This is a genomic window from Marinobacter sp. CH_CUG1437-1, from assembly GCF_037029655.1.
Classification (GTDB): Bacteria; Pseudomonadota; Gammaproteobacteria; order Pseudomonadales; family Oleiphilaceae; genus Marinobacter; species Marinobacter salsuginis.
On the sequence record NZ_JAYMEW010000002.1, the window covers coordinates 459,021 to 516,247 of the forward strand.

General features: G+C 57.2%; 57 protein-coding genes (2 of these 57 cut by a window edge). 39 read left to right on the top strand and 18 right to left on the bottom strand.

Translation table 11 applies throughout. The features are described 5' to 3' along the window. A protein-coding gene (locus WA411_RS07500) for a DNA internalization-related competence protein ComEC/Rec2 (RefSeq protein ID WP_291907284.1) crosses the window boundary here: on the bottom strand, positions 1–2,034 show its 5' portion. 399 nt of this gene lie to the left of the window's left edge; 2,034 of the gene's 2,433 nt are visible here — the first part of the coding sequence; it begins with the start codon at positions 2,032–2,034; the stop codon falls past the left edge of the window. 81 nt (positions 2,035–2,115) lie between these two features. Here WA411_RS07500 and WA411_RS07505 point away from each other — a divergent pair, with 81 nt between their 5' ends. Then, positions 2,116–2,661 carry a DUF2062 domain-containing protein gene (locus WA411_RS07505; RefSeq protein WP_136631775.1) on the top strand — a complete coding sequence of 182 codons (546 nt, stop codon included), beginning with the start codon at positions 2,116–2,118 and terminating at the stop codon, positions 2,659–2,661. Here WA411_RS07505 and WA411_RS07510 read toward each other — a convergent pair. Further along, a complete protein-coding gene (locus WA411_RS07510; protein ID WP_209401018.1) occupies positions 2,649–3,338 on the bottom strand; it encodes an ABC transporter ATP-binding protein in 690 nt (229 codons plus the stop codon). The genes WA411_RS07505 and WA411_RS07510 overlap by 13 nt on opposite strands. Before the next feature lie 13 nt (positions 3,339–3,351). Further along, positions 3,352–4,593 carry a lipoprotein-releasing ABC transporter permease subunit gene (locus WA411_RS07515; RefSeq protein ID WP_069183395.1) on the bottom strand — a complete coding sequence of 414 codons (1,242 nt, stop codon included), beginning with the start codon at positions 4,591–4,593 and terminating at the stop codon, positions 3,352–3,354. Positions 4,594–4,722: 129 nt separating this feature from the next. Here WA411_RS07515 and WA411_RS07520 point away from each other — a divergent pair, with 129 nt between their 5' ends. From WA411_RS07520 to infA, 9 genes are all read left to right on the top strand, one after another. Continuing rightward, a complete protein-coding gene (locus WA411_RS07520; RefSeq protein ID WP_069183394.1) occupies positions 4,723–5,310 on the top strand; it encodes a PilZ domain-containing protein in 588 nt (195 codons plus the stop codon). Between the two features lie 94 nt (positions 5,311–5,404). Beyond that, positions 5,405–5,707 carry a hypothetical protein gene (locus WA411_RS07525; protein ID WP_209397013.1) on the top strand — a complete coding sequence of 101 codons (303 nt, stop codon included), beginning with the start codon at positions 5,405–5,407 and terminating at the stop codon, positions 5,705–5,707. Between the two features lie 100 nt (positions 5,708–5,807). After that, complete coding sequence (locus tag WA411_RS07530) at positions 5,808–6,857, top strand: agmatine deiminase family protein (RefSeq protein WP_291907273.1); 1,050 nt, start codon at positions 5,808–5,810, stop codon at positions 6,855–6,857. Beyond that, on the top strand, positions 6,857–7,780 hold the full coding sequence (locus WA411_RS07535) for a carbon-nitrogen hydrolase (protein WP_291907271.1): 924 nt from the start codon (positions 6,857–6,859) through the stop codon (positions 7,778–7,780). Before WA411_RS07530 ends, WA411_RS07535 begins: the two co-directional genes overlap by 1 nt. A 7-nt stretch (positions 7,781–7,787) precedes the next feature. Continuing rightward, positions 7,788–8,699 (top strand): AAA family ATPase, encoded by a 912-nt coding sequence (locus tag WA411_RS07540; protein ID WP_069183390.1) that lies wholly within the window; start codon positions 7,788–7,790, stop codon positions 8,697–8,699. 140 nt (positions 8,700–8,839) lie between these two features. Continuing rightward, positions 8,840–9,793 (top strand): thioredoxin-disulfide reductase, encoded by a 954-nt coding sequence (trxB, locus tag WA411_RS07545; protein ID WP_291907268.1) that lies wholly within the window; start codon positions 8,840–8,842, stop codon positions 9,791–9,793. 200 nt (positions 9,794–9,993) lie between these two features. Further along, positions 9,994–10,707, top strand: coding sequence for a leucyl/phenylalanyl-tRNA--protein transferase (aat, locus tag WA411_RS07550; protein ID WP_222464685.1), 714 nt, complete (start codon positions 9,994–9,996; stop codon positions 10,705–10,707). Further along, a complete protein-coding gene (locus tag WA411_RS07555; protein ID WP_136631784.1) occupies positions 10,708–11,421 on the top strand; it encodes an arginyltransferase in 714 nt (237 codons plus the stop codon). An 80-nt stretch (positions 11,422–11,501) separates the two neighbouring features. Next, on the top strand, positions 11,502–11,720 hold the full coding sequence (gene infA / locus WA411_RS07560; protein ID WP_008169200.1) for a translation initiation factor IF-1: 219 nt from the start codon (positions 11,502–11,504) through the stop codon (positions 11,718–11,720). A gap of 104 nt (positions 11,721–11,824) precedes the next feature. Here the strand turns inward: infA and clpA are convergent, their stop codons facing one another. Continuing rightward, on the bottom strand, positions 11,825–14,095 hold the full coding sequence (gene clpA, locus WA411_RS07565) for an ATP-dependent Clp protease ATP-binding subunit ClpA (RefSeq protein ID WP_136631785.1): 2,271 nt from the start codon (positions 14,093–14,095) through the stop codon (positions 11,825–11,827). Positions 14,096–14,113: 18 nt separating this feature from the next. Continuing rightward, entirely contained in the window at positions 14,114–14,473 is a 360-nt protein-coding gene (gene clpS / locus WA411_RS07570; protein ID WP_008169202.1) for an ATP-dependent Clp protease adapter ClpS, read from the bottom strand. A gap of 306 nt (positions 14,474–14,779) precedes the next feature. Between clpS and WA411_RS07575 the strand changes: the two genes are divergently transcribed. The 8 genes from WA411_RS07575 (at position 14,780) to WA411_RS07610 (ending at position 21,820) form a co-directional block, all read left to right on the top strand. Then, a complete protein-coding gene (locus tag WA411_RS07575) occupies positions 14,780–15,091 on the top strand; it encodes a cold shock domain-containing protein (protein WP_222464688.1) in 312 nt (103 codons plus the stop codon). Positions 15,092–15,265: 174 nt separating this feature from the next. Next, the gene (locus tag WA411_RS07580) at positions 15,266–15,898 is read left to right on the top strand and encodes a pseudouridine synthase (RefSeq protein WP_291907246.1); all 633 of its coding nucleotides are present in this window, start codon (positions 15,266–15,268) and stop codon (positions 15,896–15,898) included. After that, positions 15,895–16,359, top strand: a complete 465-nt coding sequence (locus tag WA411_RS07585) for an NUDIX hydrolase (RefSeq protein ID WP_136631788.1) — start codon at positions 15,895–15,897, stop codon at positions 16,357–16,359. The genes WA411_RS07580 and WA411_RS07585 overlap by 4 nt, the downstream gene beginning before the upstream one ends. A gap of 36 nt (positions 16,360–16,395) precedes the next feature. Further along, complete coding sequence (gene mnmA / locus WA411_RS07590) at positions 16,396–17,583, top strand: tRNA 2-thiouridine(34) synthase MnmA (RefSeq protein ID WP_291907243.1); 1,188 nt, start codon at positions 16,396–16,398, stop codon at positions 17,581–17,583. Further along, complete coding sequence (gene hflD / locus WA411_RS07595) at positions 17,580–18,224, top strand: high frequency lysogenization protein HflD (RefSeq protein WP_136631790.1); 645 nt, start codon at positions 17,580–17,582, stop codon at positions 18,222–18,224. The genes mnmA and hflD overlap by 4 nt, the downstream gene beginning before the upstream one ends. Before the next feature lie 88 nt (positions 18,225–18,312). Then, positions 18,313–19,680, top strand: coding sequence for an adenylosuccinate lyase (purB, locus tag WA411_RS07600; RefSeq protein WP_291907240.1), 1,368 nt, complete (start codon positions 18,313–18,315; stop codon positions 19,678–19,680). 17 nt (positions 19,681–19,697) lie between these two features. Continuing rightward, a complete protein-coding gene (locus WA411_RS07605) occupies positions 19,698–20,849 on the top strand; it encodes a ribosomal protein uL16 3-hydroxylase (protein WP_153633529.1) in 1,152 nt (383 codons plus the stop codon). Between the two features lie 5 nt (positions 20,850–20,854). After that, positions 20,855–21,820, top strand: coding sequence for a GNAT family N-acetyltransferase (locus tag WA411_RS07610; RefSeq protein ID WP_136631793.1), 966 nt, complete (start codon positions 20,855–20,857; stop codon positions 21,818–21,820). Here WA411_RS07610 and WA411_RS07615 read toward each other — a convergent pair. Continuing rightward, positions 21,809–22,819: a LysR family transcriptional regulator gene (locus WA411_RS07615; RefSeq protein ID WP_069183377.1), complete on the bottom strand. Its 1,011-nt coding sequence runs from the start codon at positions 22,817–22,819 to the stop codon at positions 21,809–21,811. The genes WA411_RS07610 and WA411_RS07615 overlap by 12 nt on opposite strands. 232 nt (positions 22,820–23,051) lie before the next feature. Between WA411_RS07615 and WA411_RS07620 the strand changes: the two genes are divergently transcribed. Together WA411_RS07620 and WA411_RS07625 are read left to right on the top strand one after the other, a co-directional pair. Next, positions 23,052–23,819, top strand: coding sequence for a hypothetical protein (locus WA411_RS07620; protein ID WP_291907233.1), 768 nt, complete (start codon positions 23,052–23,054; stop codon positions 23,817–23,819). A gap of 53 nt (positions 23,820–23,872) precedes the next feature. Beyond that, on the top strand, positions 23,873–26,221 hold the full coding sequence (locus tag WA411_RS07625; protein ID WP_291907232.1) for a hybrid sensor histidine kinase/response regulator: 2,349 nt from the start codon (positions 23,873–23,875) through the stop codon (positions 26,219–26,221). Here the strand turns inward: WA411_RS07625 and WA411_RS07630 are convergent. Continuing rightward, the gene (locus tag WA411_RS07630) at positions 26,210–26,701 is read right to left on the bottom strand and encodes a glutathione peroxidase (RefSeq protein WP_153633532.1); all 492 of its coding nucleotides are present in this window, start codon (positions 26,699–26,701) and stop codon (positions 26,210–26,212) included. The two genes, WA411_RS07625 and WA411_RS07630, sit on opposite strands and share 12 nt — an antisense overlap. Before the next feature lie 251 nt (positions 26,702–26,952). Here WA411_RS07630 and WA411_RS07635 point away from each other — a divergent pair, with 251 nt between their 5' ends. From WA411_RS07635 to htpX, 3 genes are all read left to right on the top strand, one after another. Beyond that, on the top strand, positions 26,953–28,167 hold the full coding sequence (locus WA411_RS07635; protein ID WP_136631795.1) for a pyridoxal phosphate-dependent aminotransferase: 1,215 nt from the start codon (positions 26,953–26,955) through the stop codon (positions 28,165–28,167). Between the two features lie 11 nt (positions 28,168–28,178). Beyond that, a complete protein-coding gene (locus WA411_RS07640) occupies positions 28,179–28,649 on the top strand; it encodes a hypothetical protein (protein ID WP_222464697.1) in 471 nt (156 codons plus the stop codon). Between the two features lie 95 nt (positions 28,650–28,744). Then, the gene (htpX, locus tag WA411_RS07645) at positions 28,745–29,626 is read left to right on the top strand and encodes a protease HtpX (protein ID WP_069183371.1); all 882 of its coding nucleotides are present in this window, start codon (positions 28,745–28,747) and stop codon (positions 29,624–29,626) included. A gap of 46 nt (positions 29,627–29,672) precedes the next feature. Here htpX and pdxB read toward each other — a convergent pair whose 3' ends face one another. The 3 genes from pdxB to WA411_RS07660 are packed head-to-tail and all read right to left on the bottom strand — an operon-like array spanning position 29,673 to position 32,686. Then, a complete protein-coding gene (pdxB, locus tag WA411_RS07650; protein ID WP_291907228.1) occupies positions 29,673–30,824 on the bottom strand; it encodes a 4-phosphoerythronate dehydrogenase PdxB in 1,152 nt (383 codons plus the stop codon). 17 nt (positions 30,825–30,841) lie between these two features. Then, positions 30,842–32,125 (bottom strand): DEAD/DEAH box helicase, encoded by a 1,284-nt coding sequence (locus tag WA411_RS07655; protein ID WP_291907226.1) that lies wholly within the window; start codon positions 32,123–32,125, stop codon positions 30,842–30,844. Between the two features lie 6 nt (positions 32,126–32,131). Beyond that, positions 32,132–32,686 (bottom strand): elongation factor P hydroxylase, encoded by a 555-nt coding sequence (locus WA411_RS07660; RefSeq protein WP_083231775.1) that lies wholly within the window; start codon positions 32,684–32,686, stop codon positions 32,132–32,134. A 187-nt stretch (positions 32,687–32,873) separates the two neighbouring features. Here WA411_RS07660 and dsbD point away from each other — a divergent pair, with 187 nt between their 5' ends. After that, positions 32,874–34,766 (top strand): protein-disulfide reductase DsbD, encoded by a 1,893-nt coding sequence (gene dsbD, locus WA411_RS07665; protein ID WP_291907224.1) that lies wholly within the window; start codon positions 32,874–32,876, stop codon positions 34,764–34,766. A gap of 16 nt (positions 34,767–34,782) precedes the next feature. Here dsbD and tusA read toward each other — a convergent pair whose 3' ends face one another. Next, positions 34,783–35,022 carry a sulfurtransferase TusA gene (gene tusA / locus WA411_RS07670; protein ID WP_291907221.1) on the bottom strand — a complete coding sequence of 80 codons (240 nt, stop codon included), beginning with the start codon at positions 35,020–35,022 and terminating at the stop codon, positions 34,783–34,785. 86 nt (positions 35,023–35,108) lie between these two features. On the opposite strand from tusA, the gene WA411_RS07675 reads away from it, so the two are divergent. Next, positions 35,109–35,399: an antibiotic biosynthesis monooxygenase family protein gene (locus WA411_RS07675; protein WP_069183365.1), complete on the top strand. Its 291-nt coding sequence runs from the start codon at positions 35,109–35,111 to the stop codon at positions 35,397–35,399. Here the strand turns inward: WA411_RS07675 and rlmM are convergent. Then, a complete protein-coding gene (rlmM, locus tag WA411_RS07680; RefSeq protein WP_291907217.1) occupies positions 35,396–36,472 on the bottom strand; it encodes a 23S rRNA (cytidine(2498)-2'-O)-methyltransferase RlmM in 1,077 nt (358 codons plus the stop codon). The two genes, WA411_RS07675 and rlmM, sit on opposite strands and share 4 nt — an antisense overlap. A 112-nt stretch (positions 36,473–36,584) precedes the next feature. Between rlmM and WA411_RS07685 the strand changes: the two genes are divergently transcribed. Then, positions 36,585–38,426: a sensor domain-containing diguanylate cyclase gene (locus WA411_RS07685; RefSeq protein ID WP_291907216.1), complete on the top strand. Its 1,842-nt coding sequence runs from the start codon at positions 36,585–36,587 to the stop codon at positions 38,424–38,426. Positions 38,427–38,429: 3 nt separating this feature from the next. On the opposite strand, the gene WA411_RS07690 is transcribed toward WA411_RS07685, so the two are convergent. Then, positions 38,430–39,077, bottom strand: a complete 648-nt coding sequence (locus tag WA411_RS07690; RefSeq protein WP_291907214.1) for an alpha/beta family hydrolase — start codon at positions 39,075–39,077, stop codon at positions 38,430–38,432. Between the two features lie 220 nt (positions 39,078–39,297). On the opposite strand from WA411_RS07690, the gene ccoN reads away from it, so the two are divergent. From ccoN to WA411_RS07735, 9 genes are all read left to right on the top strand, one after another. Next, positions 39,298–40,728, top strand: a complete 1,431-nt coding sequence (gene ccoN / locus WA411_RS07695) for a cytochrome-c oxidase, cbb3-type subunit I (protein WP_069183361.1) — start codon at positions 39,298–39,300, stop codon at positions 40,726–40,728. Positions 40,729–40,743: 15 nt separating this feature from the next. Further along, entirely contained in the window at positions 40,744–41,352 is a 609-nt protein-coding gene (ccoO, locus tag WA411_RS07700; RefSeq protein ID WP_069183360.1) for a cytochrome-c oxidase, cbb3-type subunit II, read from the top strand. Between the two features lie 4 nt (positions 41,353–41,356). Next, positions 41,357–41,542: a CcoQ/FixQ family Cbb3-type cytochrome c oxidase assembly chaperone gene (locus tag WA411_RS07705; protein ID WP_069183359.1), complete on the top strand. Its 186-nt coding sequence runs from the start codon at positions 41,357–41,359 to the stop codon at positions 41,540–41,542. Next, on the top strand, positions 41,539–42,429 hold the full coding sequence (gene ccoP, locus WA411_RS07710; RefSeq protein ID WP_291907212.1) for a cytochrome-c oxidase, cbb3-type subunit III: 891 nt from the start codon (positions 41,539–41,541) through the stop codon (positions 42,427–42,429). Before WA411_RS07705 ends, ccoP begins: the two co-directional genes overlap by 4 nt. A gap of 127 nt (positions 42,430–42,556) precedes the next feature. Further along, positions 42,557–43,987, top strand: a complete 1,431-nt coding sequence (gene ccoG, locus WA411_RS07715) for a cytochrome c oxidase accessory protein CcoG (RefSeq protein WP_291907210.1) — start codon at positions 42,557–42,559, stop codon at positions 43,985–43,987. A 44-nt stretch (positions 43,988–44,031) separates the two neighbouring features. Next, positions 44,032–44,547 (top strand): FixH family protein, encoded by a 516-nt coding sequence (locus tag WA411_RS07720; RefSeq protein ID WP_069183356.1) that lies wholly within the window; start codon positions 44,032–44,034, stop codon positions 44,545–44,547. Beyond that, a complete protein-coding gene (locus tag WA411_RS07725) occupies positions 44,544–46,991 on the top strand; it encodes a heavy metal translocating P-type ATPase (protein WP_291907205.1) in 2,448 nt (815 codons plus the stop codon). The genes WA411_RS07720 and WA411_RS07725 overlap by 4 nt, the downstream gene beginning before the upstream one ends. Before the next feature lie 38 nt (positions 46,992–47,029). After that, entirely contained in the window at positions 47,030–47,290 is a 261-nt protein-coding gene (ccoS, locus tag WA411_RS07730; RefSeq protein WP_069183354.1) for a cbb3-type cytochrome oxidase assembly protein CcoS, read from the top strand. Continuing rightward, positions 47,287–47,976, top strand: coding sequence for a sulfite exporter TauE/SafE family protein (locus WA411_RS07735; RefSeq protein WP_291907201.1), 690 nt, complete (start codon positions 47,287–47,289; stop codon positions 47,974–47,976). Before ccoS ends, WA411_RS07735 begins: the two co-directional genes overlap by 4 nt. A gap of 4 nt (positions 47,977–47,980) precedes the next feature. Here the strand turns inward: WA411_RS07735 and ttcA are convergent, their stop codons facing one another. Further along, a complete protein-coding gene (gene ttcA, locus WA411_RS07740) occupies positions 47,981–48,895 on the bottom strand; it encodes a tRNA 2-thiocytidine(32) synthetase TtcA (protein ID WP_136631821.1) in 915 nt (304 codons plus the stop codon). A gap of 72 nt (positions 48,896–48,967) precedes the next feature. Here ttcA and WA411_RS07745 point away from each other — a divergent pair, with 72 nt between their 5' ends. Genes WA411_RS07745 through WA411_RS07755 form a run of 3 tightly spaced genes read left to right on the top strand, consistent with a single transcriptional unit; the run spans position 48,968 to position 51,384 of the window. After that, the gene (locus WA411_RS07745; RefSeq protein ID WP_291907198.1) at positions 48,968–49,612 is read left to right on the top strand and encodes a TetR/AcrR family transcriptional regulator; all 645 of its coding nucleotides are present in this window, start codon (positions 48,968–48,970) and stop codon (positions 49,610–49,612) included. A 28-nt stretch (positions 49,613–49,640) separates the two neighbouring features. Beyond that, on the top strand, positions 49,641–50,306 hold the full coding sequence (locus WA411_RS07750; protein ID WP_370686242.1) for a DNA-J related domain-containing protein: 666 nt from the start codon (positions 49,641–49,643) through the stop codon (positions 50,304–50,306). 46 nt (positions 50,307–50,352) lie between these two features. Continuing rightward, positions 50,353–51,384 carry a polysaccharide deacetylase family protein gene (locus WA411_RS07755; protein ID WP_291907192.1) on the top strand — a complete coding sequence of 344 codons (1,032 nt, stop codon included), beginning with the start codon at positions 50,353–50,355 and terminating at the stop codon, positions 51,382–51,384. A gap of 4 nt (positions 51,385–51,388) precedes the next feature. On the opposite strand, the gene WA411_RS07760 is transcribed toward WA411_RS07755, so the two are convergent. From WA411_RS07760 to WA411_RS07775, 4 genes are all read right to left on the bottom strand, one after another. Beyond that, a complete protein-coding gene (locus tag WA411_RS07760) occupies positions 51,389–52,417 on the bottom strand; it encodes a MalM family protein (RefSeq protein WP_083231774.1) in 1,029 nt (342 codons plus the stop codon). A gap of 63 nt (positions 52,418–52,480) precedes the next feature. Next, positions 52,481–54,106, bottom strand: coding sequence for an OmpP1/FadL family transporter (locus tag WA411_RS07765; protein ID WP_069183690.1), 1,626 nt, complete (start codon positions 54,104–54,106; stop codon positions 52,481–52,483). A gap of 38 nt (positions 54,107–54,144) precedes the next feature. After that, entirely contained in the window at positions 54,145–55,155 is a 1,011-nt protein-coding gene (locus WA411_RS07770) for a flagellar protein FilC (RefSeq protein ID WP_069183349.1), read from the bottom strand. Between the two features lie 54 nt (positions 55,156–55,209). Then, positions 55,210–56,010: a C39 family peptidase gene (locus WA411_RS07775; protein ID WP_053112284.1), complete on the bottom strand. Its 801-nt coding sequence runs from the start codon at positions 56,008–56,010 to the stop codon at positions 55,210–55,212. A 250-nt stretch (positions 56,011–56,260) separates the two neighbouring features. Here WA411_RS07775 and malT point away from each other — a divergent pair, with 250 nt between their 5' ends. Further along, positions 56,261–57,227, top strand: the beginning of a protein-coding gene (gene malT / locus WA411_RS07780; protein WP_291907186.1) for an HTH-type transcriptional regulator MalT. It continues 1,790 nt past the right edge of the window; 967 of the gene's 2,757 nt are visible here — the first part of the coding sequence; the start codon lies at positions 56,261–56,263; its stop codon lies off the right edge, out of view.

The following is a 57,227-nucleotide window of genomic DNA, read 5'->3' on the forward strand; positions in this document are numbered from 1 at the left end:
AGATTCTGGATGGTAAATCCGCAGCACACAGGACGCATCGTTACCTTCTGTCGCACCCTCCCCCTGCCAGAACTCCAGAATCAGGCCGCCCAGCTTCTGGTTTGAGCGCTTGCAGCCCGAAACAGGCCGATCGGCGACCTGCTGCATAACGGCCACCGGCTCGCCAGCGATAACTTGTCCGACTTCGATCTTCTGGGTGAGTTCGGCTACCCCGCCGGCATGATCACTGTCTGCGTGGCTGATTAGGAGGGTGTCGATCCGACGTATGCCTTCGGCCGCCAGATTCGGTAGCAGGGTTGATTCAACAGCCGAAAACACACCCGGAACGGCAGGACCGGTGTCGTACACCAGGGCTTCATGGCCATCACGGATAAGTACCGACAGGCCCTGCCCCACATCCCAGACCCGTATTTCCGGTGTGCCCAGATAGGGGTTCTTCATCAAGGCTTGGCCCGGAACCATCAACCAGAACACCGCCAACAGAGCGCCAACCAGCCGAAATCCGGTAAAAGGCACGAATACGAGCGTAACGGCCAGCAACCCCCAGCCAACTACCTCGGCAAGGCTGGCCTCAATGTCCGGCGACTGCCACTCCGAGAACCATGTCAGAACGTGCCAGAGCACGCCCAGTGCCCAATCGAACATTGGCACAAACACCTGGGCAGCGCCCGGGACCACGGCAGTAACCAGCCCTCCGGTCACCAGCACCGGCATGACCACAAGAGATACCCACGGAATGGCCACCAGGTTGGTCAGCAGACCAACCAGAGGCTGACCCTGGCCGAATACTTCGAGGATTGGCCATAAACCGCCGAAGACGGCGAGCTGCGCAATAACGAGCCCGGACGCCGGTCCCGTCCCCGCCAGCCGGGCCGAGAACACAGCTATCAACACGGCGACAGCGGTGAATGACAACCAGAACCCTTGATCCAGGGGCGCAAAGGGATCCAGTACAAGAACGGCTGTAAGAGCAGCCAGAAACGCCTGCCACACCGGCGCCTGACGACTGAGCAGAATCAGCCACCCACCTGCGATAACCATGATGAGGGCGCGTCGTGTTGGCACAGTAAAGCCGGCGGCCAGCGCATAAACCAGACAACAAATCACTATCGAGGAAAATACGATCCCGCGTCTGGCCTCATCGCTGACCCATCGCGCCGGCCATAACAGTAACAGCCGCCTACATACAACGCCGGCACCCAGGGCCACCAGACCGAGGTGTAGGCCCGAAATCGCCACCAGGTGAATGGTACCGGTCGCCTTGAGCACATCCCAGTGGTTCTGTTCCATGTGCCCGCGGTGGCCAATCAACAGCGAGGCAACCAACGGAAAGTGCCTGGCGCTGCCAAACTGCTCCCTCGTCCAGCGTTCAAGCGAAAGATGCAGGCGCCGGTACTGGCAGTGCAGCGAACAGTCTACCGTCGTGTCCAACCGAACATTACGGACGCTTCCCGTGGCACGATACCCTTTCCGGAAGAGCCAGTCTTCATAGCGGAAACCGGCAGGATTCAGCGTGCCGTGGGGACGCTTGAGAGCAACATCCAACCGCAGCCGGGCGCCGGGAAGGTATTGGCTGCCGCGACCATACCAGGCCAGCCTGAGCAGGCCCGGCATCCTTGCTTCCTGCCCGGCTTCGATGGGAAGGTTGTGCCAGTGGGTGACACAAAGACTAAAACGTAAACTGTTAAAGCTTCCGGGAGAAGGAATGTCGCACAGGTATCCCGAAACCGAGAGGCGCTCCCCTTCCAGGCTGGCCGGGAGGACGGTCGAAAGACGGTCTCCGGCATGCCAGGAGGCCCAGAACAGCCCCAGGAAAAGACCAAGGGCGAACACTGTTAGCCGAGAGGCAAGTGTCGAAAGAGAACAGGACAGGGCAACGGCGAGCAGAAATATCGCGGCGAGCAACCACTCGGAAGGTGGCAGTATCGACAACCAATACAGTAAGATAACGCCACAAGAGAAGGCGACAACGCCCACTACTGCGGAACCGGACTTGCCATACGAGCATACCGGTCGGTTGAGACTTCCGGACAATCCTTGTCCTCCTGTTTGTCATAAACACCGGCGACATCCGATGTGCCGGTATACTAACTCCGTTTAAAGGCAGAACTTCCAATGCCAAAGAAGTTCATGAAACGCTATCTGCCCTCACCAGAGAAGGTGCAAGCGATGCAGTCGCTGAGCTTTCTGGGCGATATTCTTCATGAACCGAACCTCTGGCACATCAACCGACACAGTGTTGCTAGGGCGTTTCTGGTCGGCATCTGGTTCTGCTTTATTCCCATGCCCTTCCAGATGCTCGCCGCAGCCTTCTTCGCTATCTGGTTCAATGCCAATCTGCCACTGTCGGTGGTTCTGGTCTGGATCAGCAACCCGGTGACCATGCCGCCGATGTTCTATTTCAACTACAAAATCGGCGCCTGGGCCCTGGACCGACCTGTACTCAGCTTTGAGTTTGAACTGTCCTGGTCCTGGATCAGCGAGCGGCTGCTGGATATCGGCATTCCGCTCTACCTCGGTTCACTGGTGGTCGCAACCATATCAGCCTGCCTTGCCTATTTGATCATCCAGTATCTCTGGCGCAGGAAAATCCGCTCGGACTGGCAAGTGCGCCGAACCGCAAGATTGAGACGCCGCCGGGCTGCTGATCAGACTTCCTGAATCAGCCGGCCCTGCTCCAGGCGCATGACCCGCCCCAGACTCCGGGCCATTTTCATGTCATGGGTTACCATGACAAAGGCAATGCCCAGCTGATCCCTGAGGGATTCGATCAGGGCCTGAACCCCCTCGCCGGTGTGCTCATCCAGGTTGCCGGTCGGCTCATCCATCAACACGCAGTCCGGCTCATTTACCAATGCCCGGGCAATGGCCACCCGCTGGCGTTCGCCACCGGAGAGCTCGCCGGGTTTGTGATCCAGCCGTTCTGCAAGACCCACCCGTTCCAGCAAACTGCTTGCTTTGTCTCGCGATTTGGATACCGCCATACCACCCAGGGCGCACGGCATCATGACGTTTTCAAGCGCGGTAAATTCCGGCAACAGGTGATGAAACTGATAGACAAATCCCAGATGGGCGTTGCGGAACCTGGCCCGCCGAGCTTCAGATAGCCGATGGATGTCCTCACCGCAGATAGCAATCTGGCCGGACGACGGCTTGTCGAGCCCGCCCAGGAGATTCAGCAGGGTTGTCTTACCGGCACCGCTGCTGCCAACGATGGCTACGGTCTCGCCCTGGGCAACTTCCAGCGAAATATCTGAAAAAATGGTCAGTTTTCCGAGGCCCTCGTTATAGGTCCGGGTTACCTGACGACAATCGATCACCGGTGCAGAATGCGCCATAGCGGCATGTTCCTTACTCATAGCGAAGCGCCTCCGCCGGATCCACCCTCGAGGCCCGCCAGGCCGGGTATATGGTTGCCAAAAGGCTCATTGCAAGTCCGGCGCCGCTGATTATGAAAACATCCTGCCATTGCAACTGGGATGGCAGGTAGCTGATGAAGTAAACGTCCGCACTCAGGAACTGGTGGCCCAGCGCGCCCTCCAGCCAGGAGATAAAGGCACTGATATTAAGTGCACCAAAAACGCCAAGCGCTGTGCCAACGATGGTTCCGAAGATACCGATGACCGCCCCCTGGACGATAAAAATGCGCATGATCCGACCCGGCGTTGCTCCCATGGTCCTGAGGATCGCGATGTCTCCGGTTTTGTCAGTGACCACCATGACCAGTGTGGAGACGATATTGAAGGCCGCTACGGCAACGATAAACATCAGCAGCAGACCGATCATGGTTTTCTCCATGCGGATGGCCTGGAAAAGATTGCCGTGGGTGCGGGTCCAGTCAGATACGTAATAGCGGCCGCCCAACGCCTCAGCCGCCTGCTGCGAAACCTTGGGCGCTGCGAACAGGTCATCCACCAGCAGACGAACGCCCTCCGCCTTGCCCCCGGTTCGCATAAGCTTGGCTGCGTCATCCATATGAATCAGCGTGTAGTTGCCATCCAGTTCAGCACCGACACTGAAAATGCCCTTCACCGTAAATCGCTTGAGCCTTGGCAGCACTCCCGCCGGGGTCACCGAGGCTTCCGGCAGCACGACAGTCACCTTGTCACCCACCTGCAGCCGCAGGCTGGCCGCCATCAAACGACCGATGATGATGCCAAACTCGCCGGAGACCAGATCGTCCAGCCCTCCTTCGATCATATGGTTCTCAATGATGGACACCGTGCGCTCTTCCTCTGGAAGAACACCATTGAGCATAACGCCACGAACATTACCGCCACCGGTCACCATCCCCTGCCCCTGGATAAAAGGGGCCGCGGCCAGCACCCTGGGATGCTGCTGAACCCGGGCATCCACCGACTGCCAATCATCCAGAGGACCGGCACCCTGTATGGTGGCGTGGGGCACCATCCCGAGAATTCTCTGCTTGAGCTCCCGGTCGAAGCCATTCATGACGGACAACACAATGATAAGCACCGCCACTCCAAGCATCAGCCCGATCATCGAAGTCAGTGAAATAAAGGATATGAAGTGATTGCGGCGCTTGGCGGCCGTGTATCGCAAGCCAATGTAAAATGATAAGGGTCTGAACATGAAGAGGTGCCTGTTGCTACCTTCAGGTCTGTCGTGGTCTGGTTTTCCCGAGTACCTTCTGCCTTCCAGCACGGAGGGAAACTGCTAAACTGTTCTGTGCCAATAAAAATTCAGCTTTCCGGAGCCGCGATGCAGTCGTCCGACATTCCAAACGAACCGGTGGACTATTCCCCCGAACGCCGGGACTTTTACCGCATTGAAGACCGGATCGGCCTGGAGATCCGCAAGCTGGCCCCTGGCACCCCACTGGACGGGAATGCCTTCGATGGCGACCACCTTGAAAGCCTGAAAGCTGAATTCAGGCGGCTGGACCAGGACGTAAAATCCCAGCTTGCCAGTCTTGCCGAAAAAGACCGACTGCTTACCGGACTGATCAAATCCCTGAACGGCAAGCTGGATACGCTTGCGCGCATTATGGCCTTTGAGCAAAATCCGTTGCAACCTGAGGACTGGCAGGATGTAACCCTGAGCGAAGGCGGCCTGTCATTCTTCAGCAGCACCCCTGCCTGGCATCCCGGAGACCGGCTTGCTGTCCGGATGACCCTCCCGCCCGAACTTTTCCAACCCCAGGCACATGCCCGTGTGATTGAGGTACACCCCGACTCTTCAGGCGGGGCAAGGGTCCACACCGAATTTTCCCGGATTGATGACGGCGATCGCCAACAAATCGCACGGCATGTGATGCGGTGGCAGATTCGACAGCGCCAAAAAGAGTAGACTGGGGAAAACGGGTGACTTTTGCTAGTCTTTTTCGGATATTACGCTTTATCCATGTCCTTCCGAGGACGCCAGTTTTCATGGAGACCCATCAATGAGAAAACAAACTACCCTGTTCGGCGCACTGGCAGTGACTGCCACACTGGCCTTTCTTCCGATGACGTCCGCGGTAGCTGAAGAAATCCGCGTGCCGGTTGGCTCCCAGGCCGATCGTGACCAAGCCAGCTTTCCCGGCTCGGGAATGAGCCAGTCGTCAGTCCGCGCTTCCTGGGGTGCGCCCATGGAAATTCAGGGCCCGGTAGGCCAGCCACCGATCACCCAGTGGCATTACCAGGACTTCGTGGTGTATTTCGAAGGCAACCGGGTTATCCATACCGTTCTCAAACATAATCGCTGAGGGCCCGAGGGACTTTTCGGGTCGGAAATACCTTCCTTATGTCCTGACGTTCAACCAATCGTTGGTTAGAATGCCGTCTTTTATGATTCAAGGTGACGTAGTGACAACCAAACGAGTGTTGCCCGCCGAGTGGGCTCCCCAGAGTGCCGTGATGCTGACCTGGCCCCATCCGGGAACCGACTGGGCAGGCGTTATGGAAGAGGTGGAGCCGGTCTTCGAAAACATTGCGAAAGCTGTTCTCCGACACGAGCATCTGGTTGTAAGTTGCGAACATGTGATACGTCTGCAGGAGCTTGAGCAGCAACTGAATCTCTACGCTGAGGAGAACGGGCTCCCTGGCCGTGTAAAGAGCGTTCCAGCGCCAGCAAACGATACCTGGGCGAGAGACCATGGGCCGATTACCATCCTGACCGATGAGGGGCCGGCACTGCTGGATTTCCGGTTCAACGCCTGGGGCGGAAAGTTTCCGTCGGAAAAAGATGATGCGCTGAACACTCACCTGTTCAACGCAGGTGTATTCGGCACAACCGCGATGCAGCAGGTGAATTTCGTGCTTGAGGGCGGCTCCTTTGAATCGGATGGCCAGGGCACCTTGCTGACAACGTCTGAATGCCTGCTGACGCCGACCCGAAATCCTGCCATGGACCGGACAGCCATAGAGCAACTTCTCTCAGAAATATTGGGCGTCCAGCGGATTCTCTGGCTCAACCATGGCTACCTTGCCGGCGACGACACCGACAGCCATATCGATACCCTGGCCCGATTCTGCGCACCGGATCATATCTGTTATGTAGCCTGCCCCGATGTCGCCGACGAGCACTACAGTGCGCTGGCGGCCATGGAAGAAGAGCTCCAGGAGTTTCGCCAGGCCGACGGCTCTCCTTATCGATTGACGGCTCTGCCCTGGCCCGATGCCATTCATGACGAGGACGGAGAACGCCTGCCCGCAACCTACGCAAATTTCTTGATAATCAACAATGCTGTGTTGCTTCCGGTGTATGACGTGCCGCAGGACCAAGACGCCATTGCTGTCATGAAAAAGATTTTTCCGTCCAGGGAGATAATACCGATTGATTGCCGGCCCTTGATTTACCAGCATGGCAGCCTTCACTGTGCGACCATGCAAATCCCGGCCGGAGTAGTCAGTTAATGAGCAGCGAAGCGCGCAAGAACCAAATCAACATTGCTGCCATCCAGCAGGCCTGCAGCAGTGACAAGGCAGCCAGCCTGGCCGTTACCGAAAAACTGGTTCGCGAAGCCGCAGCCAGTGGCGCAGACCTGGTTATTCTGCAGGAGCTCCACGCCACCCTTTACTTCTGCCAGACTGAAGATACGGCCGTTTTCGAATTGGCCGAGCCGATTCCCGGCCCCACCAGCAATCGCCTCTCCGATCTGGCCCGCGAACTGGGTGTTGTGTTGGTTGGCTCCATTTTCGAACGGCGGATGAACGGCGTTTACCACAACACTGCCGTCGTATTTGAGAAAGATGGCTCAATGGCAGGGCTGTACCGGAAGATGCACATTCCGGACGACCCGGGATTCTATGAGAAATTCTACTTCACCCCGGGTGACGCCCAGTTCAATGATGGCAGGAGCGGCTTCACGCCCATTGATACATCTGTTGGCAGGCTGGGCGTGCTGGTTTGCTGGGACCAGTGGTACCCCGAGGCTGCCCGCCTGATGGCCTTGGCCGGAGCGGAGATGCTCATCTACCCCACCGCTATCGGCTGGGATGTTACCGATGACCCGGATGAGCAGGCGCGTCAACTGGAAGCCTGGGTCACCGTCCAGAGAGGCCATGCGGTTGCCAATAATCTCCCTGTCGTGGCGCCGAATCGGGTCGGCACAGAACCGGATCCGTCCGGACACAGTGACGGCATTCGTTTCTGGGGCAACAGTTTTATCTGCGGACCGCAGGGTGAATTCCTTTCCCGGGGCGATGACAGCTCCGAGTGCATTCTGTCTGTAAGCCTCGATCGCACCCGCAGTGAATCGATTCGCCGGATCTGGCCGTATTTGAGAGATCGTCGCATCGACGCCTATGGCGACATCCTCAAACGCGTAAGGGACTGAGGCCGGAATGAAAAAGCTGGTTGATACCGTAGTCAGTGAACTGAACCAGATACTTCTGGGCAAGGAGCAACAGGTGCGTTTGGCCCTGTGCGGTCTACTGGCGCGAGGGCACCTGCTGATCGAAGACATCCCCGGCATGGGCAAGACCACCCTCTCCCATGCCCTGGCCAAGGTGATGGGGCTGAGCTACCAGCGAATCCAGTTCACCAACGACCTGCTTCCCGCGGATGTGCTTGGTTATTCCATGTACGACAAGCAGGCCGGCAGCCTGGTGTTCCATCCTGGGCCGATCTTTGCCCAGGTGGTTCTGGCTGACGAAATTAACCGGGCATCACCTCGTACCCAGAGTGCCCTGTTGGAAGCCATGGAAGAACGGCAGGTATCCATTGAGGGCGAGACCCGTCCACTGCCCCACCCGTTCTTCGTGATTGCCACCCAGAACCCCATTGAACAGGGAGGGACCTACCCTCTACCCGAGTCCCAACTGGACCGGTTCCTTATGCGCCTTCACCTGGGCTACCCGGACCCCCGGGCCGAACGGGAACTGCTGGAAGGCGAAGACCGCCGCACCATGACCGAAAAGCTTCCCACCCTGCTCTCCCAGGCCGACCTGAAAACCCTGCAGGAAGGTGTAACAAGGATAACCGCCAGCCCGGCGCTTCTCGATTACGTGCAGCGATTGCTGGAACAGAGTCGGAGAATGCCGGGCCTTCTGTACGGGCTTTCGCCCCGCGCCGGCCTGGGACTCGTCCGGGCCGCCAAGGCCTGGGCGCTCATGGAAGGACGGCATCACGTGTTGCCAGACGACATTCAGGCGGTTTTCCCAGCAGTAGCAGCCCACCGCCTCGAACAGGGCGAGTCCGGCAAAAGTGCGGAAAGGGTTCGTCAGCTGCTGGCAACCGTTTCCGTGCTTGAGTAAATAGCAAGGTTTTATAAGCGGAATTGGCCAAAACGAATGGCAGACCGCGCCTTTCATGTTAGCCTTTGCTCCTTTCCCCGAAGCGTCTGGCCCGGAACAGGGCCTGGCAACGTACGGCTTTTTCAGTGAGAGAATTCCCAATGAGCGACACCAAACATTCCCGACTGATCATCCTTGGTTCCGGCCCCGCAGGCTACACCGCTGCTGTCTACGCAGCCCGCGCCAACCTGAACCCGACCCTGATTACCGGTATTGAAGTCGGCGGCCAGCTCACCACCACCACCGACGTCGACAACTGGCCCGGAGACAACGACGGCGTTCAGGGCCCGGAGCTCATGCAGCGCATGCTCAAACACGCCGAACGCTTCGAAACCAGCATCGTCTACGACACCATCAACGAGGCTGACCTGCGCAACCGCCCCTTCCGGCTCAAGGGCGACGGCGGTGAATACACCTGCGATGCCCTGATCATCGCCACCGGCGCCTCAGCCATGTACCTGGGCCTGGAATCGGAAGAAAAATTCAAAGGCCAGGGCGTCTCCGCCTGCGCCACCTGCGACGGTTTCTTCTACAAGAAACAGAAAGTCGCCGTTATCGGTGGCGGCAACACCGCCGTCGAAGAGGCCCTGTACCTGTCCAACATCGCCGACGAAGTCACCCTGGTACACCGCCGCGATAGCCTGCGCGCCGAAAAGATCCTCCAGGACAAACTGTTTGAAAAAGCCGAAAACGGCAACGTGAACATCGTCTGGGACCACACCCTCGACGAGGTCCTCGGCGACGGCACCGGCGTGACCGGCATGCGCATCAAGAGCACCAAAGACGGCTCCACCCAGGAAATGGACCTGGCCGGCGTCTTCATCGCCATTGGCCACAAACCCAACACCGACCTGTTTCAGGGCCAGCTGGACATGGAAAACGGCTACATCCGCATCCGCTCCGGCCTTGAGGGCATGGCCACCCAGAGCAGCATCCCCGGCGTCTTCGCCGCTGGCGACGTAGCCGACCACGTCTACCGCCAGGCCGTCACCTCCGCCGGCTTCGGTTGCATGGCGGCCCTGGATGCGGAAAAGTTTCTGGATCAGCAAGACTGATTGTGCTTGAGTAAAGAAAAGGAACGCGAACTCAAAAGTTTGCGAAGGCCGGTGGGAGCCGCCTTCTGAAACTGTGCGGAGCCATGGATGGCGGAGCCAAGCGTACAAGGACGTATTCACAGCGTGTTTCAGAAGGCGGCTCCCACCGGCCGGTACTCTGTAGAATAGAACCGAAACATTGCAGTAATTGCCGGAGAAGGATGACCTCACTACCCTGGCTAGACCCGGACCAACTCTGGTTCCCCCCCGCCAACGAAGCCCTGGACGACCCGGACGGCCTCCTCGCCCTCGGCGGGGACCTGTCCACTGAACGACTCATCCTTGCCTACCGCAACGGCATTTTTCCCTGGTACAGCGACGACCAGCCCATCCTGTGGTGGTCACCCAACCCCAGATGCGTCCTGTTCCCGAACGAAATCCACGTGTCACGCAGCCTGCGCCGCACCCTGAACCAGCAACGCTTCGAGGTGACCGCCGACAGACACTTCGGACGGATTATCCGACTCTGTGCGTCAACGCGGGCCGAAGGCACCTGGATCACCGAAGAAATGATTGCCAGCTATTCCGAGCTGCACCGCATGGGCGTCGCCCACTCCATCGAAATATGGAACCGTCGCGGTGAACTGGCCGGTGGCATGTATGGCCTGGCCATTGGCCGGTGCTTCTTCGGGGAATCCATGTTTTCCCTGGAAACCAATGCCTCCAAGGTTCTCATGGTTCATCTGGCGCACCAGTTACAGCTTTGGGGTTATCGGATCATGGATTGCCAGGTGGAGAGCAGACACCTCCTGACCATGGGCGCACGGACTATTCCACGGGAAGAGTTTTTATCTATACTCAGGATGAGCATCGATCAGAAACCGGATCAGACCGACTGGACCTTCAGATGGCGTTGGCCCGGGCCGGAGGAGTGAATGAGCAATCTCAGAACCCTGGTGTTCTTCGCAACGCCGCCCCACGATTGCAGCTACCTGCCAGACCGCGAGGCGACCACCATGTTTGTGGATCCGCGGGCCCACATTGATAAAAAGCTTTACAGCCAACTGACCGCTCTTGGTTTTCGCCGCAGCGGTTCTCATTATTACCGTCCCCATTGCGAACAGTGTAATGCCTGCATCCCGGTCCGACTCAAGGTTGACGATTTCAGCCCGGACAGAAGCCAGCGGCGGGTGCTGAAGAAGAACTCAGACCTGAAGTGCACGATGGTGCCAGCGACCTTTGCGGAAAGGTACTACCAGCTGTATGCCAACTACATTGAGCAGCGACACCAGGATGGCGACATGTATCCGCCGACCCGGGAGCAGTTCACGTCGTTCCTGGTGGAAGGGGCAACGGACTCCTGGTTCCTGGAAATCCACAAGGATGAGCGATTGGTGGGGTTGGCGGCCGTGGACCTGCTGGACGACGGGTTGTCGGCTATTTACACCGTTTTCGACCCCGATCTTGATGACAGGAGCCTTGGCACTTACGCAATCCTCTGGCAAATCGAGGAAGCTCGCCGCAGAGGGCTGCCCCACCTGTATCTTGGGTACTGGATCAAGCAATGCCGGAAAATGAACTATAAAACCCGCTTCCGCCCGATCGAGGCGCTAAGAGACGGCCACTGGCGTGAACTGGACCCAGGCTAACTTTGCCAAACGCCGATAAATCAGGCAGAATTGCGCAATTTAAAATTACGGAAAGCATATCCAAACGAGGTTTCTACTGAATGCCGAAATCAGATGCCATTGAAATGGAAGGCGTTATCATCGACACCCTTCCAAACACCATGTTCCGCGTTGAGCTCAGCAACGGCCATGTTGTGACAGCTCATATCTCCGGCAAGATGCGCAAGAACTACATCCGCATCCTGACAGGTGACAAGGTCAAGGTTGAGCTGACTCCCTACGACCTGAGCAAGGGCCGCATTGTCTACCGCGCCCGTTGATGCTCACGTGACATCTGAAAGCCCCTTCGGGGGCTTTTTTCGTTGTAGCTAAAAAAAACCGCTGCCGGTTGCCCGGGCAGCGGTTTTTTATTTCCTCAAGTAGATCAGACCGCCTCGGCAGGCTCGTCCTCGTACTCGAATACCAGCTCGTCATCACGAAGGTGGATGAAGACATCACCGCCCTTCTCCGACAAACGCCCGAACAGGATCTGCTCGGCCAGCGGCCGCTTGATCTTATCCTGGATCAGCCGCGACATCGGGCGGGCACCCATGGTGACGTCGTATCCCTTCTCGGCCAACCAGGCTTTGGCATCGTCATCCACATGCAGAACCACATGCTTCTCGTCCAGCTGTGCCTGCAATTCGGTGAGGAACTTGTCCACCACGTGAGTGATGGTATCCATCTGCAAGTCACCAAACTGGATGATGCCGTCCAGACGGTTGCGGAACTCCGGTGTGAAGGTCTTGCTGATGATTTCCATACCGTCGGTGCTATGGTCCTGCTCGCTGAAGCCGATGGACCGACGGGCCATACTCTCGGCCCCGGCGTTGGTGGTCATCACCAGGATGACATGGCGGAAATCCGCTTTCCGACCGTTATTATCGGTCAGCGTGCCATGGTCCATGACCTGCAGCAGCAGGTTGAACACTTCCGGATGGGCCTTCTCGATCTCATCCAGCAGGAGCACGCAGTGCGGATGCTTGTTGACCGATTCGGTCAACAGGCCGCCCTGATCGTAGCCAACGTAGCCCGGAGGCGCACCGATCAGCCGTGAAACCGTATGGCGCTCCATGTACTCGGACATGTCAAAACGTACCAGCTCGATGCCAAGAACCTTGGCCAACTGCTTGGTAACCTCGGTTTTCCCGACACCGGTCGGCCCTGCGAACAGGAACGCACCCTCTGGCTTCTCGGGCGCCTTCAGCCCGGCTCGTGCCAGCTTGATAGCGGTGGACAGCGATTCGATCGCCGGATCCTGGCCGAACACGGTCATCTTCAGATCCCGTTCCAGGTTCCGCAGCAGATCCTTGTCGCTGGTGGAGACGTTCTTCGGCGGGATGCGGGCAATGTTCGCAACCACATCCTCGATCTCGGTGACATCAACGGTTTTCTTGCGCTTGCCTTCAGGCTGCAGCCTCTGGCGGGCACCCGCTTCATCAATCACGTCGATGGCCTTGTCCGGCAAATGACGATCAGTGATGTAGCGGTCTGACAGTTCGGCGGCTACGCGCAGGGCCTTGTCGGTGTACTTGAGATCGTGGTGCTTTTCGAAATTGGGTTTGAGGCCTTTCAGTATTTGATAGGTATCCTCAACGCTCGGCTCGTTTACATCGATCTTCTGGAACCGGCGAGCCAGGGCGCTATCCTTCTCGAAAATACCCCGGAACTCCTGGAATGTGGTTGAACCAATGCACCGGATTTCCCCGGAACTGAGCATGGGCTTGAGAAGGTTGGAGGCATCCATCACGCCACCGGATGCGGAACCCGCTCCGATGATGGTATGAATCTCGTCAATGAACAGGATTGCGTGGTTTTCTTTCTTGAGCTCGGCAAGCAACCCTTTCAGTCGCTTCTCGAAATCGCCCCGGTACTTGGTCCCGGCGAGCAGAGCCCCGAGGTCCAGCGAGTAGACCACCGCATCGGAAATAATGTCGGGCACCTGACCATCAACGATACGTTTCGCAAGCCCCTCTGCAATCGCAGTCTTGCCGACACCGGCCTCCCCCACCAGCAGCGGGTTGTTCTTGCGACGACGAACCAGGATCTGAACCACCCGTTCGACCTCGTGTTCGCGCCCAATCAGCGGATCAATACGGCCCTGGCGGGCCTGCTCATTCAGGTTGGTGGCATAGCTTTCCAGCGGTTTGGACTGCCCGCCTTCCTCACCGGCCTCATCATGGGACGCCTGATCATGGCTTTCCTGGTCTTCCGCACCCTGAACACGAGAAATGCCGTGAGAAACGAAGTTCACCACATCAATCCGGGCAATGCTCTGCTTTTTGAGCACATAGACCGCCTGGCTTTCCTGTTCGCTGAAAATGGCCACCAGCACGTTGGCACCGGTTACCTCTTTCTTGCCGGAGGACTGCACATGGAAAACCGCCCGTTGCAGCACACGCTGGAACCCCAGTGTTGGCTGTGTCTCCCGCTCACTGTCACTGCTTGGAATGAGTGGTGTGGTTGAATCCACGAATTCGACGAGTTCTTCCTGAAGCCGCTTGAGGTCGGCGCCGCAAGCCTTCAGAACGCCCACTGCCGATTCATTATCCAGTAGGGCCAGCAACAAATGCTCCACAGTCATGAACTCATGACGCTTGTCCCGGGCATTTTTGAAGGCCGTATTCAGCGTAATTTCTAGATCTTTGCTCAGCATGGGCCACCCCAACGTCTTTCAGTCCGCACGTTCAATCTCGCAAAGGAGCGGATGTTCGCATTCCGAGGAATACTGGTTCACCTGTGCCGCCTTTGTTTCCGCGATGTCCCGGGTATATACCCCGCATACAGCTTTTCCCTGTGTATGGACGAGCAGCATCACCTGCGTCGCCTTTTCTTCGTTCATTCCGAAGAACTTCATCAACACATCCACAACAAAATCCATGGGCGTGTAATCATCGTTCAGAAGCACCACCCTGTATCGCGCCGGGCGCTTGAGAGCAGGCTTCTCGGGAGCAACGCTGAGGTCATCCTGTCGCCCCGGTTGTTCGTCCTCCCCCTGATTAAATACTAGTAGAGAATTCTCGATAGTCCGCATCATTCCTTACCGGTTTATCGGTGCTCCTGTTAAATGTGGATGTCCGCCCCCGGGTTTTCAAGCGGGGCATGAGATATTTATCAATACGAACATGATACCGCTTCCAGACTGCGTTCAACCACACATTCCCGGCATAGAAACTATTGACTCATCGCTATGATTGGCCGAAAGTTAAGTTGCATTGTAAAATAATGTAAATCCATGCAAGGATTGTGTAACAGGATTCGGACCGACCGTGCGACGGCACCGATAGGCAAACAAAGAATCAACAAGAATAGAGACAGCAAAAGAACAGGGGAGTTCATCATGCCAAGAGGCAAGGTCAAGTGGTTCAACAATGCCAAAGGGTACGGATTCATCATCGAGGATGGCTGCAGTGACGACCTGTTTGCGCACTTCTCTTCGGTGCAAATGGACGGCTACAAGACCCTGAAAGCCGGCCAGGCCGTAACCTTTGACAAAAAGCCCAGTGACAAAGGCATTCACGCAGTCAACATCGTCCCTGACGAATTGCCCGCCAGCAAAGCGCAGGCTGGTACCGGGAGCGAATCTGCCGGCAAGTCGAGTCAGCAGGAATCAGGGCGCGACAACTATCCGCCCCGTGCCGTAAACGCCTGATCGGTTGCGACATTGGAATACTCGCACCCACCGGTACTCTACTGGTGGGCCCACCCCTTCTTGCTTTTGAGAATCATCCCCTGTTGAGCGATATCAACTTCGCTTTGCCACTGCCCCTCTTTGCAGTACCCTGCTGTCCACAAATACATCGTAACCCCGGGAACACAGCAGCGCATGGCTGAACTCGTGCTTTTTAACAAACCCTTCCAGGTTTTGAGTCAATTTACCGACGATGGGGTCTCCGGTGGTGGCTCACCGAGAGCCACCCTGGCGGACTATCTGCGAATCCCGGGTATCTACCCCGCCGGTCGCCTCGACTATGATTCCGAGGGCCTGCTTCTTCTGACCTCTGAAGGCCCACTGCAACACAGGATTGCCTCTCCTTCGCTAAAGATGCCAAAAACCTACTGGGTGCAGGTGGAAGGCGACATTACGGTAGACGCTTTGAAACATCTGGCGGCCGGAGTTCAGTTGAAAGATGGCCTGACCCGACCGGCAAAAGCCACCAGAATAACCGCCCCTGCAGTCTGGCCCAGGGTTCCGCCGGTGCGCCATCGAGAAACAGTTCCCACCAGCTGGATTGAGCTGACCATCACCGAAGGCAAGAATCGGCAGGTCCGACGAATGACTGCCGCCGTGGGCTTTCCAACGCTCAGGCTGATCCGGTACCGGATTGGCGACTGGTCGCTGGAGGGCCTGGATTCAGGAGCCCACCGGACCGTTACCGTTAATCTTCCAGCTTCAGCAAAAACAACCCGCCGCGGCAAAGCCGCCGGCGCCCGACCCGGGAGAAACCGCAGATCATGACCTGGACACCCCACGCAACCGTCGCCGTTATCGTTGAAGATGGTGCGGGCCGCTACCTGATGGTCGAAGAAGTCAGCGGCGGCAAGGTTGTTTTCAACCAGCCCGCAGGCCATGTGGAGGAAGACGAAGCCATTCTCGATGCGGTTCGCCGGGAAACCCTCGAAGAAACAGGCTGGGACATAGAGCCGTTACATTTTCTCGGCATCTATACCTACAAGGCGCCCGCCAACGGAGTGACCTACTATCGATTCTGCTACGCGGCCAGTGCCCGGAACCGGCTTACCGACCATCTGGACGATGGCATCATCGCCGCCCACTGGCTGACTCTGGAAGAGATTCGCGCATTGGGCACGCAATTGCGTAGCCCGCTTGTGCTTCAGTGCATAGAAGATTACCGAAATGGTCGCCGATACCCGCTGGACGTGGTGGTGGATGCGCAGACGGCGCCACCGGAAAGATGATAAACTTGCGTCTTTTTAACCGGTAACAAAGCTGTCATGAACAACGCATCCGACACCCATACTTCAAACGGCGCAACCCACACCCGCGTCATTGTCGGCATGTCCGGCGGCGTGGATTCTTCCGTGGCCGCCTGGCTGCTCAAGGATCAGGGTTATCAGGTGGAAGGCCTGTTCATGAAGAACTGGGATGAGGACGATGGCACCGAATACTGCACCGCCATGACGGACCTGGCAGATGCCCAGGCCGTGGCGGATGCCATCGGCATCAAGCTTCATACCGCCAGTTTCGCGGCGGAGTACTGGGACAGGGTGTTTGAACACTTCCTGTCCGAATACCAGACCGGGCGGACACCGAATCCGGATATCCTGTGTAACAAGGAAGTGAAGTTCCGGGCGTTCCTGGACTACGCCATTACTCTTGGCGCCGATTACATTGCCACCGGCCACTACGCCCGCCAGCGTCCGATTGCTGGCTCCCCGGGCAAGGCCCAACTCCTGAAGGGCCTGGATCCCAACAAGGATCAAAGCTACTTCCTGCATGCTGTCTCCGGCGACCGCATTGCACGGACACTGTTCCCGGTGGGCGAGCTGGAAAAACCGGAAGTCCGTCGCATCGCCGAACAGCAGGGTTTCGTTACCCACGACAAAAAAGATTCCACCGGTATCTGCTTTATTGGTGAGCGCAAGTTCAAGGATTTCCTGAAGCAATACCTGCCAGCCCAGCCCGGCGATATTGAGACACCCGATGGCCAGAAAATTGGCCGGCACCAGGGCCTGATGTATCACACCATTGGCCAGCGGCAGGGGCTCGGCATCGGCGGCCTCAGTGAATTCGGGGATGAGCCCTGGTATGTGGCGGAGAAAGATCTCAGTCGTAATGTCCTGATTGCAGTTCAGGGAAAGCATCACCCCCTGCTCTTTTCCCGGGGCCTGGTGTCCGGGCCGATTGACTGGGTAGCCGGCGAAGCACCGGCAGGAACCTTCCGCTGCAAGGCCAAAACCCGCTACCGGCAGCCAGACCAGGATTGCGAAGTTGAGGTTATCGAGGGCGGCGTCCGGGTGGACTTCGACAATGCTCAGCGCGCCGTCACGCCCGGGCAATCCGTCGTTTTCTACGACGGCGATGTGTGTCTCGGCGGCGGCGTTATAGAAGAGACCTGGCGAGACGGCGAACCCTTGCCAGACCGCCTGACCGGAACCCGGCGCCAGGAAGAAACCGCATGAGCCGCTCCCTCAAGGATCAGACGCTGGCGCTGGCCGGCGTGTTCCAGGCCGCGAACCTGGTCCAGCAGATTGCCCACAATGGCCAGTGCAACGAAGCCAGCCTGGAAACATCTATTCGTTCCCTGTTTGCCACCGATCCGGCGAACACTCTGGATGTCTATGGCGGCGAACTTCGCGACATCCGTGAAGGCCTTGTCACCCTGTCTTCGGTGCTCAGCCAGCAATCCCGGCAGCAGGACATCGAAGTACTGCGCTACGCCCTCAATCTGATCCAGCTCGAATCCAAACTGAATCGCCGCTCCGACATGCTGGACGTGATTGGTAGTCGTATCGATCAGGCCAGGCATACCGCCAGCCACTTCGGGTACACCCACCCCAACCTGATTAGCAATCTGGCATCGGTCTATGCCGATACCATCAGCACCTTCCGACTGCGGATCCAGGTCAGCGGCAACCCATCGGTGCTGCAGCGGGAGGAGAATGCTGCCAAAGTGCGCGCCCTGCTGCTTGCGGGCATTCGGTCCGCCGTGCTCTGGCGCCAGACTGGCGGCCGCCGCTGGCAGCTGATCTTTGCCCGGAAGAAAGTTATCCGGCTCGCCGGCGAACTGGCCGAGGAAGCCAATCGCTCCCTGTACCACTGACGGCGCTGATTCAGTGCCTCCGGTGGTGTATGATATGCACCCCTTATTTTCTTTTGATCCGAATCTTTGATGACTTGAGAGGTTTTCGATGGAACTCACCGCCCTGACCGCCATTTCCCCGGTCGATGGACGCTATGGCAGCAAGGTCAGCGTCTTCCGTGAAATTTTCAGTGAATATGGCCTGATCAGGAACCGGGTAACCGTCGAGATCCGCTGGTTGCAAAAGCTGGCCGCTCATCCCGGAGTAACTGAGGTACCCCAGTTTTCCGCCGAAGCCAACAAAGTTCTGGACAGTCTGGTCAATGAGTTCAGCCTTCAAGACGCCGAGCGTATCAAGGACATCGAACGCACCACCAATCACGATGTGAAAGCGGTCGAGTACTTCATCAAGGAAAAAATTGCCGGCGTTCCGGAACTGCACGCCGTCACCGAATTTGTTCATTTTGCCTGCACCTCCGAAGACATCAACAACCTGTCCCATGCCCTGATGCTGCGGGAAGGCCTGGACCACGGCCTGCTGCCGGCCATGGACCGTGTGGTCGACAAGCTGGCGCAGCTGGCTCATGACCACGCCCAACAGCCGATGCTGTCGCGCACCCACGGCCAGACAGCCTCACCCACTACCGTGGGCAAAGAGCTGGCGAACGTGGTCCATCGTCTGCGCCGCCAGGTAAAACAGATCCGTGACACCGAGCTGTTGGGCAAGATCAATGGCGCTGTGGGCAACTACAATGCCCACCTGTCCGCCTACCCGGAAATCGACTGGGCTGTGAATGCCCGGGAATTCATCGAGAGCCTTGGCCTCGACTGGAATCCGTACACCACTCAGATCGAACCCCATGATTACATCGCCGAACTGTACGATGCCATCGCCCGATTCAACACAATCCTGATCGATCTGGATCGTGACATCTGGGGCTATATTTCACTCGGCTACTTCAAGCAGAAAACGGTGGAAGGCGAAGTGGGCTCCTCAACCATGCCCCACAAGGTCAATCCCATCGATTTCGAGAACTCCGAAGGCAACCTTGGCATCGCCAACGCGCTCTTCAGCCACCTCTCCGCCAAGCTGCCCATTTCACGCTGGCAGCGGGACCTGACCGACTCCACCGTGCTACGCAACCTGGGCGTTGGCTTTGCCCACAGCCTGATTGCCTACGAAGCCACATTGAAGGGTCTCGGCAAACTGGAGATCAACCCGGCTCGCCTGGATGAAGACCTGGACCATGCCTGGGAAGTGCTTGCCGAGCCGATCCAGACCGTGATGCGCCGTTACAACATTGAAAAGCCCTATGAAAAACTCAAGGCTTTGACCCGCGGCAAGGCAATGACCCCGGAAGTGATCAAGAATTTCGTTGAGAGCCTGGACATTCCGGAGCAGGCCAAGGCCGACCTGATGGCCCTGACCCCGGGTCGTTATATCGGTAACGCCGTCGATCAGGCACAAAACATCTGAAACCGGGAGCAACACCCATGGACATGCTTGGCGGACTGACACCTTCTGAATTTCTGCGAGACTACTGGCAGAAAAAGCCGCTGGTTATCCGCCAGGCATTTCCGGGCTTCCAGTGCCCGGTCAGCGCTGATGAACTGGCAGGCCTTGCCTGCGAGGAAGGCGTGGAGTCCCGGATTGTCATCGAAAACGACGATGGCAAGCCCTGGCAGCTCCACAATGGCCCCTTCTCGCCGGACCGGTTCAGCTCACTACCTGAACAGGACTGGACGCTGCTGGTGCAGGGCCTGGACCATTGGGTGCCCGATATTGCCGATCTTCTCGAACATTTCCGCTTTATTCCCAACTGGCGCCTGGATGACATCATGGCCAGCTTTGCCCCGAAAGGCGGCAGTGTCGGCCCGCACTACGACCAGTACGATGTATTCCTGCTTCAGGCCCAGGGTCACCGTCGGTGGACATTTGGTGGGCATTGCGACCACACCTCACCCAGGGTGGAGGGCACCCCGCTCCGCATTCTGAGCAGTTGGGATGGCGAGGAAACCGTTACCCTGGCACCTGGTGACATGCTGTACCTTCCCCCGGGCATTGGGCACCACGGAGTTGCGGAAGATGACTGCATCACCCTGTCGGTGGGATTCCGGGCGCCGACCATTGACGATATTCTAACCGGCTTTACCGACTTCCTTTGCAGCCGCTCCGACGCGGCGGATCACCTGAACGATCCGGACCTGAAGGTGCAGGAGAATCCCGGCACCATCCAGCCTGATGTGGTAGATCGCCTGGAGAATGTGATCCGGGAAAAGCTTGGCGACCGTCGGCAACTGGCGCTCTGGTTTGGCCAGTTCTCGACTGCACCCAAGAGCATGGATATTGTCGTTCCTGCTGACGAGCCCGCGTCCAACGAGGATGTTGCGGAAGCGATTCACGCAGGCGAGCAGTTGCGCTGGAACGAAGGCTCCCGTTTCGCCTACTACGACTTCGCCAGCGAAACCGCGCTGTTTGTCGATGGCGAGCAGTTCCTGCTCAAGGGTGACGCCCGACCACTCGCTCCGTTACTGTGTTCCGCCGCCCGCGTGGATATGGCTGCCCTGGCCGGGTTTGCTGACGATGACGCGTTGCTTGGGCTTCTGACCACGCTCTACAATCAGGGCTCCGTTTACTTCGAATAGGCATTATGAGCATCCGGTTTCGCAAATACAGCTGGCAACTGGCTCCGGGGTCCATCCGCGACATTCGCCAGCAGGTGTTTATTGAGGAACAGAACGTCCCATCGGAACTGGAATGGGATGAAACCGACGAAATTGCCGACCATTACCTCGCTGTTCTCCCTGATAACACCCCGGCCGGCGTAGCCCGGCTGTTTTCAACACTGGAAGAAACCGGCCACATTGGTCGCATGGCGATATTGCCCCAATTCCGTGGCCGGGGCATTGGGGAAGCACTGCTGAGGCACCTGATTGCGGAATCCGCGAATCGATTTTCCGAGCTCAGACTGTCTGCCCAGGAGCACGCCATTCCGTTCTACCAGCGCTCAGGCTTCCATGTCTGTTCTGGCGTTTATGACGACGCCGGCATACCCCACTTCGACATGCGCTGTCTGGCGCCGGATCTTGCCGCCGGAAGTCTCGGGGCCAGTGATCACCCCATGATTCTGGGCAGCGATACGGATTCCTGGCTATTCGATACCGAATCGAGACTGCTGGGCCTGATGGATTCAGTGGTTGGGCAGGCCAGCCAGCGGATCTGGCTGTACGACCGCCTGCTCGAACATGATCTTTATGACCGGCATCGGTTCCGGGAACTGATTTCGGCCCTGGCCCGCCGGCACCGGCTCAGTGAAGTCAGGTTGCTTATCCATGACGACAAGCCTCTGGTCAAACGCCGGCACGCCCTGGTCGAGCTGATGCGCCGACTACCCAGCCGAATGGAGCTTAGACTGGTGAATGAGGACTATCCGGTTGAGGACCAGCCCTTCATCCTCGCGGATCGTGAAGGTGTGGTTTACCGGCACGACTTCTACAAACCAGAAGGCTTTGCCAAGTTTTCGGACGGCGGCCGGGTGAAGCTGCTGTCTGAAAATTTCCAGCGCATGTGGGATGCGGCGCGCCCTTCTCTGGAACTTCGGGAACTACCGCTCTGAGTGATGTGCCTGGGGCGCGTCCGGCGCTTCGAATCTGGCACCGAACGGGGCAAACTCGGTATCCACCTCGGTGGCCACCTCGGCAATCAGTTTGCGCAACCATTGGTGATCCGCATTGTGCTGCAGCAGCGGACTCCAGGCCATTTTCAATTCAAACGGCGGGATCTCGAACGGCGGAACCTTCACCACCAGGTTCGGATTGTCTTTTTGCAGCCAGGCCGCTCGGGATGGCAAAGTTGCTACCAGGTCGTGCTGCTCGGCCAGCAACATCGCCACCTGGTAGTGCCGGGTGAACACCGAAATCTGGCGCTTGCGCCCCATTCTTGAGAGAGCCTCGTCTACCCAGCCCAGACGCTGGACATCCTTGGGGTTTACCCCCACGCCAACGCCAAAACCGGTCTTGCTGACCCAGATATGGCTGGCATCCAGATAGGTATCCAGAGTGAACGGTTCTTTCAGTACCGGATTTCTGGCGTTCATCAGGCAGGCAAAATATTCGGTCCACAAGGTCTTCTGGTGAAAAGATTGCGGGATCTTGTCGAACCGGTTAATTGCCATATCGAGCCGCCCCTGTTCCACATCCAGAAAGCTGACATCACTGGGCGTAAGTACGTCCAGCGTAACGTGAGGTGCTTCCTGACGGATCCGCCTCAGTACCCGTGGCATCAGGCAGGACTCGGCATAATCACTGGCCATGATCCGGAACACGCGTTGGCTGTCCAGGGCCGAGAACGGTGTTTTCTCCTGCACGGCCTGCTCAATATCCGACAGGATACCCCGCACCAGCGGTTGCAGCTCCCGCGCGCGCTCCGTGGCCGTCATGCCCTCGCTCGTTCGCACCAGCAGCGGATCGCTGAACAGGTCCCGTAGCCGCCTCAGGCCATTACTCATGGCTGGCTGGGTAATACCCAGGTGGTTAGCAGCCTTGGTAACATTCCGCTCGCGCAACAACACATCCAGGTAAACGAGCAAATTCAGATCAACACGGGAAATATCCACAAAAACTCCGAAGCACCAGAAACGGGAAATCACCACCATTCACGAAAACAATATACATAATACAGTGGATTCACGGAATCAATCCGCAACACGAACTTTCACATTTGAAAACGGATCTGGGGCGGTATTTCTGCTAGTCTTTCTGATACTTGCTGAATAATATCGGTATTTTTGAGGCCGGTTTACAGACCCGCCATCATTTGATCCTGAAGCCGGAGTCGTTACTGACAAAATGGATACCACTACGATCGTCCTTCTGCTGGCGGCCATCGTTACCGTCTCGATTGTCATTATTGTGCTCAGCCAGATGCGCGAGCGCGCCCGTATTGAGCGGGCTCGCAAAATTACAGCCCAGGAAGACGCCTACAACAGGGCCAATCGACTACTGACTGAAATTCCCGGCCAGTATCTGACGGCCGATCTGAAGCTGCTTTTGATCAAGCGCATGGAGGAAGCCTGTGGGGAGCTTGCCGGGCTCAAGTCCAACCTGCCGGTCAAGGAGTGGCAGAACGCTGCCGCTGAGCTGAAAGCCGAGATCATCGAAAAGCGGGACAGGACCACTCCCGTCAAGATCGATTCAGCCGAAAAGTCCAACTATGTCAAAGAGTTGCTTCAGAACCTGTTCAAAATGATTGAAGCAATGCACAAGAGTGGCCGAATTGATGCGGCGACTGCCAAGAAAAACCTCAAATATGTGCTCTTCCTGGTCCACAAGACCCACGCGGACCTGCATGTGTTTCAGGCCAGGGATTACGTGCGCCAAAACCAGTTTCGCAAGGCCATCCACGCCTATCACCTGGCCAGTACCGAAATGGGCAAATCCCGCGACAACCCTTTGGCTATGAAAGCGGTCAAGAGTTTCCGTACCCGCATCAAGGAGCTTGAGGCGCTGAGTGCAGAGGGTAAGGAAAGCCCTCAGGGAGAGTCCAAACTGGACCGCGAGTGGGATACCTTCCTCCACGACGACGAGTGGAAGAAAAAGGCCGACTACGACGACTGAAGGCACCGAACGGGTCGCCATTGCAGACCCGTCAACAGGGATAGTGCAAACCCGTGAGCAAGGGCTTTAAACAACGACTTTCCTATCGACTGACCCGGGACACGGTACTGGTTGCCATGGCACTTGGGCTGGTGCTGAATGTTATCCAGATTACTCTGGACTATTTCAGCGCAAAGGAGTCGATGGAGAAGGAAATCCACGCCCTGATCGACATCAGCAACAGCCCCGCGTCACAGATTGCCTACAACATTGATGTCCGGCTGGCGGAAGAATTGCTCGATGGCCTGCTTCGCCACCCCGCCACCATTGATGCCCGGATTACCGACAACGACAACGAGACCATGGCCGCCGCAAGCAAAAGCAGCCCGGTGTCGTCCTATCGCTGGGTCAGTGATTTGCTATTCGGCCCCGACAGGGTATTCAGACAGGAGTTGCAGGTCCCACAGCTTGAAGATTTGCCGCTCGGCCACCTGATCGTCACCATCGATACCTATCACTACGGCGCGCAGTTTCTTCAGCGCGCCGGCTACACGTTGATCAGCGGCCTCTTGAAGAGCCTGATTCTTTCGGCCGCATTGCTTGCCATCTTCTATTTTGTGCTTACCCGCCCCATGCTCAATGTTATCAGTGCCTTGAGCCAGGTGCAGGCCAGCACTCCCGAGAAAGTCAGGCTTCCGATCCCGGCAAACCATCGGGAAGACGAGATCGGGACCATGGTTGGCATCATCAACCAGCATCTTGAGACCATTGACTCAAGCCTTGCCCAACTCCGGCACGCAGAGAGTGCCATGAAGAACTACTCCACCCAGCTTGAACAGGAAGTGGCAGACCGTACCCGGGAAATCTCGGAGAAGAACGAGGCCCTGCAACGGGGTAACCGTGCCCTGGTGAAAGCCAAGGAGGATGCGGTTCGGCGAGCACGTGCAAGGGCCAACTTCCTGGCCAGCATGAGCCACGAGATACGCACGCCCCTGAATGGCGTTCTCGGTATGCTGGGGCTGGCCCTGGAGGGCGAACTGGACCCGGCTCAGCGCAACCGGATGGAAATTGCTCTGAACGCCGGCGAAAGCCTGCTTGGCCTGCTGAACGACATACTGGACATTTCGAAAGTGGAAGCCGGCAAACTCAGCCTGGAAAATATCCCCTTCAGTATCCGGCACCTGATCGAGGAATGCGCCACACTGCACGCCCAGCAGGCGCGTCGGAAGCAGATTCTCCTGGTTACCGAAGTCGACCCTGATCTGCCCGAAAACTTTCTGGGCGACCCAACACGGGTACGCCAGGTGCTCAACAACCTGCTGAGCAATGCCATCAAATTCACCGACGAGGGCAGTGTTCGAATTCGGGCAGCCTATTCCGGGGGCAGCTTGAGAATTGACGTTGTGGACACCGGAATAGGCATGTCCAAAGAGGGCCTGCACCGGATATTCTCTCCTTTTTCCCAGGCTGACGTGGACACCACCCGGCTTTATGGCGGTACCGGCCTCGGCCTGACACTCTGCCGTCAGTTAGTGGAACGCATGCATGGCCAGATCCTGGTGGACTCCCGGGAAGGCAGCGGAACTCACTTTACCGTCACCCTGCCATTGCCGATACACGAGACTTCCGGGGCACAGGACCTGCCGAGAGTGGACCCACGGTTAAAAGACATTGGCATTGCCATGGCGATCCCCGCGGACAACCCGTACCGTTCGGCCATCGAGGCTCAGCTGCGGAAATGGGGGATTCCAATCCGCGGAGCAAGCAGGGACCCGGACGGAATTCTGTTGGCGCTCGCCAGCGCCGAAGACAAAGAAACCCTGGAGTTTGCCAACGATTGGCAGGGCCCGGGCGTGATTCTTGCCGATGCTACCGGGACCCTGCCCCCCGGCAAAGCCAACCACCAGCTACTGTCACTGCCGTTGCGACGGGACGAACTACTTCGCTGCCTTGGCCTGGCCGCGGGCCTGGTTCATTCGGAAGATCAGCATGCACACAGGGCTGAAACGATTAACCAAAACGCCGCTGAACCTTCTCTGTCTATCCTCCTGGTAGAGGACAACCAGGTGAATCAGCTGGTGGCAACCAGCCTGCTGAAAAAGCTCGGTCACCGGGCAGACCCCGCCGAAAACGGCCTCAAAGCTCTGCAGGCGCTCGAAAATAACCACTACGACCTGGTGCTGATGGATTGCCAGATGCCAGTGATGGATGGGTACGAGGCAACACAGAGGATTCGCCAGAATCCGCAATGGCAGCAACTACCTATCATTGCGGTGACGGCCAACGTGATGCAAGGCGACCGGGAAGACTGCCTTGCATCGGGCATGAATGACTACATAACCAAGCCGTACAAGCGGGAAGAGCTCCGGGCCGTGATTGAACGCTGGCGACCCTCTGACTCAGCGGAGGTGTCAGACCGGTAGAAGTTTCTCGATATCGGCCCGGATATCCTCCGGCTTGGTTGTGGGCGGATAGCGGCGTACAACCTTACCATCGGGCCCTACCAGAAACTTGGTAAAGTTCCATTTCACCTTTTCGGACCCCATCAACCCCTTGGCCTCTCGCTTTAGAAAGCGGAACAGCGGATGAGCGCCATCGCCATTGACCTCAATCTTGGCGAACATCGGAAAATCGACACCGTAGTTAAGGCTGCAGAACTGGCTGATGGCATCCTCATTGCCCGGATCCTGATTCAGGAACTGGTTGCACGGGAAACCCAGAACTTCAAAGCCCTTGTCGCCTAGTTCCTTGTGAAGGGACTGTAAACCTTCGAACTGCGGTGTGAAACCACACTTGCTGGCAGTGTTCACGATCAGGAGCACTTTACCCTGGTACTCTGCCATGCTTTTTTCATTGCCCTTGATATCCCGTGCGGTGAAATCGTAGACCGTCTCGCCTGCCATAAGCTTCTCCGTTTGATATTTCCATTAGTCCCGGACCATTGTTCACAATGCAGAGTAAAAAACCATGGCATTGCAGGCTGTACGGCCATCATTTTTAAAAAACGGTTCAGGTTTGTGAGCTAAATCTGCCCCGACACGCCACAATTCATCATAATTCCCCTGTTGCCGCTGGCCCTCGCTCCGCTAGAATAAAGGCCTGTCGTGTTGGCAGATGCCATTTTCCGCTCTCAAAAGAAGGACAGCCGGGTCTTATGCAGAACTACTATAAATCCGCCAAGCTGGATAACGTGTGTTATGAAATCCGTGGCGTAGTTCTGCGGGAAGCACGCCGACTCGAAGAAGAGGGTCATCGAGTACTCAAGCTCAACATCGGCAACCCAGCCGCCTTCGAACTGGACGTGCCTGAGGAAATCCAGCAGGACGTCATCTACAACATGCACATGGCCCAGGGCTATGTGGAATCAAAAGGGCTTTTCTCCGCTCGCAAGGCAGTGATGCACTACTGTCAGCAGCGGGGCATCGATAAAGTCGATATCGACGATATTTTCCTGGGTAACGGTGTCAGTGAGCTCATCGTCATGACCATGCAGGCCATGCTGAACACCGGTGACGAGGTGCTGATTCCCGCCCCGGACTACCCCCTGTGGACAGCCGCCGTCACCCTTTCCAGTGGCAAGCCCGTGCATTATCGGTGCGATGAGCAGCAGGACTGGTTTCCGGATATCGACGACATCCGCAAGAAAATCACCCGACGAACCCGTGCCATTGTTCTGATCAACCCGAACAACCCGACTGGAGCGGTGTACTCGAAAGAGCTTCTGGAACAGGTCATCGAACTGGCTAGAAAGCACAACCTGATCATTCTGTCCGACGAAATCTACGACAAGATTCTCTACGACGGTACCCAGCATGTTTCCACCGCCTCACTGGCAGACGACGTGCTTTTCTTCACCTATAACGGATTGTCCAAGAACTACCGGGCAGCCGGTTACCGTTCGGGCTGGATGATTGTCAGTGGTGCCAAGCATCGGGCGAAGGATCTGATCGAAGGCATCGACATGCTCTCCAACATGCGGCTCTGTGCCAATGTGCCGGCCCAGTTGGCCATTCAGACAGCCTTGGGGGGCTACCAGTCCATCAATGATCTGGTGGCACCGGACGGGCGACTGTATGAACAGCGGGAGATCGCCTGGCGAATGCTCAACGACATCCCGGGGGTAAGCTGCGTTAAACCTCAGGGCGCGTTGTACCTTTTCCCGAAACTGGATCCGAAGCACTTCCCGATCGTGAATGATGAGAAGCTGGTCCTGGACCTGCTTATTCAGGAAAAAATTCTTCTGGTGCAGGGGTCTGCGTTCAACATTGACGACAAACAACACCTGAGAGTGGTGTTCCTGCCACGGGAAGACACCCTGGAAGACGCCATGGGCCGGCTCGGAAACTTCCTGGCCCAATACCAGCAATAACGGGGAGAACCATGGCCGATATTCACGTCGAGGAATTCTACAAGGATGCGGCGATTGCTCTGGTGCAACTCTATGGCGCCTTCCCGCGTCGGATAAACCTATTTGTCGAAGACATAGCCGGGCCGGACGAGCCGGACGAGTTCGGCCTGCACAGCAAGCGGCACATGGCCTGTTTTGGGGCCCTGCTCTGGCTCTCTGAGGAAGGCCTGCTCAGGTACATCGATACCATTCGCCAGGAGGCTCTGGACCAGGCTGTACTGACACGGGACGCGTTTATCCGCCTCAGCTCTCCGGCACCGCAAGCTTTAGCCAGGGAATTCGGCGTTCCCGGGGAGAATTCAGCCGGCTCGCTGCCTCCTTCGGTCAAGGAAGATCTTTCCACCCACATTCACCTGATCCGGACAGCCCTGCGCAGTGGTAACTCCGCCAGAATCAGCCATATCATGCAGACTACCTTCTTTGCGGACCGCGGCAATCATTAAATCACCGTAAGCTCGTTGATTGATTGAACCACGTCCGCATATAACGGTCTGAGTGACGGCTTTATCTTCTGTGACGAACTGATCAGGGAACCAACATGCGTATTCTGCTGTTTCTGGCAACCAACCTTGCTGTAATCCTTGTCGCCAGCTTTACACTGCGACTTCTGGGCGTAGACAGCTACCTCGCCCAAAATGGCATTCAGTACGGCTCTTTGCTGGCTTTCGCTGCGGTCTTCGGATTCGCCGGCGCCATCGTGTCACTGCTGATATCCAAGCGAATGGCCAAGTGGAGCACCAGGGCCCGGGTCATTGATTCCCCGCGCACGCCGGCCGAACGCTGGCTGGTGGATACTGTGGCCGAGCTGGCCAGGAATGCCGGTATCGGCATGCCAGAGGTCGCCATTTTCCCGGCGTCCCAGTCCAATGCTTTCGCTACGGGCTGGAACAAAAACGATTCGCTGGTAGCGGTCAGCGAAGGGCTTTTACACCGCTTTAACAAGGACGAGATCCGGGCAGTGCTGGGCCACGAAATCGGCCACGTTGCCAACGGTGACATGGTTACGCTGGCCTTGATTCAGGGTGTGGTGAATACCTTCGTGATCTTCGCCTCCCGGGTGATCGGCTCCTTTGTCGACCGGGTGATTTTCAAGAATGAAAGCGGGCACGGGCTCGGCTTTTTCGCGGTCAGCATCGTTGCCGAGATTGTCTTGGGCATTCTGGCGAGCACCATCGTCTTCTGGTTCTCCCGTCGCCGTGAATTCCGTGCGGACATTGCCGGTGCCCAGTTAGCGGGTCGCTCAGCCATGATCAGCGCGCTGGCACGGCTGAAACAGGAGAGCGAGGTACCGGATCAAATGCCGGACTCACTGCAGGCATTCGGTATCAATCGGGGAGCCCGTGGTGGCCTGAGCGCCCTGTTTATGACGCATCCGCCACTGGAAGACAGGATTCAGGCGCTACAGCAGGCCAAGCTATAAAAAAACGGGGCCCAAAGGCCCCGTTTTTTGTTCAGGTGTTGCAGGATCAGATTTTCAACTTGAATCCGATAGCCCTGAAACTGTCCTGCAAGGATTTGCTGGTGCCCTTGAGCTGGATCTTGAGGCTGGAGCACTCCCGGCGAACCGGATAGTCCCTCCGTAGCCTGTCAAAGGCTGCGCCACGCTCCTCAGCGGATCCGGTCATGGTATTGCGCAGTCTGGCATCGTCGCGACGAGGGTCGTAGCAGGCTCTCAGCGCAATACGGATGGCATCTTCTTCATCGGCAGAACTGGTAAATGAAATTTTGCTCAGGGCCGGCTCCGGCAAAAACTGACCCGCCTTCTTGCGAACCGGCAGCCCCAAAAAGTGGCTCAGGGCCTGGTAGATCATTTCGGTTCCCTGAACCTTGCCTTCCAGGCTATATCCGGCGATGTGGGGTGTTGCCAACCAGACCCTTTCAACCAGCCCGGGGTGAATTCTGGGTTCCTGCTCCCAGACATCCAGGGCCACAGTGGGCGGGTTGGGCTGTTCAAGGCGGGCCAGCAGCGCTGACGAATCAATCACTTCTCCCCGACCAGCATTGATCAGGAGCTGATTCGAATTCAGGGCCGCAAGCTCGGACTCGCCGATCATATGCAGCGTGGGATGATCCCCCTCGCGGGTCAGCGGAGTATGCAGGGAAACCACATCACACCTCATGGCTTCTTCAAGCGCCACAAACTCCTGATCGCCCTCTTCCCGATCCGCTCTGGGCGGATCGCAGAGGCGCACACCGAAGCCCAGGCGTTCCAGTTTGTGCGCCAGCTCACCGCCAACATTCCCGACGCCGACGATACCGACGCTAAGCTGGGACCAGTCGGAAAGTCCACGCCGTTCAGCATGCAGGGATAACACGGACAGCACATACTCAGCGACACTGTTGGCGTTGCAACCCGGCGCCGCAGAGAACCGGATCCCCGACTGCTCGAGCCAGTCGAGATCAACATGATCGGTACCGATGGTGGATGTGCCCACGAAACGGACCCGACTGCCCTCCAGAAGCTCACGGTTTACCTTCGTGACGGAACGGACCAGCAGTATGTCAGCATCACGGACATCCGCGTTCGACATGGTACGACCGGAGACCCGATGAATCTCTCCGATATCGCCGAAGAAGCAATCCAGTAAGGGAATATTCTCGTCTGCTACGATCAACATGATGGTATCCGGCCCTGTCAGTTCCTGCGCTGACGCTGATTACGACCACCCTGACCACGGCCGCCTGAACCCTGTGGTCGTCGGCCACGTTTGCGGGTAATCGGCAGGTTCTCCATGGGCGCCATAAGCGCCTCATCGGGCACCGCAGTCTTGAGCTTCTGGCTGATGTAGGTCTCGATGGCCGGGAGTGCGAACGAATCATCCTCCCCGGCAAAACTGATGGAAACCCCATGCTTGCCAGCCCTGCCCGTACGCCCGATACGGTGCACGTAATCCTCGGCGTTATCCGGCAGATTGTAGTTGAAGACATGGGTCACGCCGTTCACGTGAATGCCACGGCCGGCCACATCGGTAGCAACCAGCACCTGGATACTGCCCTTCTTGAACTGGTCCAGGGTTTTGAGGCGTTTGTTCTGGGCGATCTCGCCAGACATCAGAGCCACCTTTACGCCCTGATTCCTCAAGTCCTCTTCCAGGTCGCGGCACTGGTCCCGGCGATTGGCAAACACCAGCGCCTTTTCCACTTCCGGCCGTTTCAGGAAATTAACCAGGACCGGAAGCTTCTCATCGTCCCCCACCAGGTACACGGTTTGTTCAACCCGCTCCGCTGTTTTCTGTTCCGGCTCGATTTCCACGAACTCTGCGTTACTCGTCCACATGGAGGCCAGATTGAGCACGTCCTGGTTGAAGGTGGCGCTGAACAACAGGGTCTGACGCTCCTCCTTGGGGGTACACTTGCGGATGATCCGCTTCACATCGGGGATAAAGCCCATGTCGAGCATTCGATCAGCCTCATCCAGAATCAGGATGTCGAGCTGGTCCAGGAATACATCCTGGGATCCTAGAAAGTCGATGAGGCGCCCAGGAGTCGCAACGAGAATGTCGACGATCTCATTCTGCAACTGGTCCCGCTGCTTGTCATAGTTCATGCCGCCAACGACGGTCACCACATTGTGCCCGGTGTGCTGGCACAGTTGCTCGGCATCCTTTGCAATCTGCATGGCCAACTCCCGTGTCGGCGCCAGGGCAAGTACCCGGGGTTCGGAAGCAAAACGATCTTTCTCGGGAACCGGGGTTTCCAGCAGACTCTGGATGGCCGTAATCAGAAACGCAGCGGTTTTACCAGTGCCGGTCTGGGCCTGACCAATCAGGTCTTCACAGGCCAGTGTCCAGGGCAGTGTTTCGGCCTGGATGGGTGTGCAGTATTCAAAACCAATGGCCGTAATGGCATCCAGCAAACGCTTGTCGAGGTTCAGATCACTGAACCTCAGGTCACCGGTGTGTTTTGGGTCAGATGTCATAGAGTTTCAGTTTTCCTGGGAATGTCCTGATTCAGAATAAGACGGAGCGATACGCCGGGCATCTTCAAGCCAGCGCTCTTCAAGGGTTTCTCCGGTACCATAAAATGTTGCCAGCGCATCAAAAAATGCCTGGGCCCGGCGCGGCAAACCTCGCACCAGATACTCGCCTGCCTGGCTCCGGACGTTGTGTCTGAAACGCGCTTCATTGGCTGCGCCAACTCCGGAGAGGTTGTCCACGCTGATGTGGAAACGGGAACCTGCAGCCACCGAAAACAACCATTCAATGGCTTGCGGTTTAACCTCGACCTGCTCGAAAGCCTCTTGCTGTTGCAGTGTTCGGCCATCCGGACAGTACCAGTAACCATAGTCATGAAGTGTGCGCCGGTGCTCACCAGCAATACACCAGTGGCTTATTTCATGCAAAGCGCTGGCATAATAGCCGTGAGCAAAAATAACCTGAGCGAGGCCCTCGGGCCCGCTGGCAGGCAAGTATTCAGGTTCATCGCTGCCTTTGACCAGAACTGTCCGGTATGCTTCCCGGAAAAGGTCATTGAACAGCATGATAAGATCATTCGGACTGTGATTCATTGGGTGGCTATTGTGCGACTTTACTGCCCCCAATACCAGAGGGAACTTTGATAGTCCCCTCGTGTCCATTGCTGGCGTTGGCCGGCAGCGATTTTGCTGTAACAGTCCGCTTTTTAAAGACTCTGATTAAAGAGACACTAACCGGGAAATCATACAATCGATGATGGCTTTCGCTGCAGTATCAAAGATGAAACGCCAATGGGCGAAATCGCTTGGCCTGTTTCTCGCACTTACCCTCGCGCTGTGGGCCTCGGCTTCCTGGGCCTTTGGCAGTAATGGCAGCTCCCTGTTTGGTGGCCAGGGTAACGAGTTCCTGCCGGTAGATGAAGCACTGCCCTTCAGCTTCACCACCAATGCCGACTCCGTGGTTCTTTCCTGGGATATCACACCCGGGCACTATCTCTATCGAGAACGGGTCAGCGTTACCGCCAAAGACCCCAATGTCGCTCTCGGCGAACCGGTTTTCTCGGCGCCGGGAACGGTGACGGAAGACGAATTCTTCGGCAAAACCACGGTGTTTTTCGACCCCATTGAAGCCCGTGTTCCGGTCTCCCTTCCTGCCGGCATCCGGGAAGCTGAGCTGCAGGTAACCTATCAGGGCTGCGCCAAGGCGGGACTGTGCTACCCGCCCCAGACACGAGATGTACTTTTCTATCAGGGAAGCGGCGGCTCAGGCTCGCAAGCCGCCTCGGCAGCCGGCTTTTCCGGGGGGCAGAGCGTCCCCGTGGACACCGAGACCGCCACCGGTCTTGCCGGTTTTCTCGCTCAGCAATCTACCCTCGTAATCGCAGGCGTGTTTCTGCTGCTGGGGCTGGGACTGACCTTTACCCCCTGCGTCCTGCCCATGGTACCGATAATTTCATCGCTGGTTTCTGGCAGGAACACCCGAACCACCGGTCATGCCCTGCTCTTGTCCGGCAGCTACGTTCTGGGCATGGCACTGACGTACGCCGCAGCCGGGGTGCTGACAGGCTTGCTCGGCGCCAGCTTCAACCTTCAGGCACAGCTGCAGTCACCCTGGGTTTTGAGCGTCTTTGCCCTGCTGTTCGTTGTATTCGCCCTGTCGATGTTTGATCTGTTCGAAATCCAGCTTCCCCGCTTCATTCGCGAACCACTCAATGACGCCAGCCATCGCCTCACCGGTAGCCGGGTGTTCAGCATCTTCGGTATTGGCGCCCTGTCTGCCCTCATCGTATCGCCCTGTGTCTCGGCGCCGCTGGCGGGCAGTCTGCTGTATATCTCCACCACTCAGGACGCCGTAATCGGTGGTGTCGCGCTTTTTGCACTAGGTCTGGGCATGGGCATTCCTTTGATTCTGGTAGCCGTGGGAGGGCGGAAACTGCTGCCAACAACCGGCCACTGGATGACCGCGGTGAAACACTTCTACGGGGTAATGTTACTGGCGGTGGCCATCTGGCTGGTTGAGCGTCTGGTCCCGGGGTGGCTGGCGCTGACATTATGGGGTCTTCTTGTTGCTATCACCGGCGTCCAGCTGGGCGCCTTTGATGCCGCAAAGGCAGGTTGGGAGCGCACCCGTAAAGGACTTGGCCTGGTTCTTTTCGCCTACGGCCTTGCTCTGCTCGCCGGCGCTGTGGGCGGCGCCAACGACCCGCTGAAGCCTCTGGCACCCTTCACGATAGCCTCGGCGTCATCCGGCGCCGTTGGCACCCCAGGTCTTCAGCACGCGGATTTCGTGCGCGTCGAACAGCCCGCTGAAATCCGGACAATGTTGCAGCAGGCGCGGGAACAGGGCAGGCCCGTTGTGCTGGATTTCTATGCCGACTGGTGTATCTCCTGCAAGGTCATGGAGCGCAACGTGTTCAGTAAGCCGGATGTGATTCAGGCGCTTGCCCCCTACACCTTGCTGCAGATCGACATGACCGACAATACACCGGAACAACAGGCAATGCTGGACGAACTCGGCCTCTTCGGACCGCCGGCCATACTGTTCTATGGCACCAATGGAGAAGAGCTGCCCCAACGGAGGGTGCTGGGCGAAATGGATCGGGAGGAATTTCTGGGGCACCTCCGGACGCTACGCCCGGAGGTTTAACCAACGAGCAGCTCTTCTATTGCCCCCGGCGTATCAGGTAGACAAACAGGTCATCGTCTTCGACCCTACTAATCAGCTCGTGGCCGAGGAACTGGCAGAATCTCGGTATATCCCGAGTCGTGGAAGGATCAGTGGCCACAACTCGCAACACGCCACCGGGCTGAACATCGTTTATCCGGTTATGCAGCATCATGACCGGCTCCGGACAGAAAAGACCACGGGCGTCCAGCTCCAGGTCGTATTCGGTTGCGCTCACACTAGTTCTCCTGTCATTGAACCTGATTTTTCGTAAAAACCTGCTAAATTATTGTTTATAACCATTAAAACACTTGGAGATTTGTCATGATCCGGGTTCTGATTGAACGTCATATTGCCGAGACTCTGGAAGAAGCTTACGAAGAACGTTCCCGCAAGGTTCTGCAGCAGGCTGTGAGTGCACCCGGCTTCATTTCCGGAGAAACCCTGGCAGACAGCCATGACCCCAATCACCGGTTTACCCTGGCCAATTGGCGATCCGAAGCGGATTGGGACCGCTGGTTCCACTCCGACGAACGTCGCGAGCTCATGCTGGAACTCATCCCCATGATGGACGAAGACGAGCACATCACCGTCTTGGAACAGAGCGTCTTTTAGCCAGTCCGTTCAATAAAACAGGTGATCTCCTCCCTGTCATGATACAAGTGGCGGGCCTTGAGACGAAAGCCGATGCCCGCCTGGCTCAGGCCATTCACGAGGATATCCCGACAGGTTAGCCACTCGTCGTACCGCTTTTTCATCGGCAATTTGAGATTGAATACCGTGTAACGACAAAGGCCTTCGCCGAGCCAGGTCACCGCCAGCTTTGCAGTCTTCCGGGGCTGGTCCACGATATCGCAAACCATCCAGTCGATCCCCCGCCTGGGACGCCAGCCATAACCATCCGCTTCCACATGCTCCACCTGCCCCGACGCCATCAGTTCGGCCTGCATGGGACCGTTATCAACGGCCGTTACCATCATGCCCTGGCGTACAAGCTGCCAGGTCCAGCCACCGGGTGCGGCCCCCAGGTCTGCGGCTTTCTTACCACCACCAAGGTATTCAAGCTCTTGTTCCGGTGGTAAAAACACCTTCCAGGCCTCTTCCAGCTTGAGCGCAGACCGACTGGGCGCCGATGCTGGCAGCCGCAGCCGCGGAATACCACCAACATAGCGGGCCCGGTTATCCGTGAGGCTGAAACCGACAACCGCCGAAGAGAAGTCCTGCAGAAGAATTTCCAGACGCGCCGGAGCCTGGGCATTCTGGTCGGCCTTGAGCAGGCCGGCTCCGCGCAGGCCCCGGGAGAGCGGCGATACCCACTTTCGGGCAAAATTTCCAAGATCGCTGTCGGCATTGTTTTCTGGCAACCTGACCTCAAGCCGCGCACATCCGGGATAGCCTCGCCCGAGATCCCGAAGCCCTTCTATCACGGCACCCACCCTGTCAGTTTCGGGCAAGCTGAATTCTCCGAGCACGACGATCCAGTCCCGAATAAATACCAGCTCTTCAAGCATGAGGCGGGCCATCACATCTTCCGCGGTTTGTGGCGCAGCCGGATAAAAACGCACCAACCCCTGGTCTTTTACAGGCTCGAAATAGCCGAAAATACCCTTTTCCGCGGCTGAGTCAGTCATTTCACGACCCGCTTCGGTTTCAAAGCCGGGCCGGCAAAACACGAGAATCTGTTCCATGCATTTCCTGAAAGAGGGCTGAAAACCAACCCGTAAAAGTTGAATCTGTTTAACAGCGCGGATTGTCCTCTCTGGCTACACTTCCCGCTCTGATAGACGCGGGAAGCCATGAATGACGTCCGTTTTGCGCTTGATTGCCATTCTCAGCCTTTTGCTGATCCCTGCGCTGGCACTGCCAGACGCAGGATCCCGGCCGTCTGGCTGCCCCACACTCGATGCGACCGATCCTGCTACCCGCGCGTCACTGATGCAATACGTTTGCTATTACAGCGCGCCGCCGGGCGCACCCGGCCATCGGGCAAAGGATCCGACCGAGCTTCCTGAAGATCTCGAGTGGACGCCAGCGAACGGGCGGGACCTGGTTTTCAGTCACACCAAATCCGTTTATTGGGTCCACCTGGAAGTCAGGAACCCCGGAACTGAACGCTCCGCCTGGTACCTTAAGGTCAACTATCCCCTGCTGGACGAAGTGACCTTCTGGCAAACGGGCGACGGAATTACGGAAACCCTTGCTACCGGTGATCAGCGGCCTTTCGCATCACGAGCGGTAGACTACCGGTATTTTCTACTCCCCGTCACCCTGGATGGCGGCGAGACACGGTCTTTAACAATCCGGATCCACAGCAATGGCGCTCTCAACGTGCCGCTCAGCTTTGAAACTGCTGCAGAAGTGATTGCCCGCAGCAATCACCTGACACTGACCCACGGGCTTTTCTACGGAGCCCTCCTCGTATTCGCGGTTTTCAACCTGCTACTCTTTTTTAGTTCCGGGACCGGCTATTACTTCTACAACGCGTTCTACCTGGCGGCACTGGGGCTCTTTCTGTTCGCCATGGGCGGCTTTGCGAATCAGTACTTCTGGCCAGACAACGCCAGCTTTGCCAACACTTCAATCCCTCTATCTTTGTCGCTTTGCGCCCTTGCCATGATACTTTTTGGCCGTTCGTTCCTGGAAGTGGAAAGGCGAACCATCTCCGAGACCGTGCTCAAGGGGCAGGCCTGGTTCTGCATCGGGTTTCTGCTTCTCACACTGATCCTGCCCTACAACAAGACCATTCTGCTGAACACGGTGCTGGCGATGACGGTTATTTCGAGCCTGTTCATCATTGCGGCCGTCCGCTGGAAGCAGGGCTATCAACCCGCCATCTGGTACCTGATGGCGTGGCTGATCATGCTGGTTGGAGGACTGATCTACGCCCTGGCCGCATTTGGCTATCTTACAGACTTCCTGGCAAGGGAAGCCCTCATGCAATCAGCGGTTGGTGGACAGGTGATTCTACTGAACTATGCCATGGTCCAGAGATGGCGCCTGCTAAACCAAAAGCTCCTCGATGTGGAACACAATGCAAGGACAGAGCTGGAATTCAAGGTGCACGAGCGCACAGCGCAGCTGAGAAATACCATGAGGGAACTGGAAAAGGCCAACCGGAAATTATCGACAATGAGCCTCAACGACGCCCTTACGGGCCTGCATAACCGGAGACACCTGAACAACATATTCCCCGAGCTATGCGCCGAGGCCCGTCGAACCTCCCAACCATTGACCCTGGCCCTGGTCGACGCTGACCACTTCAAGAGCATAAACGACACCTGGGGCCACGGCTTCGGCGATACCTGCCTTCAATTCATAGCCGAAATACTGACCCGGCATGTAAAGCGTCCGCGGGATGTCGCCATCCGTTTTGGCGGTGAGGAGTTTGCATTGCTGCTACCGGGAACCGATGCCGCAGGCGCCCTGAACGTCTGTTCGGCCTTGCTGCAAGACATCGCCAGCACGCCGCTTCTGGGTCCGGATGGCACCGAGGTGAGAATGACGCTGAGTGCTGGAATCGCGTCGCTCAACCCCTGTGAGACCCAGAACCAGCTGTTCGAGCGAGCAGATGAAGCGCTCTATCGCGCGAAAAGCGAGGGTCGCAACCGCGCTCAGCTGTCTGACACGATCGCGGTAGAGTAACGCTCAGAATTCAAACCGCTCATCTACAAAGATCCGGGTTTCCCGGGCAGCCTGCGCAATCAGCTCACTCTGGGTTTGTGGCTGACTTTTCAGGGTCTGGAAATCGTGATTGCCGCCTTCCAGCCAGCGCAAATCGATGGCTTCGAGGTCCCGTTGGTGGTCCGCCAGCTCGTCGGGCTTGCCAAACGGGTCCCGCGTTCCCTGCAGCACCAGAATCGGGCAGTTCAGATCCCGGAAGTGTGCGGTTCGCCAACGGTCCAGCTTCCCCGGTGGATGGAAGGGATAGCCAAAACAGATCACACCGTCAATATCGTCCCGACGGCTGGCGAGAATGCTCGCCATGCGGCCGCCCATGGACTTACCCCCAACCAGAATCAGACTGCCGCTTCCAAGCTCTGCCCGAACCCGGTCAATTATCCCGGAAAAGTACTCCAGCAGTACCGGCTCCCGGTCTGGCGGGCGCTTCTTACCATCCTGGCGACGTTTCTGCATGTAGGGAAACTCAAAGCGAATAGTTCCAATACCCTCACGCTCAAGAGCCACAGACAGGTCTTCCATGAAGGTCGAGTCGGCCGGCGCTCCAGCACCGTGCGCCAGAATCAGCACGACTTTAGAATGACTTTCATAGCCTTTAGTCTTAATCAACTCCACAGAATTCACCTCACCCCTTTAAGCGACTATCATTGCACTCAGGCAACACATACTCCCTACGCTGAAACAACTCCAATAACAGTACTGAAAAGGAAGCCATGTTGCTGATTTCGGCGCATTTGACGGATGTCAGGAGTTGACCTGAGTCATTGCAAACAGCTTACCGTTTCTCCATACTTGCGCCCGCATATTTCCCCACTATAAACCCATTGGTAAGGCTATGAGCACAGTAAATGCAAACCTGACATACAACTACAAGGTGGTGAGACAATTCGCCATCATGACAGTGGTATGGGGTATTGTAGGTATGGCGCTGGGTGTGCTGATTGCAGCACAGCTGGTCTGGCCGTCCCTCAACCTCGACCTGCCCTTTACCCACTTCGGCCGTCTCAGGCCGCTGCATACTAACGCCGTTATCTTCGGCTTTGGTGGAAGTGCCTTGTTCGCTACCTCTTACTACGTGGTGCAGCGCACCTGTCAGGCCCGACTGATATCCGATGGGCTGGCTTCCTTCACCTTCTGGGGCTGGCAGGCGATCATTGTCTCCGCAGCAATTACCCTGCCGCTCGGCCTTACCTCTTCCAAGGAATATGCCGAACTTGAATGGCCGATCGATATTGCCATCGCCATTGTTTGGATAACCTACGCGCTCGTGTTCTTCGGAACGGTCATGAAGCGTAGTACTCCCCACATTTATGTGGCCAACTGGTTCTACGGCGCATTCATCATTACCGTTGCATGCCTGCACATCGGGAACAACATGGCGCTGCCCGCCAGTGCTTTCAAGTCTTACTCTGCGTATGCCGGTGTCACCGATGCAATGATGCAATGGTGGTATGGCCATAACGCGGTAGGCTTCTTCCTGACCGCCGGCTTCCTGGGCATGATGTATTACTTCGTTCCCAAGCAGGCCAACCGGCCCGTTTACTCCTATCGCCTGTCGATCGTCCACTTCTGGGCCCTGATCGCCACCTACGTTTGGGCCGGTGGTCACCACCTGCACTACTCTGCACTGCCGGACTGGGCGCAAACCGCAGGCATGGTAATGTCCCTGATTCTGCTGGCACCTTCCTGGGGCGGTATGATCAACGGCATGATGACCCTCTCGGGCGCATGGCACAAACTGCGTACCGACCCGATCCTTCGCTTCCTGGTGGTTTCACTGTCTTTCTACGGTATGTCCACGTTTGAAGGTCCGATGATGTCCATCAAGACGGTAAACGCCCTCTCCCACAACACTGACTGGACCATCGGCCACGTTCACTCCGGTGCCCTTGGCTGGGTTGCCATGATCAGTATCGGTGCCGTTTACCACCTGATTCCCAAACTTTGGGGCGTTCAGGCCATGTTCAGTACAGCTCTGGTCAATGTACACTTCTGGCTCGCGACCGTCGGCACCGTGCTTTACATCGTTGCCATGTGGGTCAATGGCATCATGCAGGGGCTGATGTGGCGTGCAGTCAACCAGGACGGCACCCTGACCTACAGCTTTGTTGAAGCCCTGGAAGCCTCATATCCTGGCTATTTCGTTCGTTTCGTAGGCGGCGCGATCTTCCTGAGCGGCATGCTGGTCATGGCCTATAACGTTTACATGACGGTGCGTCAAAAAGATGCAGTGGCCCAGGACAACGCGGCGACGCAGCCAGCGTAACGGGAGAGAGATCAGATGAAACACGAAGTAGTCGAGAAAAACCTTGGTCTGATGATCGTTCTTATCATCCTGACCATCAGCGGTGGCTTCCTGGTCGAGGTCGTTCCCCTCTTTTTCCTCAAGGAAACCAATGAGCCGGTTGAGGGCCTCGAGCCCCTGTCAGCACTGGAACTGGAAGGTCGGGACATCTACATCCGTGAAGGCTGCCATGTGTGCCATACCCAGCAGATTCGCCCATTCCGGGCGGAGACGGAGCGTTATGGCCACTACTCCGTTGCGGGCGAGTTCGTATACGATCGCCCGTTCCTTTGGGGCTCCAAGCGCACAGGTCCGGATCTGGCCCGTGTAGGCGGTCGTTATTCCGACGCCTGGCAGCGCCAGCACCTTTATGACCCGCGCAGCGTTGTGCCCGAATCCAACATGCCGGCTTTCCCCTGGCTCTTTGAAGACAGGGTCGACCACACCAAGACCGCAGCCAAGATGGAAACACTGCAGACTCTGGGCGTGCCCTACACCGATGAGCAGATCGCAGAGTCCTCTGCCCAGGTGGAAGGAAAATTTGAAATCGAAGCTCTGGTCGCGTACCTGCAACAGCTGGGCACAGTGATCTCAGAGAAACGGTGATTCGATGGATATCAATGAGTTACGCGGTGTTCACACCCTTCTGGTAATGGCGGTTTTTTTGGGAATCGTCTGGTGGGCCTACAGCGCCCACCGCAAGAAGGCCAACGACGAGGCAGCCCATCTGCCGTTCGACGACGATGACGTCGAGAAGCGTACGCTCGAACAGGAAAAAACGGAGAAAAAAGAATGAGTACCTTTTGGAGCATCTGGATCAGCGTGATCGTGCTCGGTACGATTTTTGGCTGCTGGTGGCTGCTTTGGGCGACCCGCAAGAGCCAGACGACCGATACCGAAACCGATCGTACCATGGGCCATTCCTTTGATGGCATCGAGGAATACGATAACCCACTGCCCAAGTGGTGGTTCTATCTGTTTATCGCAACGTGCATTTTTGCACTTGGCTACCTCGCGCTCTACCCGGGCCTCGGTAACTGGAAAGGCCTTCTGGGCTGGACCGCCGTTAACCAATGGGAAGCCGAAGTAGCAGAGGCCGAAGAGAAATACGGTGAAATCTACGCCCAGTACGGCCAGACCCCGGTTCCTGAATTGGCCGAGAATGACGACGCCATGAAAATTGGCCAGCGTCTGTTCGCCAACAACTGTGCGGTTTGCCACGGCTCTGCCGCTCGTGGCCAGGTTGGCTTCCCCAACCTGACCGACGACGACTGGCTTTATGGAGGGACACCTGACGCCATTCTGGAAACACTGCACAATGGTCGTATGGGTAACATGCCGGCGAAAGGCACCATGCCCAGCATGACCAACGAACAGGTTGACCAGGTTGTGAACTATGTTCTGAGCTTCAGCGGGCGTGAAAAAGACGCCGAGGCCGCCAAAGCGGGCGAACAGGTCTTTGCCCAGGCTTGTGTGGCCTGTCATGGCCCCGAGGGTAAGGGTATGCAGGCCTTGGGTGCGCCCAACCTGACCGACAACACCTGGCTCTATGGCTCTACCTATGAGTGGATCAAGGAGACCGTCATGAACGGTCGCCAGAACCAGATGCCAGCACAAAGCGGCCGCCTATCAGAGGACCAGATTCAGATTCTCGCGGCTTACGTCTATAGCCTATCGAACTGAGTCAGCCGGCCGGGGTTTGACCCCGGCCCGGTCTTTTCAACCCTGTGTCTGCGTGCGGGCACAGGCTTGAAAAGATCAGCAGACTAAAGGCCTGTTGCCCCGCATTACCCTTTTCCTGGAGGTAACGATGAGCAGTGAGATTCCGGTCAAACAGGTTGACCCATCCTCTGACCCCTCCGACAACAATAATAAATCCGGAACCGTCGAGCTTTACGCCAGCCGCAAGAAGATTTACGTCAAGGAAGTCAAAGGCTTCTTTCAGCGTATTCGTAATGTCAGCCTGACGTTGCTAATGGGTATGTACTTTGCGTTCGTCTGGTTCACGCTGGACGGACAACCCCTGATCCATTTTGACCTCCCTGCCCGTGAGTTCCATTTGTACGGAGCCACTTTCTACCCGAAGGATTTCATCCTTCTATCGGGAATGCTAATTATTTGTGCCTTTGGCCTGTTCTTCATTACCACCCTGTTTGGCCGGGTCTGGTGTGGCTACACGTGTCCGCAGACAGTCTGGACGTTCATTTTTATGTGGGTTGAGGAGCGCATAGAGGGCAGCCGAAACAAGCGGATGAAACTGGACAAAGCTCCCAGTTCCGCCAACAAGATTGCCAAGAAATCCGCCAAACACACGTTATGGCTCCTGATCGCCCTGGCTACCGGCCTGACCTTTGTCGGCTACTTTTACCCGATCCGGGAACTGATCGCAGACCTGTTTACGTTGCAGGCCAATGGCTGGGCCTATTTCTGGGTGGCCTTCTTTACTGTCGCCACCTACCTGAACGCTGGCTGGATGCGCGAGCAGGTTTGCCTGTACATGTGTCCTTATGCCCGCTTCCAGTCCGTCATGTTTGACCCCAACACCCGCGTGGTCTCCTACGATCCAAACCGCGGCGAGCCACGGGGTGGCCGCAAAAAGGGCGTGGATCCGGCAGAGGCCGGCCTCGGCGATTGTATCGACTGTGGCCAGTGCGTCCAGGTATGCCCAACGGGTATCGATATCAGAGACGGGCTTCAGTACGAGTGTATCGGCTGTGCCCTTTGCATTGATGCCTGTGACGAAATCATGGATAAGATGAACTACCCGAGGGGCCTGATCCGCTATACCACGGAGAATGAACTCGAGGGTAAGACCTCGAAGCTCCTGCGGCCACGAACCTTTGGCTATGGTGCGGTCCTGTCGTTGATGGTTGCGGCCATTATTTTCACAATAGTCACCCGGGTACCGGCGCAAATGGATGCGCTCCGTGATCGCGGCGCCCTTTACAGTTTCAATGGCGAAGGTCGGATCGAGAACTCCTACACGCTGAAAATTGCCAATATGACAGAGGTTCCCCAGACCTTCACTCTCGCCGTGACCGGACTGGAGGGGATCCGGATCCTGACTGACACATCGGTAACCGTTGAAAGCGGGGAAAACCGCTCATTGCCGACCGTTGTCGATGTGCCTCCGAAATCCATTACCGAGTCCAACAACGATATCCTGTTCAGGGCGCAATCCGAGACGGATTCTTCGCTCAGCCTTGAAACTGAAAGCCGATTTGTCGGTCCAACGCGCTGATTTCTGATTGCGCGGACCTGACCGCATTAACGAGACACTGATTTATGACAACTGAAACACCCGTAGCACCCTGGTACCGCCAGCCCTGGTTCTGGTTCCTGCTGATATTCCCGGGCGCATCCATTATTTATTGCGCCGTTGCCATTACGATTGCTGTCAGCACTGAAAATGCAATGGTCACCGACGACTGGTCCAAGGAAGGTCGCGGTATCAATATGTCCATTGCCCGGGACCAGAAAGCTGTGGATCTGGGGATGGAAGCCCGGATCGATTTTCAGAACCGGAACATCACCGTGGATCTGAATACCGTTGACGGTCCGGCGGATTTCCCCTATCTGATTCTCAACCTGTTCCATCCAACGCTTTCGGACAAGGACCGCACCATCCAGTTCCAGCAAGTTGCCCCGGGACGATTTGCCGGAAAGCTCCATAACGATATTGACGGTCGCTGGTACTACGACCTCCGTGGTCCGGCCAACGAGTGGCGTCTCAAAGGAGAAGCCTGGCTGCCTTCCGAGAGCGGCATAACGGTCAAGGCCGGGGAGTCTGCCCAAGGTTGACCAGCCTGGATTGTTTTCACTGCGGTGAACCGGCAGATGGTGAGCCGCCCATTACCCTTGAGCTCGATGGCACAACTCGCCACTTCTGCTGCCAGGGCTGCAAGGCGGTTTGCCAGACCATCCACAGTGAGGGTCTGACCGGTTTTTATGATTTTCGGACAAAACCGGCTGTCACACCGAAGCAACTGACCGCAGCAGAATTAAACCGTATCAGGGAACTTGACCATCCTCTGATTCAGGAATCCTTTGTTGCCCCTGTCAAAGGCGCCCAGGAAGCCCAGTTGTTGATTGGCGGGATTACCTGCGCGGCCTGCATCTGGCTGCTTGAAAACCACATGAAACAACAGCCCGGTGTCGTTTCATTTTCGGTAAACCACACCACACAGAGAGCCCGGCTGGTCTGGTCCCCCGATAAGGCATCGCTCAGCGACCTTCTGATTGCCATTCATGAGCTGGGTTATACGGCCCGCCCCTACCAGGCAGACGAGGCGGAACAGGCCCTCAAGGCCGAACACCGGTCCATGCTTATCAGGGTCGCCATCGCGGGCATAGGCTCTTTCCAGAGCATGATGCTGGCCTTTCCCCTGTACTTCGAGCTGGTCAACGATCTGTCGCCGGAGTTTGTCAGCTTCTTTCGATGGTTCAGCTTGCTGGTGGCCACTCCGGTGGTTCTCTACAGCGCTGCCCCTTTTTTCCGAAACGCGCGCCGGGATATACAGAGCCGGCATCTGACCATGGATGTGCCGGTTGCAATTGCTATCGGGCTTGCCTACCTCGCCAGTGCCTGGGTAACCATTGTTGGCGGCGAGGAAGTCTACTTCGAGTCCGTATGCATGTTTACCTTCTTCCTGCTGCTCGGTCGTTACATTGAAGTGCAGGCCCGCTACCGCGCGGGGCTAACCGGAAACGCTCTTGCAGGTTTCCAGCCGACAGTTGCCACACGAGTCAGCGGTGATGATACGGACATAGTGCCGGCCCACCAGATTCGGCCCGGCGATATCGTTCGGGTTCGGCCCGGTGAGACCCTGCCCGTGGATGGCGAGATCGTGCGGGGAGAGTCCACTCTCAACGAGGCTGCGCTGACGGGAGAATATCTGCCTGAAACCCGCTACCCCGGGGATACCGTTCATGCCGGCAGTGTCAACGGCGAGAATCCGCTTGATGTAAGGGTGGTGAAGGCCGGCGCACAAACCCGGCTGTCAGGTATTCTCCGGGTGCTGGACCGGGTGCAATCGGAAAAGCCCGAGGTCGCGATGATGGCCGATCGTATGGCAGGGAAATTTGTTGGGCGGGTACTCATACTGGCTCCGGTGGTCTGGATCGGTTGGTGGCTGGCTGGCGCCGACAACGCCTTCGACATCACCCTGTCGGTACTGGTGGTAACCTGCCCTTGCGCGCTGTCACTGGCAACCCCGACCGCCATCACCTCGGCAACAGTCAGGCTCCGTCGCCTTGGCTTTTTGCCGACGAGGGGCCATACCCTGGAATCAATGAACACCATCGATACCGTCGTGTTCGATAAAACCGGAACCTTGACGCGAGGGGAGCTCAGTCTCACCGGGACAGAGGTTGTCGGTAGCATGGATGAGGAGACCTGCCTGCAGCTTGCGGCCGGCCTCGAGAAATACTCTGAACATCCGATCGCCAGAGTATTCCATCGTCGGACTACCGCCGCAGTTGAAGATGTGGAAAATCATTTGGGTGGTGGGCTCTCAGGCCAGCTGGGCACTATGACGCTGTTCATTGGCCATCGGGGATTTGTCGAACAGCATGTAGGCGCACCCGCACCCAAATCCGGGCAGCATCAAGGCATGGAGATCTGGCTGGCATCAGATCACGAATGGCTGGCCTGCTTCAGGCTCGACGACCAACCCCGGGATGATGCCCGAGTTGCCATCAAGGCCCTCCAGGAATCCGGCATTCGGACTTTGCTGCTCAGTGGCGACCGCTCAGGCCATGTTGAGCAGGTGGCGGGTATGCTGGGCATCGATGAAGCAATCGGGCAGGCTTCTCCGGAGGAAAAGCTGGCGGTATTGCAGAAGCTGGAATCTGAGGGCCGGCAAATCATGATGGTCGGCGACGGGTTGAACGATCTACCGTCCATGGCCGGCGCCGGAATCTCCGTTGCCATGGGGACAGCCGCAGACCTGACTCAACTGAAAGCTGATGCAGTTCTGCTGAACGGCCAGTTACTGCAATTGGTCGAAGCCCTGAAAACCAGCCGTCAAACACGGCGAATCATCCGACAGAATCTCTGGTGGGCACTTGCCTACAATGTCTGCGCGTTACCCCTCGCAGCAGCAGGAATGGTTCCGCCTTGGCTGGCAGCAATCGGTATGTCCCTCAGTTCCCTGGTCGTTGTGTTGAACGCGCTGAGGCTCGGCAAAGCACCGAAGCAAACGGTTCAGCCAAACCCGGCGGTTGGCGCCCAGGCCCTGTCCTGATAACGTAAACCCTATACTCTTTCCTACGAGGTTTCGCCGTGCAAATCGTAATGTTCCTGGTACCGGTGATGCTCATACTGGTGGCCCTGGGCATCGTTCTGTTTTCATGGGCGGTCAAGAACGGTCAGTACGATGATCTCGAAGGCCCCGCCCATCGGATTCTTTACGATGACGACAAGGACATGATCCCGGACGACGCTCGCACCGATAAACCGGCTGCCGAAGAACAAACCCCTGAACAAGTATCGGAGGCCAGCAAGGCCGCCAATCCGGATGAGGATAACTCCCAGAAAGGATGAATCCGGAACTCTACCTCAGTTATCCGAGCGCCTTCCTGATCGGACTGCTTGGCAGTACGCACTGCCTCGGAATGTGCGGCGGTATCAGCGCGTCCCTGTCAATGGCGCTTCCCGTGGGCCGGGGTTTCCGGTTCCGGCAAACCGTCATGCTTCTGGCTTTCAACTTCGGACGAATCGGCAGCTATGTGCTGATCGCCACCCTGGTCGCGCTGGCCAGTACATCGGCCGCCAGCCAGTGGGCCTCTGCGGGCCTCGTGCTTCGCACCCTGGCGGGGCTTCTGCTGATCTTCATGGGGCTTTCCATGGGGCAATGGTGGCAGGGGATCCGATACGTTGAACGGGTAGGCGCGCCAATCTGGGCACGACTCTCACCCATGACCCGCCGCTTACTGCCGGTGAACCACGGCGGCCAGGCACTTGCACTGGGAGCGCTATGGGGCTGGCTGCCCTGCGGGTTAGTTTACAGCACGCTGGGGTGGGCAGCACTGCAGCCCACGGTGGGCTCCGCAGCGCTGACCATGCTGTTTTTCGGGCTTGGCACCCTGCCCTCGATGCTGGCCACGGGGTTCGCAGCCAATTGGATTCGCGGCTTGCAGAGCCACCGGTTATTTCGCAAAGTCACCGGCGGCCTGCTGATCCTGTTCGGCCTCTGGACGCTGCCTTTTCTGCATCTGGCCAGACACTAGCCGGCTAGATGTTCAGTACATCCAAACGCCCGAAGTCTGTTTGTGCCTCGGGTTCCGCCGTATGAACGGCCTGGCGCTTGCCACCGAGGCGCTTGCCTTCCTTGAAATCATACAGATTGGTATCTGCCAGGTGCGAGGGCTCCACATTGCACATGGCGCGGAACATGGTCTCCAGCCGACCGGGGTGCTGCTTATCCCAGGCCTGGAACATGTCTTTTATCACCTGGCGCTGAAGATTCTCCTGGGAACCGCACAGGTTGCAGGGAATGATGGGGAACTGCCGCAGCCCCGCATAACGGGCGATATCTTTTTCCCGGCTGTAGGCCAGCGGCCGGATAACCGTATTGCGGCCATCGTCGCTGTGCAGAACCGGAGGCATCGACTTGAGCTTGCCGCCATAGAACATGTTCAGGAACAGGGTTTCCAGCAGATCGTCCCTGTGGTGACCAAGGGCTATCTTGGTAACCCCGTGCTCCTCCGCAAAATTATAGAGAATTCCACGACGTAGCCGGCTGCACAGACCGCAGGTAGTCTTCCCTTCCGGCACTTTTTCCTTAACAATACTGTAGGTGTCCTTCTCGATGATGTGATACTCGATACCCATGGAGGACAGGTATTCGGGCAACACCTCTTCCGGAAATCCGGGCTGTTTCTGATCAAGGTTGACGGCTATCAGCTCGAACGAAACCGGGGCGCTCTTCTGCAGGTTGAGCAGAATATCGAGCATGGCGTAAGAGTCCTTGCCGCCGCTGAGGCAGCACATGACTTTATCGCCGGCTTCAATCATCGAGAAATCGGCAATCGCCTGCCCGACTTCGCGGCGCAGACGTTTCTGCAGCTTGTTCAACTCCAGCTTCTGGCGGCGCTCCCGCTCTGGGTTGAGGGACTGTTCGGAACTGGCGATCATTGCTTCGGACATACACACTACGTTCATAGGGCAAATGGACGTGCGATTATACGCGTCACATGGATTCAGGGACAGGATACCGACATGGATATGTTGCAATCGAGCGAAGAGGTCGCAGGCAAACGGGAACAGAACCGGATTCGGAACCGCGGAGCGATCCTGCATGCCGCACGGGAATGTTTCAGGGAGCGGGGCTATGAGAACTCAACCATCCGTGACATCGTCCGGCGCACGGGTCTTGCCGCCGGCACTTTCTACAATTATTTCTCCAGCAAGCAGGACATTTTCGCCGCTCTGCTCACCGACTTCCTGACCAATCTGAATGACAATCTCACCCGCCACCGGCGCGCAGCGAATAACACCGAAGATTTTATCCACTACGCCTATCTGGCACTTTTCACCGCGACTGCCAGGGATCCGCTGGTTTATGAGCTGGCGCACCGCAATGATCGCGCGCTTCGGGAACTGTTCGGTTCGGATATTCTTGGTCTGACCATGCTCTCTCTGGAAGACGACGTTCGAGAGGCTATGGAGCGAGGCCTGCTTCCCCGAATCGATCATGAGTACCTGTGCGCCGCTTTTTTCGGGGTCGCCTACGAGACCAGCCTGACGCTCGCACGACGCGCGCACAGAACCCCGGAGTCAGCAGATGCCGAAGCTTTGAGGGCAACGCGGTTTTCGAGCGCTCTGTTCATCGGCGGCCTCCCGAGGTTGGCGGAACTTCCCTGATGACCGGGAGTGCCCTAACATGGGTTCTATGACAGACCGCCATTCTCCAACGCGCTCCGCTTACCCCGGAGCAGTAAATGAAGACGACTGCCTGGAACAACAGATTCAGCATCTTCTGGTGGCCGTTGAGCACGAGCTCCGGTCGGCACCGGCAGGCATGAACGAATTATCGCTGATCAAGGCCCTTCAGAAACCGCCGTGGGAACTGCTTGGAGACGTTGTGTTCAGCGAACCGGAAAAGCTCTACCCGGTTCACTTCCTTCTGTTCCATGTGCTCTACCGCCTGCGGGACCAGTTGTCTGAGGCCGGCGAGAGCCTCACAATCTCGCCTCTTAATATTCGCATCGAGGCGCAGACGGTAGTCGGTGGCGAGGGTGTTCCCGACAGTGTCGACACACTCCGCCATTTCTATCTGGACCTGTCCCAGTACCGTCTGCCCGAGGAAGCAATCCAACAGATGATGAATGATTTCTGGGCAGGTTCGCCTGGCCAGGCGCCTGCGCAAGCCGAAGCGAAGGCGGCGGCGGAAGTACTTGGATTCCAGGCCGTTCCCGGGGATTTTCCAACGGTCAAGAAGCGTTTCCGCCGGGCCGTGATGCACGCCCATCCAGACCGCGGCGGCAAGACCGAAACCATTCAGCATCTCAATCAGGCCTTTGCGGTACTGAAAGCCCATTTTCGGCATAGCATCTGACCGGTCCGCTCCAACTGAGCCAGGACACAGAAACACAGGAGACGATATGCAGCTTAAAGCATTCCTGAAATCTTCCATGATCGTCACTTTGATGGCGACTGGCACCGCAGCGCGCGCAGATCTCGTTGTCCTGCAGTACCATCATGTCAGTGATTCAACGCCGCCCGCCACCAGTACGTCTGTGTCTCTTTTCGAGGGCCAGCTGGATATGATCTCGGATTTGGAGCTGGAGGTTGTGGATCTGCACAAAGGCACAGAAGCAACACTGGCCGGTACCGATGGGCAAGGTAATCGCATCGCGATTACCTTCGACGATGCCTATGACTCCGTCTACCATACCGCGGCGCCACTTCTGGCCGAAAAGGCCTACCCCTATACCATTTTTGTAAACACCGAAGCCGTTGGCCGAAACGGCTATATGACCTGGGATCAGATTCGGGAACTGGCCGAGCGTCCGGGCGTTACCATTGCCAACCACAGCGCAGACCATGGACACCTTGCCCGAAAGCCAAACGAGAGCGAAAGCGACTGGCAGGCCCGGGTTACTAACAGCCTCGATTCGGCCCAGGAATCCCTTGAAGAGGAGCTGGATTCGCCTGCACCAATGTTCGCTTACCCGTACGGAGAGTTTGACCAGGCACTGGAACGCAAAATTGCCGAGCGAGGCTGGTATGGTTTTGGCCAGCAATCCGGAGCCATCGGACAACAAACAGAGAAAACCCGGCTGCCTCGCTTTCCGATGGCGAACGCCTATGGTCAGTTAGGGAACCTTGAGAACAAGCTACGCAGTAAAGCCTTCCCTGTTAATACCGGAGAGCTGCCAGATGGCGTGATCTCCGAGAATCCGCCCACATTGGTTTTCCCGCTCGTGGACCCCATTGATGCCAACCGACTGACATGCTTTGCGTCCGGTCAGGGACGAATCGACTTTGATGTCATCGACGGCAATGTGGAAGTGAAAGCCCCTGAGGCCTTTAACAGCCGGCGGTTCCGCTATAACTGCACGCACCCTGTCGGTGATGGCAGCTACTACTGGCTGTCCCAGCAGTGGCTGGATCTGAGTAAGCCGGAGGACTGACGCCTCACTCCTCCAACTGCATCAGGCCAATCTCACCATGACTGACATGGGGGATTTTCCGGGGGCCGGTACTGGTTTCGGTAACAGTCTGGCCCTTCAAATCTTCCTCCCTGGTAAAAACGACCAGCCAACGCTCTCCCTGGCGGGGGAATGCAGGTACCCAGGCCTCCAGGTAGCCGCGTCGGTGCCAGTTCTCCGGGGTAAAATCCATGACCAGGTCTGTCACCAGCCTTAACGGCGCCATCGTCTCATCCAGAAATACCAGGGAGGGCACAAACACGCCGTCCCTGGCGTAGGAGCGCAGGCGGATGACCAGACTTGCCTGCTCGTCGGGGTCGGGAAGTGCAATCAGTTGGTAGGGACTGGTTCCGGTGAGAAACGGATGGGTTGCTGAATCCTCACCAAGGGTAACGCCGAACTCCCTTCCTGATTGCCACCCTTGCCGACTTTGAACATCCAGTGACTCGCAGCAGGTGGCTGAAAATCGGGCAAAGAAGTTATCGGTTGGAGCCTCAATGCCGAGTATGGCAAAGGCGTCGGGGTCAAAACCCTCCACCGGCGTCTGGTCTGCCCGATTCGGCCCGGCATGGTACACGCTGGCTTCGGTAATCTGGACCGGCGGCTCAACCAGCCCTTTTTCAACGTCAGAGCGGGTATCCGGCTGGTAATAGCTAACCCGGACATTGCCTTCAGCATCGCGCCAGGTGAAATAGGGCTGCCTCTCCCCGGGTCGAACGTAGCCGTCCTTCTCAAGCTCGGTAGCATCAGGGTAGTTTTCAAGGGTGTACTCGGTTTCCTCCCCCAGCCCTGACTCGGAGCTGGCCGGATTTCCGGACCGCTCTGGCTCTGCCTTTACCTCCGGATCGAGCTGCTCACTAGCGCTCGAATCAGAGTCCCTACTCCCTGCTCTGGCAATGGGGGAATATCGCACCCTGCCCTGTTCGTCGACCCAGGTAAAATAGCCTTCCCGCTCCGAAACCGTGGAGCCACCTATCTGGCAGCCTCCGAGAAGCGCTGCCAGAAAGAGAAACAAGGCTGATTTACCTACAGAGCCGTTAATCACTGCGAATGACTACCCTTCGGTTAGTGGCATCACTCAGAATTTGGTCCGGAAACTGAGGCCTGCCATGACAACCCTGAGCGACGTCTTGATATCGAGACCCGCATACGGGTTGTAGATAATATTGGTGATGTTGTCGCAGTTTACGTTACAGCTGGTGTCGGCGGGAATCGACTCTACCGAGTGAAGGTAGCTGAGATTCATGTCAATTTCTGTGTCTTTGTCCCACTGGTAGCCCATACCGATGCTGTACAGGTTTGCCCCACCGAAGGGAGCCATTACCTGTCGCTGATCATCCGGGATAACGGAATCCCGTATCTCTACCCCGGCTCGCAGGTCCAGACGGGAAGACGCGTGAAACTCCATGCCGAACGCCCAGTTCCACTGACTCTTGAAACCGAGCGGCAACCTCAGGGTATTGGGCGTGGCATTGTCCGGGGACAGAATCCGGGCCGCATTGAGAAACTCCAGATTACGGTCAAACCGGAAAACGAAAGCATCCCACTGTTTGTAATCGGTCCAGCCAATGTCGGCATTGAGGGTCAGTTTCGGATGCACGTCAACACTGATGCCGGTCTGGAAATGCTGGGGATACACCAGATCCATACTGACGTTCCCGGATTCCTTGGGCGCGCCGGACGGCAGGCTCAGGATCGCCGAGGTGATGGCTCCGAGGACTGATCCGTTCACGCTTTGCCAGAAGCCGGACCAGTCGTCGGTGTACTGGATCTCGAAGGTGCCCTTCATATTCATTTCGGCTTCCGAGGTGTAGCTCGCACCCCAGCTGAACCAGTCTGTCGGCTCCCACATGACACCCAGAGCATAGGTCGGGGACAGGGTTTCCTGAACATTGATGTTCAGTGCGCCAATGTCGTCCCAGGGGCCAACATTACCACCGCAAAGCGCCAGCCAGGGCTGGAGCGGCTCATCACCACTCTCACAGTTGAAGGCGTCCTGCAGGACTTCAGCCACCCCGAGCAACAGGTTCGGCGCGCGCATGTACTGATCCGCCGCGATCCCCATATGGGACAGGTGTATGCCGGCTCCCACCGACCAATCGTCATTGATCTCGTAACCCACCGTTGGTGACAGGTAGGTGGTGCGCTGCAGCGCCGTGGCCTGGGGCTGATAGCGACCGGGGTCGTCCTTGTCGCGGTAGAAACCGGCCGCCAGCGGCAGGTAGAAGGCATTACCGAAGGTCAGCTTGGAGCCCGGCGGGTTGATGCTGATCCCCGCTGAGGGTGCCAGGGCCGGTCCCGGAGGCGCACGCAGAATTCCGTAGCCGGGCAAATACAGCGCCACGTTGTTGGTATGGCTGTGGGTATTGGCAACCGGATCCCGTTGCTTCCCCGTTTGCGGGTCAATCTCAAGCCCGTCGATGCCGAAAATCTCATAGCCTTCTGGCGCTGTGAAATCCGCGTCAATGTCCAGATAGACGCTCATCAGGTTCACTTCCAGCTGACGCCCGTCCAGTTTTGTCAGGCCCGCAGGATTGTAGTGAATCGCCATGATCCCCGGAGGATCGGCGGTCACGGCGTTGCCGAGCGCCAACGCCTTGGGATGAATGGTCAGGTTCTGCGCCAGCTGGGCCTGCGCGCCACAGGAGATGGTCGTGGCGATCAGGGCCGCGAGAATCTGACGGTTGTGGCTTTTCTGTCCCATGAAATCCTTCCCTTCCCGTAGATCGTCAACGACACCAATCACTCTTTGAGTCCGGAGAAGTTAATGGGCAGGGAGACCCCCAGGGAGAAGTCCGGTGCGTCCTCGGTAAGGCCAATACCCAGGCTGGTATTCACAATCGTTGTATCGCTGACACGGGTACCCAGTGACATGCTCAGGAATCCGGTCATCTGGTCCTGTGCAACAGCCTGGTCGCCATTGGAGAAGGTGAGAATGGTTTCATCGCTGTAACTGAGCTGGGCCGAAATGCTCAATGAAATGTCGTAAGACAGGGAATAGGCGAAACCAGCCGAGCCGGACAGTCCGAAACCGGGATCTACTTCTTCCAGCAGGCGTGCGCCTCGCACCTGCTGCAGGTTTTCTGCCGGCAGGTTATAGGTGGCACTGACAGAACCGAAAACCACCACTGGATCGAGAACCTTCGAAAGACTGGCTCCACCCCCGATGGAGTAGTATCCGCTGCCAGTAGACAGCTGCTCGTTGATATCGATCTCATAGGGGCTGACACCGGTCTTGGTGGACAGGGTTCCGAACAGGGTTGTCGACATCTTGCCCGGGACGTAGGCAAACGGCTGCCAGCGCCCGGTAAAGGAAATATCGCCAAAATCGTAAACGTTTAACTCGTCCTGGGTATCATATTTGACCACCAACGGAATCCGGGTACCCACCGTGAGGTTGTCCAAAAGGCCGTAATCGTAGGAAAAGGAATTCGTGAAGCTGTGGGTTGCCGATGGCACCACGTCCAGATTTCTAACTGATCCATTGGTGATGGCCAGATCCAGCCGCTGGTCTGCGGTATAGGAATAGTCGAATGAATAGTTCAGGGAATGGGAGCCCTTCTTCTGCAACGAGTAGTTCTTCTCTGCAGCCTGGAACACCTCCTCAAGCTGCTGTGAAGCGTCCTCGTCTCCCTCCTGTTTGGCCAGCGCTTCCCGCGCCTGATCCACACTTCCTTCCTGCGCCAGGGCCATGCCCGGAAGCAGACCTGCCGTGGAAACAAGGATAAAACCTCGCACAAACCAACGATTCATCCTGACTCCCTTATTTTATTTGTAGTGTTCCTGACCGGGGGATTGCCCGGTGAATTAGTTTCGACGGTAGTGCAACTGCTTTCGGGTGTTCTCTACACTGCCGTCGGGATTGTTTTTCTGGCGTTCCAGCAGATTCTGGATCCGCCTCTGGGTGGACTCGTGAAACGCCGGTATCCGTTCCAGCGCCAGAAGTGTCATTGTCTGGTCATCCACAAAACGAAGGTCTTCCTCCTTCAGCTCGAGGTTGTCCAGCGGCTTGTCACTGCCCGGAAAGACAATGAAGAGCACGTTGTCATCCCACTTCTCCTCGAACTGGGCGAGGGTGAAAGAGATGTTGCCTACTGAAGGATCGGCCAGGTAGGCGCGCCCGTCGCGGATCGTTCGTAACACAACGAAATGTTTGAAGCCCGCGTGATGGATAGGCACGATTGCCGGGTGATCAAGGTCCTTGAGGTCATCAATGGTGGCCCGGAAGCCACCTGATGGATAGCCGAGTGCGGTAACCAGTCGCTTCATGTCGAGCATGGAAAACGCGCGTCGCTCAACAATGCGCTCGCTTTCGCCGTAATGCAGCAACCCCTCCATGACCTGTCGTTCTGACAAAGTCCGGCCGAGGTAGAAATTCAGTACGGTGGTCAGCGCGGCACTACCGCAGCTGTAGTCATAGGCCTGACGCACGATGTTCCGGAATTTCTGCTCAACCAGCGGCTCGACCCTGACGTCGGACCTCAGCTCAACCGGACTGGAATCCACATCCTGCTCGATAACGATCTGGCCCTTCTCGAAAGGCTCCACCACGGTGGCTTCCTGCACCATGGTGAATGTAAGAATGGATCCGGCGAGCACCAGCAGCATGTCAGACGAAGTCCCTGTTTTTATTGGCCACGTTATAAATCGGGTTACATGTTGTTACGGTAAGATACCGAAAAGCCTGCGCCCTGAAAGATAACTGTGCCTCAAATCTGTCGCTGCAGGAGGGGCCTTGCGAGGTGGATTTGAGAACTGGTTCAAGGCGCTGATCGAAGAAGCCTCGAGGGTTGACTCAACGGGCCAAAAGGGGGTATCAACACCAGTCCTGACACTCAAATTCCTGATGTAGATCCTGATGACAACAACTCTGAACCCGGGACAGATCACCTTTATCACTGCCAAGAACCAGAGCCCGGTGTCCCCACCCGCACTACTTCCAAGAGAGAAGTTCAACGATCTTCTGCATGGCCTCGAGCCGGTGAGTCTGCTCCTGGTTCATGCACCGGCCGGGTATGGCAAAACCACCACCATTGCCGAGCGACTGGCCAGCCTTGAGGCACGTTCAGCGTGGTTCCGCCTGGAAGCCAGTGACAACGCCCCGGGCCGTTTTGCCGGGTACCTGGCCAATGCCCTTGCCAGCGCCACCGAGGGGAGCTGCCAACCGGTTTTGGAAAGACTCCAGACCGAAGGCTATGACAGCCTCGAATCTTTCCTGACTGACCTACTCGCCGCCCTGCCCCAGGATGACGAGCCGCTCTACCTGGTGCTCGATGATTATCACCTGATCAGCAACGGCGAAATCCATGAAGCGCTACGCTTTCTTCTGCGGCATCTGCCAGGGTATCTGACTCTGGTTCTCATCAGCCGAACGATGCCGCCGGTGGGAGTAGCCCAGCTCCGTATGCAGGGGCGTCTCACTGAAATAACCAGCCGGGCCCTCGGTTTTGAAGCGGACGAAGCCCAGCAGTATCTCCAGAGCCGGCTGCCCTTTGAGATTGCGCGTGAAGATATTGAGCGGGCGGTCCGCCGGGTTGAAGGCTGGATCTCCGCCCTGCAATTGCTAGCCGCTTCATCCGCCACCAGTCTCGAATTCAGCGAGTTTGTCGATCAGCTGGAACACGGCAACCAAAATATCTTCGATTACTTCGATGAGCTGGTGGGCAACGACCTGAGCGAACAGCAAAGGCGGTTTCTCATGCGCACGAGCATCCTCGACCGTTTTAATGCGGGAATGGTAATGCGGGTCATGGACGACGCCGACGGCCAGGCACTGCTCAGCAGCCTGCTGTCCATGGGACTGTTCATAACCCCCGTGGATAACT

Bases quoted from the DNA above. Each gene is read 5' to 3' on its own strand.
- rlmM (WP_291907217.1), bottom strand. From the start codon at position 36,472: ATGGAACAGATTCTCGTGTTTTGCCGGCCCGGCTTTGAAACCGAAGCG.
- WA411_RS07555 (WP_136631784.1), top strand. From the start codon at position 10,708: ATGAGCAATCTCAGAACCCTGGTGTTCTTCGCAACGCCGCCCCACGAT.
- WA411_RS07750 (WP_370686242.1), top strand. From the start codon at position 49,641: ATGACAGACCGCCATTCTCCAACGCGCTCCGCTTACCCCGGAGCAGTA.
- clpS (WP_008169202.1), bottom strand. From the start codon at position 14,473: ATGCGGACTATCGAGAATTCTCTACTAGTATTTAATCAGGGGGAGGAC.
- WA411_RS07630 (WP_153633532.1), bottom strand. From the start codon at position 26,701: ATGGCAGGCGAGACGGTCTACGATTTCACCGCACGGGATATCAAGGGC.
- WA411_RS07755 (WP_291907192.1), top strand. From the start codon at position 50,353: ATGCAGCTTAAAGCATTCCTGAAATCTTCCATGATCGTCACTTTGATG.
- ccoG (WP_291907210.1), top strand. From the start codon at position 42,557: ATGAGCAGTGAGATTCCGGTCAAACAGGTTGACCCATCCTCTGACCCC.
- dsbD (WP_291907224.1), top strand. From the start codon at position 32,874: ATGATGGCTTTCGCTGCAGTATCAAAGATGAAACGCCAATGGGCGAAA.
- infA (WP_008169200.1), top strand. From the start codon at position 11,502: ATGCCGAAATCAGATGCCATTGAAATGGAAGGCGTTATCATCGACACC.
- WA411_RS07540 (WP_069183390.1), top strand. From the start codon at position 7,788: ATGAAAAAGCTGGTTGATACCGTAGTCAGTGAACTGAACCAGATACTT.
- WA411_RS07720 (WP_069183356.1), top strand. From the start codon at position 44,032: ATGACAACTGAAACACCCGTAGCACCCTGGTACCGCCAGCCCTGGTTC.
- WA411_RS07735 (WP_291907201.1), top strand. From the start codon at position 47,287: ATGAATCCGGAACTCTACCTCAGTTATCCGAGCGCCTTCCTGATCGGA.
- purB (WP_291907240.1), top strand. From the start codon at position 18,313: ATGGAACTCACCGCCCTGACCGCCATTTCCCCGGTCGATGGACGCTAT.
- WA411_RS07515 (WP_069183395.1), bottom strand. From the start codon at position 4,593: ATGTTCAGACCCTTATCATTTTACATTGGCTTGCGATACACGGCCGCC.
- WA411_RS07610 (WP_136631793.1), top strand. From the start codon at position 20,855: ATGAGCATCCGGTTTCGCAAATACAGCTGGCAACTGGCTCCGGGGTCC.
- WA411_RS07770 (WP_069183349.1), bottom strand. From the start codon at position 55,155: ATGAATCGTTGGTTTGTGCGAGGTTTTATCCTTGTTTCCACGGCAGGT.
- WA411_RS07675 (WP_069183365.1), top strand. From the start codon at position 35,109: ATGATCCGGGTTCTGATTGAACGTCATATTGCCGAGACTCTGGAAGAA.
- htpX (WP_069183371.1), top strand. From the start codon at position 28,745: ATGCGTATTCTGCTGTTTCTGGCAACCAACCTTGCTGTAATCCTTGTC.
- WA411_RS07685 (WP_291907216.1), top strand. From the start codon at position 36,585: ATGACGTCCGTTTTGCGCTTGATTGCCATTCTCAGCCTTTTGCTGATC.
- WA411_RS07745 (WP_291907198.1), top strand. From the start codon at position 48,968: ATGGATATGTTGCAATCGAGCGAAGAGGTCGCAGGCAAACGGGAACAG.
- WA411_RS07525 (WP_209397013.1), top strand. From the start codon at position 5,405: ATGAGAAAACAAACTACCCTGTTCGGCGCACTGGCAGTGACTGCCACA.
- pdxB (WP_291907228.1), bottom strand. From the start codon at position 30,824: ATGTTGATCGTAGCAGACGAGAATATTCCCTTACTGGATTGCTTCTTC.
- WA411_RS07775 (WP_053112284.1), bottom strand. From the start codon at position 56,010: ATGCTGCTGGTGCTCGCCGGATCCATTCTTACATTCACCATGGTGCAG.
- WA411_RS07605 (WP_153633529.1), top strand. From the start codon at position 19,698: ATGGACATGCTTGGCGGACTGACACCTTCTGAATTTCTGCGAGACTAC.
- WA411_RS07580 (WP_291907246.1), top strand. From the start codon at position 15,266: ATGGCTGAACTCGTGCTTTTTAACAAACCCTTCCAGGTTTTGAGTCAA.
- WA411_RS07505 (WP_136631775.1), top strand. From the start codon at position 2,116: ATGCCAAAGAAGTTCATGAAACGCTATCTGCCCTCACCAGAGAAGGTG.
- WA411_RS07705 (WP_069183359.1), top strand. From the start codon at position 41,357: ATGGATATCAATGAGTTACGCGGTGTTCACACCCTTCTGGTAATGGCG.
- ttcA (WP_136631821.1), bottom strand. From the start codon at position 48,895: ATGTCCGAAGCAATGATCGCCAGTTCCGAACAGTCCCTCAACCCAGAG.
- ccoN (WP_069183361.1), top strand. From the start codon at position 39,298: ATGAGCACAGTAAATGCAAACCTGACATACAACTACAAGGTGGTGAGA.
- WA411_RS07655 (WP_291907226.1), bottom strand. From the start codon at position 32,125: ATGACATCTGACCCAAAACACACCGGTGACCTGAGGTTCAGTGATCTG.
- trxB (WP_291907268.1), top strand. From the start codon at position 8,840: ATGAGCGACACCAAACATTCCCGACTGATCATCCTTGGTTCCGGCCCC.
- WA411_RS07510 (WP_209401018.1), bottom strand. From the start codon at position 3,338: ATGGCGCATTCTGCACCGGTGATCGATTGTCGTCAGGTAACCCGGACC.
- ccoP (WP_291907212.1), top strand. From the start codon at position 41,539: ATGAGTACCTTTTGGAGCATCTGGATCAGCGTGATCGTGCTCGGTACG.
- WA411_RS07765 (WP_069183690.1), bottom strand. From the start codon at position 54,106: ATGGGACAGAAAAGCCACAACCGTCAGATTCTCGCGGCCCTGATCGCC.
- WA411_RS07640 (WP_222464697.1), top strand. From the start codon at position 28,179: ATGGCCGATATTCACGTCGAGGAATTCTACAAGGATGCGGCGATTGCT.
- aat (WP_222464685.1), top strand. From the start codon at position 9,994: ATGACCTCACTACCCTGGCTAGACCCGGACCAACTCTGGTTCCCCCCC.
- mnmA (WP_291907243.1), top strand. From the start codon at position 16,396: ATGAACAACGCATCCGACACCCATACTTCAAACGGCGCAACCCACACC.
- WA411_RS07635 (WP_136631795.1), top strand. From the start codon at position 26,953: ATGCAGAACTACTATAAATCCGCCAAGCTGGATAACGTGTGTTATGAA.
- hflD (WP_136631790.1), top strand. From the start codon at position 17,580: ATGAGCCGCTCCCTCAAGGATCAGACGCTGGCGCTGGCCGGCGTGTTC.
- WA411_RS07660 (WP_083231775.1), bottom strand. From the start codon at position 32,686: ATGCTGTTCAATGACCTTTTCCGGGAAGCATACCGGACAGTTCTGGTC.
- WA411_RS07520 (WP_069183394.1), top strand. From the start codon at position 4,723: ATGCAGTCGTCCGACATTCCAAACGAACCGGTGGACTATTCCCCCGAA.
- clpA (WP_136631785.1), bottom strand. From the start codon at position 14,095: ATGCTGAGCAAAGATCTAGAAATTACGCTGAATACGGCCTTCAAAAAT.
- WA411_RS07575 (WP_222464688.1), top strand. From the start codon at position 14,780: ATGCCAAGAGGCAAGGTCAAGTGGTTCAACAATGCCAAAGGGTACGGA.
- WA411_RS07620 (WP_291907233.1), top strand. From the start codon at position 23,052: ATGGATACCACTACGATCGTCCTTCTGCTGGCGGCCATCGTTACCGTC.
- ccoO (WP_069183360.1), top strand. From the start codon at position 40,744: ATGAAACACGAAGTAGTCGAGAAAAACCTTGGTCTGATGATCGTTCTT.
- WA411_RS07585 (WP_136631788.1), top strand. From the start codon at position 15,895: ATGACCTGGACACCCCACGCAACCGTCGCCGTTATCGTTGAAGATGGT.
- WA411_RS07535 (WP_291907271.1), top strand. From the start codon at position 6,857: ATGAGCAGCGAAGCGCGCAAGAACCAAATCAACATTGCTGCCATCCAG.